The sequence below is a fragment of the Devosia sp. genome (genome assembly GCF_028290625.1).
In the GTDB taxonomy this organism is placed as follows: Bacteria; Pseudomonadota; Alphaproteobacteria; order Rhizobiales; family Devosiaceae; genus Devosia.
This window is the reverse complement of sequence record NZ_JAQGJM010000034.1, coordinates 57,672-112,873: the sequence shown is the minus strand read 5'-3', so window position 1 is coordinate 112,873 and position 55,202 is coordinate 57,672. Positions and strand designations below refer to the sequence as shown.

Sequence of the window (55,202 nt, the reverse complement as noted above, 5' to 3'; positions counted from 1 at the left end):
GACTGGGATATCTAACCGCTCTCGCCGCAAGAGCGGTTGTCCATCCGCGCGGCGATCCGGTTGCACCCTGGAGCACTCCAGGGGCCGAAGGTTCGCGCGGATGGACTTCCATCCTCACTGAGTTCTGCAACGTGCCTGCCTCTTCCCAAGCCTTGTTGACTTTTCCGGTCTGGTGCTGTTCGCAAGACAGCCTGGACCGGAGTTTTTTTATCATGGATGCCAATCCCATTCTCGCCGAGCTGACGCGCGGCAACTGGGTCGAAAATATCTTCCGCGGCGCTTTCGCGGTAGTCGACGCGGATGGCTCCATCATCGCCGCGAGCGGCGATATCGAGCGGGCGGTGTTTCCGCGCTCGGCGATCAAGTCCATGCAGGCGCTGCCGATTTTCGCGCGCGATGCCGAGGACAAGTTTCATCATAGCGCCGAGGAACTGGCGCTGGCCTGTTCGTCCCATCATGGACAGGATGTCCATGTGGCGGTTGCGTCCGGCCTGCTGGCTCGGTTGGGCCTATCGGCCGCCGATCTGGAATGCGGCGCACATGCCCCCACCAATGCGGCGGCGCGCGAGGCCTTGCGGGCCAGCGGCGGCGAGCCGAGCCCGCTGCACAACAATTGTTCGGGCAAGCATTCCGGCATGCTGAGCGTGGCGCTGGCCATGGGCGTGCCCACCGCCGGCTATGTGGGGCGAGAGCATGAGGTGCAGCGCGCGGTGCGCACGGCAGTCGAGACGGTGATCGGCGAGCCGCTGACCGAGGGAAAATGCGGCACCGATGGCTGCTCTATCCCCACTTATGCCGCGCCGCTGCGGGCCTTCGCCTATGGTTTTGCGCGCATGGCGACGGGGAAAGGGCTGCCGGCTGATTACGCCAACGCGGCGCAGCGCCTGTTCGATGCGGCGACCAGCCATCCGCATCTGGTGGCGGGCACGGGCCATTCCGATACGCTGATCATGCAGGCCTTTGGCGGGCGGGTAATGCAGAAGATCGGCGCCGAAGGCGTGCAATGCGGCGCCATCCGCGACAAGGGCTGGGGCTATGCCATCAAATGCGACGACGGCAATACCGCCGCCTCGCAAGCCATGCTGGCCGGCCTGCTGCTGGCAATCGCCGATCCCGACGCGGCGCAGCGGGCCGTGCTTGAGAAATTCGCCAGCCAAACTATCCGTAGCGTGCGCGGGGCAGATGTGGGCGTGTTGGAATCCCGAATAGCGGTTTGAAGCAGGATTGTTCCAACAGTTTTTCGGATTTTCCAGGAAACTGTTGGAACCATTGAAAAGATATGCTAATTCTGTTCCAACAGAAAACCACTGAAACCGAGAAAAATGTTGGAACTTCGCGGCATAGAGGAATTCAACAACGATCAGCGGCGTGAATTCGTCAATACGCAGCAACGCTTTAGCGCCTGGACGTCGGCGCGGCGCCGCCTGCTGGAAACCCGAGGGTCGATGGTCTGGCAAGCCAAAAAAGGCTCGGACTACCTTCTGCGCAGCTATTACGACAAATCCGGCATACGCCGCCAGCGCGGCTTGGGCGTGCGGTCGGAGCAAACCGAAACGCTCAAACGCGAATACGAAAACAGTCGCGATGAAGCCAAGGCACGCTTCAAGGAAATTGACGCGGTGCTGGCTCGGCAGGCGGCGATAAACCGCGCACTGGCTCTTGGGCGCGTTCCGATGCCAACCGCCCGGATCATGCGCGCGCTGGACGACATCGGAGCATTGGGCGCTGGCATTCGGGTCGTCGGCACGAACGCTATCTACGCCTATGAAGCTGCCGCTGGAGTCGTCGTCGATGCCGGCATTACTGCCACCGGCGATATCGATCTGTTGTTCGACAGTCGGGGTGGGCTGCGCTTCGTCATTTCCGACGATATTTCCGAGCCCTCCCTGCTGGCGGTGCTCCAGGGTGTGGACAAGACGTTCCATCGAACTGCCCAATCCTTCCGCGCGGAAAACGCCGAGGGCTATATGGTCGATCTGATCAAGCCGATGCGCAATCCACCCTGGAAGCCTGATCGGACGCAGCTAGGCGACGATGACGCGGATATGGTCGCCTCGGAGATCGAAGGCCTGGTGTGGCTGGAGAATGCGCCGGTATTCGAGGCCATTGCCATCGACGAGCGCGGCTTTCCACTGCGGATCGTTGCCGCCGATCCACGCGTGTTCGCAGCTCATAAACACTGGGTGTCGCAGCGGATCGATCGCGAGCCGATCAAGCGGCGGCGAGACGCGGATCAGGCAGTCGTGGTTGGCGGTATTGTCGGGCATTACCTGACCTATCTGCCGTTCGAGATCGCGGAGCTGAAGATGTTGCCTAAGACAGTTGCTGAAGCGGCTGCGCCTTTGTTCGCAGTGGCATAGCGAATGCCACCGGATCATCCGGCGGCAGCATTCTGACTGGCTATTACCCGCCCTCTAAACCCCCTGGACTTCGCCGACCGTGTTGTTGGCGATGGTCAGCAGGGGGTATTTGGCGGCGTTGGCGATGAGGTCGGGTTCGACCATGTCGGCCCAGGCCATGCCGACCACGGCGTGATCGGGATCGAAGATCAAGTTGTTGGCGATCTGGGCATTGCCTGCGCCGCGGGCGACGCTGACACCGATGCCGATCAGGATGTCGTAGAGGACGTTGTTGGCGACCAGCACATTGCTGAGATACTGGCCGTAACCGGCGACGATGCCGGCGCCGGGGACGCGATAGATGGTGTTGCCGGTGACGGCGGTTTCGGCTTCCGCATAAATGCCGACCGGCGACGTATCGGGATTGACCAGCGATTTGGGGGCGATGTTGCGCACGATATTGCCGGAGCAGACGGCCAGGCGTCCGCCCTCGTTGTAATTGGTCATCGAAATGCCGGTGGCGGCGCCGTCGATGATGTTGTTGGCGATGAGGGAGCCGGAAAACGCGAATTCGGAATAGATCGCAGTCTCGCCCGAGCGCAGGCAGGTATTGCCGCTGACCTGGGTGTTGTTGGTGGTGTTGAGCCGCACGGCGGTGAAGGCGCAATCGGCGATGTGATTGTCGCTGACGATGACCTCATCGGCCTTGAACACATTGATGCCATTGCCGTTTTGGCCGTTGCCGCCGTCGGTGGCTTTGATGTTCCAGATCCGGTTTTCGCTGATGATCGAACCATCCGCCCCGCTCTCGCTGCGCCAGATGCGGATGCCGGCATTGCCGCAATCGCTGATGCGGTTGCCGGTGATTAGCAGGCCGCGATTGTCCAGCGCATGGATGGCGGCGTCGGCGTGGCCGCGGAAATCGCAGTCGGAAATGGTGACGGCCGAATCGGTGATGAAGAGGCCGGTGGTCGGGCTATCGACGAAGCCGCATTGGGTGAAGCTGACCGAGAGGCTAGACGCCACCTCGAGCACGGCGCCCAGGCCGCTTGCGGCGTCGCCCGTGCCGCCGGCGAAGATCACATTGGCGACCTTGGCGTCGCTGACGTTGGCAAATGAGCCGACCGAACCACCATTCCAGCCGGTGAGCTGGGTGGAGCCGGGCGTGCCCTCGATGGCGAGGCGGCTGGCAAACGCGATATTGGCAACGAAAATGGGGCCGGGCGGCAGCACCAGCTTTTGCCCACTGGCGGCGGCCGCCTGAATGGCCTCCTGGAGGGACTTGCTCTGGTCGTCGGGACTGCCCGGGATGACGCCAAAATCGACGGCGTAGAGCGCGTCGCCTGCGCGGGTGAGAGCGGGCGCGAGGACCCCGGTGGCGGCCAGGCTGGCGATGAGGTGGCGGCGGGTCAGGTGTGTCATGGGGTTAGTGTGCCGGTATGCGGGCGGCGAGGGAAGGGGGGAGGGCCGGGATGGTAAAGCGGGTGCGGGGTTAGCCGGTGGCCGGGCCTTACTCATCACATTGCCTTGTCCCGCATCGCCACGAACGGCTATAAGCCATGCGAACGATTTGACGGGGGCGCCGGCCATGCTGCTTGATGACATGATCTATCTCGGGAAAAGCACGCGGCCGGAATACTTGGCGCTGAAATATGGCAATCGCCACGGGCTGATCACCGGCGCGACCGGCACCGGCAAGACGGTGACGCTGCAGGTGTTGGCCGAGGGCTTTTCGGCCGCGGGCGTGCCGGTGTTTGCCGCCGATATCAAGGGCGACCTGTCTGGCGTCAGCAAGATGGGCAAGGCGCAGGGCTGGCAGACCCAGCGAGCGCAGGATATCGGCTTCGACGACTACAAGGATGACGTGTTCCCGGTGATTTTCTGGGACCTGTTCGGCCGTCAGGGACACCCGATCCGCGCGGCAATTTCCGAAATGGGCGCGCTGCTGCTCAGCCGGATATTGCAACTCAACGACACCCAGGAAGGGGTGTTGAATATCGCCTTCAAGCTGGCCGATGACGAGGGGCTGCTGCTGCTCGACCTGAAGGATTTGCGGGCGCTGCTGGTGGATATCCAGGAGCGAGCCAAGGAGATTTCGGTGCGCTACGGCAATGTCGCCACCGCCTCGATCGGCTCGGTGCAACGGGCGCTGTTGGTGCTGGAACAGCAGGGCGCGGAAAACTTCTTCGGCGAGCGGGCGCTGGAAATCGCCGATCTGATGCGCACCGACCGCGACGGCAAGGGGTTCATCTCGATCCTGGCTGCGGACGAGCTGATGCGCGCGCCGCGCCTCTATGCAACGTTCCTGCTGTGGCTGATGTCGGAACTGTTCGAGGCGCTGCCCGAAGTGGGGGACCTCGACAAGCCCAAGCTGGTGTTCTTCTTCGATGAGGCGCATCTGTTGTTCGACGACGCCCCCAAGGCGCTGGTTGACAAGGTCGAGCAGGTGGTCAAGCTGGTGCGCTCCAAGGGCGTCGGCATCTATTTCGTGACCCAGAATCCGGTCGATATTCCAGAGGCGGTGCTGGCCCAGCTTTCCAACCGGGTGCAGCATGCGCTGCGTGCCTATACGCCGCGCGAGCAGAAGGCCGTCAGGGTGGCGGCCGATACCTTCCGGCCCAATCCGGCCTTTTCGACCGCCGAGGTCATCACCCAATTGGCGACCGGCGAGGCGCTGGTTTCAGTGCTGGAGGACAAGGGCATTCCCTCGATGGTGGGACGCACGCTGATCCGGCCGCCATCGGCGCAGGTTGGGCCGATCCTGCCCGAAGAGCGGCGCGCCATCATGGCGAACTCGCCGGTGGCGGGGCTTTACGACACGCAGGTTGACCGCGACTCGGCATTCGAAGTTCTGGCGCGCAAGACGCGCGACAAGCAATTGGCCGAGGAAAAGCAGCGTCAGGACGATGATCTGGCCAAGGAGGCCAAGACCCAGCGCGCCGAACGCACCTATGACGATCGCCCGCCCGCGCGCCGCGCTTCGACCCGGCAGAGCCCGGCGGAAGCCGCGATGAATTCGCTAGCGCGCACGGTGGCCAATCGCCTGGGGAGTGCCCTGGTGCGCGGCATCCTCGGCGGCCTGAAGCGCGGTCGCTGAGCATGGCGATGAACAGCCCGGTACTGGCGGTTTTTGCCTCGGACAAGGGGCCGGGCGATGCCGAGCGCGCCAGCATCATGACGCAGGCCGGCATGTATTTCGCCCGCCACGGCGCCAGCATTATCTGCGTCGCCGAAAACGGCGTGATTCCGGTGCCGCTGCTGACGGCGGCGCGGGCGGCCGGCGGCGTGGTGCAGATCATCGCCGATGAATCGATCGTGCTGCCATCGGCCCTGGCGGATGTCGCCATCGAAGTGGTGGCCGATCATTCCGAGCGCATGCAGCGGGTGGCAGCGCTGGCCGACGCTTTCGTGGCGCTGCCCGGCTCGCTGGCCTCGGCCTCGGCGATGTTCGGCGCCTGGAGCGCCGGCAAGGCGCTGGGCAAAGCCGCGCCCGTGGTCATGCTCAACCGGCATCGCGCCTTCGAGGTCATGCGCGGCTATGCGGGAGACGTGCTGTCCCATGGCCTGCCGGGCTATGAGCGCTCGGTTCAGTTCGCCGACACGATCGAGGATTTGTGGAGCCGGGTCAGCCGGCTGATCGGCGAGCGGTAGTCACGCGCTTGCTTCGCGTTCTCGCAGTTCAGCAAGATAGGTGCGCAGAAGCGCGGCGCGTCTGGGGCGGAAGCTGGTTCCAGCAGCGCTGAGATCGATGATCCGCTCGACCCGGAACATCCGGAACGCCTCGCGCAGGCAGCACCAGGCCAGCACGGTCAGCGTACGGTCGGTATAGACGATCGCCAGCGGCAGGATGGTGCGCTCGGTGACCGCGTGGCCCTTGTCGGCGTAGCGGATTACCAAGGCCTCCTCTTGCCAGCAAGCCTGCCGGATTGCATCCAGATCACGCGCCTGGCTGTATCGCGCATCGGGGCGATAGACTTGCGAGATGGCGTGGAACAGATGCTGCTCACGATCATCGGGCAGGGTGGCGGCGACCTTGGCCAGCACCGAGATGGCGGCCTTGGCCAGCGCCGGATCGCCCATGTGCTGCACTTCGGCCAGGCCCAGGGCAATGGCCTCGATCTCGGCGCGATCAAAGGTCTGCGGCGGCAGCGCATAGTCCTCGATCAGCCGATAGCCATAGCCCCGCTCGCCCTCGATACGGGCGCCGGCAGCGCGCAGGCTATCGATATCGCGGTACAGCGAGCGCAAAGACACGCCCGTCTCGTCGGCCAGGCGCGCAGCGGTGATCGGTGCGGGCATGACGCGCATCGCCTGCAGCAGTCGGAAAAGTCGGTCGGATCGGGCCATCACTCAACTGTCGGAAACTGGCAGTTGGGCTTGGATATAACCGGGTTATCAGTTCAAGCAAAGGAAGCTGTGATGACCGTGCAATCGACGACGCATTTGAATTTCCGGGGCGATGCCCGCGCCGCGCTGGCATTCTACCAGTCCGTGTTTGGGGGCCATCAGATGGTGATTTCCTACAAGGACGCCGGGCAGATCCAGGACCCAGCTGAAGCCGACCAGGTGATGTGGGGCCAAGTCGCTGCGGACAATGGTTTCCGGGTGATGGCCTACGACGTGCCGTCGCGCGTGGGGTGGAACCCGGGCGAAATCCCGTTCTTCGTCTCGGTGCGCGGCAATGCCGCTGACGAAATCACGTTGTACTGGGAAAAACTCGTCGACGGCGCGACCATCGTGCAGCCGCTGGCGCCTTCAGGCTGGTCGCCGCTCTACGGCATGCTCAAGGATCGTTTTGGCGTGACCTGGGTGTTGGACGTCGAGAGCGCTTACGCAGCCTGATAGCCGTTGGAGGAAGGCGGCGCATCTTGGTGCGCCGCGTTCTGCTGCTGGAGCTAGTGCTCCAGCCCCGGATGTCTCGGCTTACGCCGGTCGGGGAACAGTTGCACCACATTGTCCGAGGCGCGACGGCCTTGCTGGACCAGCGGCAGGAGAGGCGGGACCCGGTTGCGGCGTTCGGGGCCGCGATAACCGCTGGGCGTGCTGATCACCGGGCGGGCGCGCAGGCGGGCCTGGACGCGCTGCAGCAGGTGGCGCGGCGACATTGGCTTGATCAGGACTTCATCGATGCCGGCGCTGATCGATTGGTGGCGCATCGGCGGAGTGATGGTGCGCGTCAGGGCGATGACCTGCACCTCTTGCGACTCGATGGAGTTGTCCAGGCGAATGGCTTCGACCATCTCATAGGCGGGGCGGCCGTCGCGGTCGAAATCGCAGACCAGCACATCGACCGGGGCCAGCCGCATATAGGCCAGCAGCGCCAAGTCGCTATCGAACTGGCGCACGCGCAAGCGCGCATCGCCAGCCAGCACCATTGTGAGGATGGACGATAGGGCAGGCGTGGCCGCGATGACGGCGACGGTCTTCAGCGAGTCAGGCACCGATGTCCCCCAATGGTAAACAATCGGTTACCATGGCGGTGTGCGGGGCAGAAGAGGACAGTTCCGTAAATGGCTAACGAGCGGGGGATATCGGGGAATCTTCACCTCTCCCTTGGGGGAGAGGTCGGCGCGCAGCGACGGGTGAGGGGGCTTCCCCGACCACCGAGTCTAGTAAAGGCCCCCTCACCCGACCCAAAGGGGTCGACCTCTCCCCCAAAGGGAGAGGTGAAGCAAGAGAGGCGATAAGGTCAGCCCTTCACCACATCCACCGCGAAGGCGAAGCACATGGCGGTTTCCTTGAGGCGATCGAAGCGGCCGGAGGCACCGCCATGACCGGCGCCCATATTGGTACGGAGGTAAAGTGGTGTGTCGCCGGTGCGGGTGGCGCGCAACTTGGCCACCCATTTGGCGGGCTCCCAATAGGTGACGCGCGGGTCGGTCAGGCCGGCCAAAGCGAAGATCGGTGGGTAGTCCTGCGCGGCCACCTGCTCATAGGGCGCGTAGGCGGCGATGCGGGCATAGTCCTCGGCGGAGGCGAGGGGATTGCCCCATTCGGGCCATTCGGGCGGGGTCAGCGGCAGGGTCTCGTCGAGCATGGTATTGAGCACGTCGACGAACGGCACCTGGGCGATGATGCCGGCCCACAGGTCCGGGCGCAGATTAGCGATGGCACCCATCAGCATGCCGCCGGCGGAACCGCCCTGGGCGACGATTTTTCCTTTGGACGTGAAGTTCTCTGCGATCAGCATTTCGGCCGAGGCGATGAAATCGGTGAAGGTATTGGTCTTGTGCTCGCGACGGCCCTGCACGTACCAGCGATAGCCCTTTTCCATGCCGCCGCGAATGTGGGCGGTGGCGTGGATGAAGCCGCGATCGACCAGCGACAGCGCGGAGATCGAGAAGGCGGCGGGCATGGACATGCCATAGGCGCCATAGCCGTAGAGTAGCGCGGCGGCGGTGCCATCGAGTGGCGTACCCTTGCGATAAAGCACGGTGACCGGAACCTGTTCACCATCGGGCGCGGTGGCGAAGAGGCGGCGGGTGACGTAGTCGTCGGGATTGTGGCCGGAGGGGACCTCCTGCTCCTTGAGCAGGGTGCGGGTGTCGGTGTCGAGATCGACATCATAGGTGCGCGACGGCGTGGTGGGCGACGAATAGGTCAGGCGGAACACCGAGGTGTCGAATTCGTAGCCCACCGACATGCCGAGCGAATAGGCTTCCTCGTCGAAATTGACGGTCTGCTCGGCGTTGGTGCGCAGGTCGCGGACGATGATGCGGGGCAGGCCCTCATAGCGTTCCAGCCGCAGCAGGTGGTTCTTGATGACCACGGTATCGAGGATCAGCACGCCCTGCTGATGCGGGACGAGGTCGGTCCAGTGCTCGGCGCCCGGCGTGGCGACGGGGGCGGTGACCACCTTAAAGTCCTCGGCGCCATCGGCATTGGTGCGGATGAACAGGACGCCGTCGCGCTCGTCGATATCGTATTCACGGTCGGTCAGGCGCGGTGCAACGAGACGTGGGGCACCGCCAGCCTCGGCATCGATCAGCCAGCACTCCGAGGTCTGGTGATCGTGGGCGTCGATGACGATGAACTTGTCGGAAAGGGTGCGGCCGACGCCGACGAAAAAGCCCGGATCGCGTTCCTCGAAGATGGTCGCGTCATCTTCTTGCGAGGTGCCGATGACGTGCAGCTTGACGCGGAACGGGCGGTGGTTGTCGTCATACTCGGTGTAGTAGATCGCCGAGGAATCGTTGGTCCACACATATGAGCCGGCGGTTTCGAGGATGACTTCCTCACTGTCCTTGCCGGTTTCCAGGTCGCGGATGACGATGTCGTAGTATTCCGAGCCGGCGCGGTCGGCGGCCCAGGCCAGGTAGCGGTGGCTGCGATCGTGCTCGGCGCCCGCAAAGCCGAAATAGCCCTCGCCGGCTTCGATATTGCAGTCGAGCAGCACGGTTTCGAGGCCGCCATCGCGGGGCGTGCGGACGATCTGGGCGTATTGCTTGCCCTCGAGCATGCGCGAATTATAGGCGAACGGGCCGTCATTGCTGGGAATGCCGCTATCGTCTTCTTTGATACGGCCGCGGATTTCCTTGTAGATCGTGTCCTGCAAATCCTGGGTGGGTTTGCCGAAATGCTCCTCGAAATAGGTGTTCTCGGCATCCAGATAAGCGCGGATTTCGCCATCCAGCGTCTCGGGCGACTGCATAACCTCCTGCCAGTTTTCCGCACGCAGCCAATCATAGGGGTCCTCGCGGACGATGGCGTGGTGCGTGGCGGAATGCGGCTTGCGGGCCGCGATCGGGGGATTGGTCATGGGCTGGATCCAGTCAGGAGTTCAGGCGGTGTTGGCGCAGATGTAAGCGGGCCGGCGGGGGATTGCTACCCGGCAGGCTGGCAAAGCATGGTCGAGCGTGGCAAATAGCATTGCCGAATGAGGAGAATGCCATGCGATCCTGGGACCCGATGCGCAATTTTCCCGAACTCGACGCGCTGCCGCACGAGGAGGCCAAGGCCCTCGTGGTCAAGACGCAGCGCGAGGTGTCGCGGCGACCGATGGTGCTGCTCGGACTGTTCGTCACGCTGCTGGTGGCGTGCGTCGGCATCTTCTATCTGGTGCCGCTCGGCGGCCTGACCGGCGGCGCCATCATGGGCGCATTGGTCGCCCTGGCCGGTATTGCCTACATGGTCGCGGTGATCAAACCGCGCATGCAGGCAGAATTCCGCAAGCAGGGATTTCCGCGCTAAAGCAAACAGAACTGTTGCCCTGTTGTGACGATGACCAGTGAACGGTGGAGACTGGGCCAGCCAGGCCGGTTTTGACTTGTCCCCGACTGCCCAGCCGCTAGTTTGATTGCAGGCCGACCTTCAGAATCGGTCAATGCGAGAGCCACGATTTGGGACTGTCCCTCGACGCCAGCATAGTGCTGATGGCGCTAGCGCCATTCGCGGCTGCCCTTCTGGCGCCGCTGGTGCAGCGCATTGCCGCCCCGTTCGCCGGCTGGGTATTGGCGCTGGTTCCTGCCGCGATCTTCGTGTTCCTCCTCGGCTTCATCGAGCCGATCGCGGCGCACCGTTTCGTGCAGGCGGGGCTCGATTGGGTGCCGGCCTATGGGCTGACGCTGTCATTTTTCATCGACGGACTGAGCCTGACCTTTGCGCTGGCGATTTCGGGGATCGGTGCGCTGATCCTGATTTATTCGGGCGCCTATCTGCGCGGGCATCGGCATCTGGGGCGGTTTCTCGGCTTCATGCTGGCCTTCATGGGCGCCATGCTCGGGCTGGTACTGGCCGATAACATGCTGGCGCTGTTCAGCTTCTGGGAGCTGACCACAGTCACCTCATTCCTGCTGATCGGTTTTGACCATTCCAGGCAGGCGGCGCGGCGGGGCGCCATCCAGGCGCTGGTGGTGACCAATATCGGCGGCATGGGGCTGTTGCTTGGCGTGATCCTGGCGCAACAATTGACCGGGCAATGGAACCTGAGCGGGCTGCGCGACTTCGGCGATGCCATGCGCGAAAATCCGGTTTATCCGGTGGTGCTGATCGCCTTTTTGGCTGCCGCCTTCACGAAGTCGGCGCAGTTTCCGTTCCACTTCTGGCTGCCCAATGCCATGGAAGCGCCGACGCCGGTTTCGGCGTTTCTACATTCGGCCACCATGGTGCAGGGCGGTGTCTACCTGCTGCTGCGGCTGACGCCGTTTCTGGGCGGCACGCCGGCGTGGACGGTGACGCTCGTGGCGTTTGGCGGTTTCACGCTGCTGTGGGGCGCGCTGGGGGCCATCCGCCAGACCGATCTCAAGCAGGTGCTGGCGCAGAGCACGATCGCTTCGCTTGGGCTCTTGGTGCTGCTGATCGGGCTGGGCACCGAACTGTCGATCACCGCAGCGATCCTCTATTTCGTCGCCCACGCCGTCTACAAGGCCGGGCTGTTCTTGGTGGTCGGCAATGTCGACCACGGCAGCGGTAGCCGCGATATCGTGACGCTGGGCGGCCTCGGCGATCCGATGCCGGTAACGTTCATCGCCGCGGCTTTGGCGGCCTTGTCGATGGTGGGGCTGCCGGTGACTGCCGGGTTCCTTGCCAAGGAAGAGATGTATCTGGGGCTGCTGGGGCCCGACTGGCCGCAGATCCTGGTGCTGATCGTCCTCGTCATCGGCAATGCGCTGCTCGCGGGTGTGGCGCTGAGCATCGCCATCCGGCCGTTCCTGGGCAGCCTGTTGCCGACGCCCAAGGTGCCGCATGAGGCACCGATCGCCATGCTGGCGGGGCCGGTGGTGCTAGGCGCGGCAGGGATTTTACTGGCGCTGAATGCCGGGCGATTGGGGCACGATATCGTGGTGCCCACCATCGCGGCGGTGCTGGGCGTGGCAGCGGAGAGCCACCTGACGCCGATGCTCGATTTCACCAGCCTGGCGCTATGGCTGTCGGCGGCGACCATTGCGCTGGGCATTCTGGTGCATTGGCAGCTGGCGCCGATCCGCAGCACCTTACGCCGGATTGGCACGGCGCTGGGCTGGACCTTCGATCACGGCTTCGACGCCGCCATGTTCGGGCTGATCCGGTTCGCCGGAGCGGTAACACGGTTGCTGCATCATGGGCGGCTGGAGCTGTATCTCGTGCTGGTGTTTGCCGGTTTCGCGCTGGCGGTGCTGGTGCCGGTGTTCGGCATGGGCGGGCTCGAAGCGCTGCTGCCGAATGCCGAACTGGGCGATTGGTCGGCCAAGCTGGCCTGGCCGCAATTGCAGGTTCACGAATGGGCGGTGCTGGCGATGGCGGTGGTCGGGCTCGTGGCGATCCTGACCGCAAAGAGTCGACTGGTGGCGATCCTGGCGCTGGGCGTGCAGGGCGCGGCGGTGGCGCTGATTTTCCTGTCGTTTGGCGCGCCGGATTTGGCCTTCACCCAGTTCATGGTGGAAATCCTGTCGGTGGTGATTCTGGCGCTGGTGATGACGCGGCTCAAGCTGGACGAGCGCGACTACCGCGAGTTCGAGGACCTGGCGCGCGATGGCACTCTGGCCGTGGTTGGCGGTACGGGTATCAGCCTGTTGCTGATGGTTGTGCTGGCGGGAGCCTTCGACCCACGCCTGAGCGATTTTTTCGCGGCGACCAGCGTGCCGATCGCGCATGGGGCCAATATCGTCAACGTCATCCTGGTCGACTATCGCGGTTTTGATACTTTGGGCGAAATCTCGGTCGTGCTTGGCGCGGGGATCGCCATTCTGGCGCTGTTGCGGCGCAGGCGGGCGGCGCCATGAACACGCTGATTTTCCGCACCATGGTGGGCCCGATCGTCACAATCATGCTGATCTTTTCGGCGTTCATCTGCCTGCGTGGGCATAATGCGCCGGGCGGCGGCTTCATCGGCGGGCTGATCGCGGCGGCGGCCATCGCGGTGCTGGGTATTGCTGGCGGCGCAACGGCCGCGCGCAAGGCGCTGCGGGTCGATCCGCTGGCGATTGCCGGATTTGGCGTGGTGATCGCGGCGCTGTCGGGGCTGGGGTCGATGTTCACTGGTTCACCCTTCCTGACCAGCATCTGGGCCTATTGGCCGCTGGGTGAAACCACGGTGCCGCTATCGACGCCGCTGGTATTCGATATCGGGGTTTACCTGGTGGTGTTGGGCACGCTGGCGGCGATTGCGCTGGTGCTCGAGGAGGAGGAGGGGCCATGAATTTCGTCCTCGCCGGGCTGGTCGGGCTGTTCATCGCCACGGCGATCTATTTCCTGCTGTCGCGATCCTTGATCCGCATGCTGCTGGGAATGGTGGTGCTGGGTAATGGCATCAATCTGCTGATTTTTACCGCCGGGCGGATCAGCAATGACGCGCCGCCGATCGTGCCGGGCGGGCTGGAACAGCCGGCGGGCGCCATCGCCAATCCGCTGCCGCAGGCACTGATCCTGACGGCTATCGTCATCGGCTTTGCCATGTTCAGTTTCCTCTTGGTGCTCGCGTTCCGCGCCTATCAGGCGATGGACGCCGAAGACACCGACAGAATGCGGCTGGCCGAGCCGGAGGACGCGCCGCGTCCGCCGTTGAGCTATTAGGGAAAGGGGCAGCATTATTTTCGACCTTTCCCAAGCCATTTTAACCGGAACCACGGCGCTGGCCGATTGGGTGATCGTGCTGCCGGTGGTGCTGGGCCTGCTCGGAGCCGCGCTGGCATTGATGCAGCGACGGGCCGGGATGGGCATAGCGCTGGTGGTGGTGGTGGCGATCATCGCCTGCGACATCCTGCTGGTGCAGCGCGTGCTCGATGGCGGGCCGCTCAGCATGACCATGGGGCGCTGGCTGCCGCCCTTCGGCATCAGCTTCGCGGCCGACATGTTCGGCGCCGGCTTTGCGCTGGCGGCCGCCTTGGTGACGCTGGTCGTGCTGGTCTATTCGCTCGGCGAGCGGGCGGAGGACGGGTTTTATCCACTGGTGCTGTTGCTGCTCGCCGGGGTGAGCGGGGCGTTCCTGACCGGCGACCTGTTCAACCTCTATGTCTGGTTCGAGGTCATGCTGATCGCCTCGTTCGGGCTGCTGGTGCTGGGCGGACGGCCGTTGCAGCTCGACGGCGCGGTCAAATACGGCTTCATCAATTTCCTCGCCACCAGCTTTTTCCTTGCGGCGCTGGGGCTGCTCTATGGGTTGATCGGTACGCTCAACATGGCCGACATCATTGGGCGTGCGCCGGACGCCAATCCTGCGGCGATGGCCGGGGTGGCGATGCTGATGGTGCTGGCCTTCGGCATCAAGGCCGCGGTGTTTCCGCTCAATGCCTGGTTGCCGGCTAGCTATCATACGCCGCCAGCGGCGGTCTCGGCACTGATGGCGGGGCTGCTGACCAAGGTCGGCGCCTATGCCATGCTGCGGGTGCTGGTCATGCTGTTGCCGGCTGCGCGCGAGCAGCTCGATTGGGTGCTGGCAGCGCTGGCCATCGCCACGCTGGTGATCGGCCCATTGGGCGCGATCGCCGAGACCAATCTGCGGCGCGCCATCGGCTTCCTGGTGATCGGCGGCATCGGTGCCATCATGGCCGGTATCGCCATGCCCAGCCTGCACGGGGTCGGCGGCGCGGGGCTCTATATTGTGCACGCCATGCTGACGCTGACGGCGCTGTATTTGGTGGCGGGGCTGGTGGAAAAGCTGACCGGCCAGACCGATAGCCGCTTGATGGGCGGGCTCTACGCGACCCATGCGCCGGTCTCGATCTTATTCTTCATCGTGGTATTGGCGGTTGCCGGCGTGCCGCCATTCCTCGGCTTCTGGCCCAAGCTGCTGCTGCTGGAGGGCGGGCTGGGCGATGCCGATCTGCGCGGGGCGGGCGAGACGGGGATCGATTGGCTGAGCCTCGTGATCGTTCTCGCGCTGCTGGTCAATGCCGTGCTGACGCTGATCGCCGGTACGCGGCTTTGGGCCCATATTTTCTGGCGTGAAGGGCAGGAGGGCCAGCATTCCGAATACCGCAGCGAGCCGCTGAACGTGTTGCCCGCGCGGGAGCGCTGGTTCGGCTTTGGCGCGGTGACGGTGCTGGTCGCGGCGATCGTGCTGGCCGGGCTATGGCCGGACTGGCTGTTCCAGGCCGCCCTGACCGGCGCGGGCGACATTGTCGAGCCAGCCGGCTATATTGCCGCCGTCGGGCTAGCAGGAGGCGGGCCATGAATTTCGCACTGCTGACGATTGTTTTGGTGGTGCTTTGGGGCGCGCTGACTGGCAGTTTTAGCGGGCCGAACCTGCTGCTGGGTGCGGTAATCGCGGCTGCGGCGCTGCTCTTGCTGCGCGGCCGCATTGGCCAGCCGAACGGCTTGCGACGGGTCATTCCAGCCGTGCTGCTGGCGGTGGTGTTCCTTTATGAACTGCTGCTCAGCGCAATCAGGGTGGCGCTGGTGGTGGTAGCGCCCAACCTGCGGGAACAGTTGCGGCCGGCCATCGTGGCGGTGCCGCTAACGGTGAAATCGGATCTCGAAATCACCCTCCTGGCCAACCTGATCACGCTGACGCCGGGCACGCTCAGTATCGACGTGTCCGATGACAAGAGCGTGCTCTATGTGCATGTGCTGATGCTGGAGGATCGCGCGAAGTTGATCGCAGGGATCGCCGAAGGCTTCGAAAAGCGCATCATGGCGGTGTTCGCATGAGCGGCGCGGATGCAATAGCGGCGGCGAGTCTGGTCGCCCTGGTGCTGTTGAGCGCCGGATTGTTGCTTTCCACTATAAGAATCTTAATCGGGCCGACTGTGGCGGACCGGGTGTTGGCTTTGGATTTATTGACAATCCTGGCTTTGGGCTTTGTTGGCGCGGTGACGATCCGCACCGGGTTCACGCTCTATCTCGACATCGCCATTGCGCTCGGCCTGCTGGGATTCTTGGCAACCATCGCTTTTGCCCGTTATATCCTGGTGCGCTCGCGCCCCGTTGCTGAGCAACCGAATCAGGAGCAAGCACCGTGATGGCCGAAATCGCGCGCTATGCCGGCGCTGTGCTGTTGGTGGCCGGCTCATTATTTAGTCTTATTGCGGCTTTGGGCGTGCTGCGCCTGCCTGATCTCTATACCCGGATGCACGCCGCCTCCAAGGCCGGGGCGGTCGGCGGCGGCATGATCCTGCTTGCCGTGGCATTGGTATCGTTTGATGGGGCAATAACGGTGCGGGCGCTGATCGGTATAGCGTTTCTGCTGCTGACCACACCAGTTGCGGCGCATCTTCTGGCGCGGGCACACTACCAATCAGGGGGCAGACCGGCGCAGATCACTGTCAGCAACGATCTCGATATTGTAAATAAGGCAGGCCGCGACAATTATTCGTAGCAGTTGGTAACATGTTAATTTGACATACCGGGTTGCACGAGACAGTAAAGGACCGTACAAAAAATGATGGCCCCGACTGCCCTCGTCTCGGCCCAATAAAAACAATGAAAGGTTGAATTATGAACGACACCGCTGGCGCGGCGACCGGTTACGAGAGCGACTTGATCGAACTCAGCACCGAAATCGTCTCAGCCTATGTTAGCCACAACGCCGTGAGCCCGACCGATCTGCCCAAGCTGATCGCCGAAATTCATGGCGCCCTTCGTGCCTTGCAGACCAACGAAGCACCGGTTCCGGTTGAAGAGTTGAAGCCTGCTGTGCCGGTTCGCAGGTCTGTTGCGGCCGACTACATCATCTGTCTCGAAGACGGCAAGAAGTTCAAATCGTTGAAGCGCCATCTTCGCACGCACTATAACCTCTCGCCCGAAGAATATCGCGAGAAGTGGGGCCTGCCGGCCGACTACCCAATGGTTGCCCCCAATTACTCGGCAACCCGCTCCAAGCTCGCCAAGGATAACGGCCTCGGCCGCAAGGCAAGCTGACGGGCACTTTCCCGGCCTACTGCCCCGCCGCTGTCCCCAAGGACCGATGCGGCGGGACTTGTTACGTCTATCATGCGGCCGCTCAGTGAGCGGCCGTTTGATTTTCGCCGCTACCCGTCCCCGAACGAATTAAGCTATCCGACTTATCCCCGTCTGGCTTTCTCGACCGCAATGTGTAGGAATAAATTCCTTAGTTGCGACGGAGACTGACGATGTACGAGATGATGGGGAACGCCGGTGCGGGGCGCTCGGGCCGCAGCCTTGCCGGACTGGCCCAAGGCCACGACGCGCAGTGCGACACGGTTATCGCCTTGGTTGCACAGGAAAAACGTATTCCGATTCGCCTGCTGATGCACAAATCGCGCTGCCGCATGGGTGCTGCGCGGGCCCGGCAATTGGCGATGTATCTCTGCCATGTCGCGCTGGGGCGCAGCCTGCAAGAGGTGGGGGACATCTTCGGCCGCGATAGGACAACAGTCTCATATGCCTGCGCGCTGATGGAAGATATGCGCGATGACCGCGGTTTCGACGACGCCGTGGCGGCGCTCGAACTGCGGATTGAGGCGGCCGTGGGGGCGGACGATCATGGCACGCGCTGATGTCCGTGCGCTGCGGTTCGTGCGAGCGCTGCTGCCCGATCATGCGGCGAGGATCGAAAACGGCAGTTATGCCGTGCAACGGGTGGATCGGGTTGCGCGGCTCGATCGCGCGGCGGCGGCGGAATTGGCCGGGGCAGGGGTGCTGATGCTGACCGAGTCAGTGTGCGTGCCTGGGCCGCGGGCACGCGATTGGCTGGCGGCAGAGGGACGTGACAAGAGTCATGTGGCGTCCGAGGCCCTTCCGCAGGTGGCGCCTTCGGTGTTGTATTCGCTCGACGAAAGCCCGCTGGCCCGGTTGGCGGTGGCGCGGGATGGGGAGCCGGCGTTCCTGCTGGCCCATCAGGTCGCGGCCGGGGAGCGGGTGCGAAAGCTGGTGGAGCGGGCGCGGCTCAGCCCTCGGATGACCATGAGTTATGACGCCAACCGGATCGCCAGCGGCGGTGGGCCGGCGGGGGCCAATGATCTATCGGACAGCGCCGTCGATGCGCGGCGTAAGCTGGACACCGTGGCGGCGCTGCTGCCGGCCGATTGCCGGGGCGTGGTATTTGACGTGTGCGGGCTGCTCAAGGGCTTGCAGACGGTGGAAACCGAGCGCGGCTGGCCCCGTCGTAGCGCCAAAATGGTGCTGCGGATCGGGCTTGAGCAGTTGGCCGTGCATTGGGGACTGTCGGCGCAGGCCCGCGGGAATGAAAGCGGACGGGTTGGCGGCTGGCTTGAGGAGAGGCTGCCGCTGTTTGGGGGCGGTGACCCCTCACCCTGACATTTCTGCTAGACGCCCAAATGTCTGCCCCTCTCTCATAAGGGGCGAGGGGTGACGACTGCGATCTCTCCGCTCTATCCCCTTCTCCCCCGTGGGAGAAGGTGTCCGGTAGATGAGGGACTAGCTCAGCGCCTTCGCCTCGGTGCGGATACGGTTGACCATGGCGACCAGGCCATTGGACCGCTGGGTGGTCAGGTGTTCGCGCAGGCCCATTTTGTCGAACAGGGCGATGGCGTCGGTTTCGGCTATCTCCCTGGCCGGGCGGTCGGAATAGAGCGCCAGCAGGATGGCGACCAGGCCCTGGACGATCATGGCGTCGCTTTCGCCGCGATATTTGAGCACGGTCTGACTACCGCGAGACTCGGTCTGCGCCGCCAGCCACACCTGGGAGACGCAGCCATTGACCTTGTTCTCGGCGGTCTTTTCGGCATCGGTCAGCTTGGGCAGGGCCTGGCCCAGCTCGATCAGATAGCGGTACCGATCCTCCCAATCGTCGAGAAAGGAGAGGTTTTCGGCAATGTCCTGGAAGGCTTGGGGCTCGCTCATGGCCTGTATCTAGTGCAAGCGAAGCTTAACTTCCAGACGGCTTCGGCCGAACTGGCGTGACAGGGCGCGGCGGACTGTTGGTTGCGAGCCAGATGACGTGGCGTGAGCCGCGGCTCTTGCCATTGGCGCGGACGCGTTCCTCTTCGACCGTGAAGCCGGCGCGTTGCAGACGCTGGGTAAAGGCGCGATCGGGCGCCGAGGCCCAGATCGCCAGCACGCCGCCAGGGCGTAGTGCGGCTTTGGCCGCCTTGAGGCCGGACATGCTGTAGAGCGCGTCATTGGTCTCGACGGTCAAGCCGTCGGGGCCATTGTCGACATCGAGAAGGATGGCGTCGTAGGCGGCCTTGGCGGAATTGATGACGCGGCGGACGTCATTGACCTTGATATCGACCCGTGGGTCATCGAGGCAGTCGCCAAAAATGGGCGCCATCGGGCCGCGCGCCCAGGCGACGACGGCGGGCATCAGTTCGGCGACAGTGATCTTGACCGTGGGCGGCAGTTCAGCGAGAGCCGCGCGCAAGGTGAAGCCCATGCCTAGCCCGCCGATCAGCATATGCGCCTTGGGGCGGTCGCTGATGCGGGCCCAGGACAGGCCTGCCATGGCTTCTTCAGACCCGCTTAGGCGGCTGTTCATCAAGGCGATTGTGCCCAGCATGATCGAGAATTCATCAGCGCGCTGGATCAGGCGGATGTCGCCACGACCATCGGGCAGCGGAACGGTATCGATCAAGACCCAGGGATTCACGGCGGACCCTTTCGCGGGAAGACTTACGGGTTGTCTCTATCGACGGTGCGATGGCCCCATGCAAGCGAAAGCGCGTCGCGGCCGACCAAGCCTCACTGCTTGTTGAATGGAGCATCCGCAACTCAAAGAGTGATCGGACGCTTGGTCCTGGTAGCAGGGGCACGGCCTTTCGATGACCTCCCGGCACAATCCGAAAAGCGGAGGAACTCTCATGAAACACTGGATATTCATTGGCACCCTGTCCCTGGGCGCCCTGATGACGGCAACCGCCATGGCGCAGGACGCCAGCGTGCTGACCGGCAAGGATGCATATGGCGATTGGGAAAAAGACGCGCCGGGGGTGATCCGGCATCTCGTTGCGAGCGACCTGGAAGCGCCGAACCTGACGGAATCGGCGTCCAATTCACCCTCCACCGTACCCATGCCTGAGGGGGCAATGCCCAAAGTGCCTGATGGCTTCAAGGTGGAACTGGTGGCCAGCGGCATCGAAAATCCGCGCGCTATCCGCTTCGCGCCCAATGGCGATCTGTTCGTGGGCAATTCGGAAGCCGGCAATGTGCTGGTCTACCATTTCGAGAACGGCGCGGCCAAACCAGTCTCGGAAGGCGTATTCGCCGCGGGCTGAACCAGCCCTATGGCGTGGCGTTCTATCCGGCAGGCAACGATCCGCAATGGGTCTATGTTGCCGAAAGCGACGGGCTCAAGCGCTTTCCCTATAAAAGCGGGGACATGAAAGCCACAGGCGCCCCAGAGACGCTGTTCGATAACATCGACCCCGAACATCACTGGGCACGCGACGTGGCGTTCTCGGCCGATGGCAAGACCATGTATTATTCGGTCGGCTCGGGCTCCAATGTGGGTGACGGCACCATGGACCCCGAACCCGCAGGCGGTATCGATGCCTGGGCTTCGGCCCATCCTCTCGGCGTGGCCTGGGGCGAGGAAGAGCGCCGCGCCGCGGTGCTGACCTTCGATCCCGATGGCAAGAACGAGCGCTATTTCGCCACCGGCCTGCGCAATTGCGCCGGCATGACCATGCAGCCGGCGACCGACGAGCCCTGGTGCGTGGTCAACAATGTCGACGAGCTGGGCGACAACGTGCCGTTTGAATTCGCCACCTCGGTGAAGGATGGCGGCTTCTATGGCTGGCCCTGGTACTATATCGGCGACAACCCGGACCCGCGCTGGAAGGACAATCCGCGCCCCGATCTCAAGGGTAAGGTAACGGTCGGCGACGTGCTGTTCCAGGCCCACTCGGCCCCGTTGAACATCGCCTTTTATAACAGTGACGCCTGGGGCGCGGACTACAAGGGTGACGCGTTTGTCGCGATGCACGGCTCGTGGAACCGCGGCCAGCGCACCGGCTACAAGGTGGTGCACCTGAACTTCGATGCCAGCGGCAAGCCCGACGGCACCTATGATGACTTCATGACCGGCTTCGTCGTCGATGCCGACAATGTCTGGGGTCGCCCGGTCGGCGTTGCGGTGGCACCAGATGGCGCGCTGTTCGTCTCCGAGGATGGCAGCGGCACGATATGGCGTGTCACCAAGCAGTAGTTAACTAATCATTACATTGAAGCCCGGACCTTGCCCGGGCTTTCTTCGCCTAGGTCAATAGTAATCCGACATATCGACCGACAAGCGAAAAGCATTTTCTAAACAGCCTCCGCAATTTAAGTAGCGCTTAACCATTCTATTGCACTTTGAATTAACCATAAAAATTAATCCAAGGCCGAGTAGATGAGTGTGAAATTGTACGCCGTGCTGTTGTCGGCATCCTTGGCATCTACTGCGGTTTTCGCCCAGGACGCTCCGGCAAGTGCGTTTGGTGCGACGCTTGGCGCGACGTTTTTCACCATGCCTCATATCGACAAGGGCATCGCGTTTGGGGCGCCGGGAGCGACGTCTTCGTCGGTAGGCGGCGGCGGTATTGGCGCCACCTTCGGGCTGAGCGGGGGGCTGAGCGTCGGCAAGTTCGGTGCTTACGACGCCGCCGTCGGCCTGTCCGGCTTCACCACTATCGGTCAGTCAAATTCAACGGTCGTGGATACCTTCACCGGTCCGGGGACGGTCACCATTGGTGGCTATACAACGCCGGCAAACGCCAATGTCGTGCTGACAACCAACAGCGTTCCGGGCAACTCGGCTGCCAGCGCGGTCATCACGCATACCAACCCGCAGGGTGGCGTAAACAACGTCAACCTCAACGTCGCAGGCAACGTGAATAGCTATGGTGCCTCCGTTGCGGCCGGGGCCAATAGCTTCGCCTTGGGGGGCGTGGTGACGCAGCAGGGCGCCGTGAACAGCGCTGCGGCTTACGCGGCCGTGGCCGCATCGGACGGTGGCGTATTTTTCGCCGCGGGTGATCTGACGGGGCTGGCGGTAACGACCAATGTCAGGAGGAGTGTGATTTACACCGGCGCCGATCTAAGCGTTGCCATGTCGACCAACACCGGCGGAATGGCCATTCAAGGCTATGCCGGACCAAGCTATCGGCTGCTCGACCAATCGAGCAAGACCACTATCAGCGTGGATATCCCCGAAGCGAGCCCCACTGCGACGACCTTTCCGACCTATTCGATGGCCCGCGACGAGCAACTGACCTCGAACTATTTCGGCGGCGTGGTCGGTCTTAACATCAGCAAGCCAATCGCGGACGACATGACCTTCTCGCTGGGCGTCGAGGGCGGTGTCTACTATGTGCACGACAATATGGAGGGCCGCGAAAGCTACTCCATCGCCGGCGGGGCGCCCACGTCCGTGCCTTTGACTACCGTCAACAATGCCAATGGTATCGGTATGGAGGCTGATGGTGTTGCTTGGTCGGCCAAGATCTCGCCGTCGATTACCGTGGCACTGGCCTCGAACCGCCAACTGACATTCGGTGGCGCTGTCGATTACTTGTCGCGCGTCGCATCGGTGACGCGGGATGGTTCGGTCGCCTCGGCCACCAATACCTATGCGGGGACCGACGATGGCACGCTCAACTATAACGGGTCCTCGCAGACCGCACACGCGCTGAGTTTTGCGCCAATGTGGAGCTTTACGCCCACGGTGTCATATACCGGGCAGTTCTGATTGGCAGGCGTTCTTGAGACATACGGCGGGGCAGTGCCCCGCCGTATGCATTTTAAGAAAACGGATCAGTAGGCGATCTGTGTCGTCGTCGAGACGTTGCCAAGGCCAGACTGGTCGATCGAAGAATAGTTATGGCCGCCGCCAGCGGCCTGCTGGTTGGTCAGGGACTGGTTTGCGACGCCGGTCTGTGTGGTGAACGACTGATTGGCGCCGCCATTGACGGCGAGCTGATTGGTCAACGACAGATTTGCGATGCCGGTCTGGGTCGTGCCCGACTGATTGACGCCGCCGTTGACGGCGTTCTGGTTGGTCACTGCCTGATTGAACAGGCCCGACTGGCGGATGCCCGCATCGTTAAGGCCTTTATCGGCCTGCTGATTCAACTGAGCGTTGTTGAGCACGCCGGTCTGGTACGTGCCACCCAGGTTGATGCCGCCGGGCGCAACCTGGATCACGTTGGAATTATTCAGAGCGCCGTTCTGGCCGACGTTAAGCCAGTTATAACCGGCCGCGTTGACCTGAGTTTTTGTCGAGTTGTTCAGCAAACCATGCTGATCGAGACCCAGATCGTTGTGGCCGGCAACAACGATGGCGTTGCCAAGCAGCGCGATATTGGCTGCATTTGCACCGGATACACCCAGAGCCAAAATGGTTGCGGCGATCAAAATGGTACGCATTAAATCTTCCCTCACTTAAACAATGAACGCAGGGTTTTCCCCAACCCGCGGCCTCGCCTTGGGTAAGTAGAGATGCGCAGATGTCCAAAAATAAAGGAAGTCTTAACTATATAGTATTTCAGGTAGACGATTATTAACCTTACCTACGCAAGGCATGCTTAATCGATACAGTTTGATTCAAATTTTATATTGTTTAGTGTGCAAAATTGGCCCGGTGGTGGCACACAAAAGCGCTGCGCACGGTCGGAATAGTCGGCACGCGTTTAACGATGTACGCGGCTGGCTCCGCCCCGCCCCGAAGTTGGGGCCTTTTTCTGGCGCCAGACATAGGCAAGCCTTTGGCCGCCCGGCGCGATGGTCCTCAACACCAAAAAGAAAAGCCGCAAGCACGGGCAGCGTGCTTGCGGCAGGGGCCAGGGGCGCTTGGGCGTCTGGGGAAGACGCGACCCTGGGTCGTTGGCGAGGGCTTTGGCCGCTCGCTATCCCGCCCGGCGCAGACGTGGCATGGGGTATGGCACATCGTTGGCTGTCGGCGAATCCTGCATGGTGGGACCGACTGACGGGGTATCTGGAAGGCTGGGCAGCACCGAGGCGAGCACCGCTTTACCGCCGAAGCACTGCAAACTATCGCACTGAATGGCATCGACCTGTTCGGACACCAGTTGCTGGCCGGCGGCCACGGCCTGATTGGCGGCGGCGTGGGGATCGAAATCCATACCAGGCCGGATCACCATGTAGGCCACCAATAGCCAGAACACTGAACGCACCAAAAACATCGTCTTATCCGAATCAGAGGCAGGCAAACTTGTCCTGCCCCACCAAGCTAGCCAGCCGGGTTTAAGCGCTGCTGCGCCAATTCGATAAAATTTGAGTCAAATACCCACGAGGTCCAGCGCGGTCCGGGCAAGACCTTGTTTACGCTAATCAGGGAAAGGGCGCGTTGGGAGGCCTCGAACGAGCTTGGGGAGTGTCGCATTTAAGGCCGTCTTAGTGTGTCGGACGCAGTGTGATCACCAACAAGACCTGAATCCAATTCAGGCAATTGCAGGCGAATGCCTGCCTGTGCCGCGTTGATTGGCATAGCTGTAAAGGGCGTCGTGGAAATGAGTATTGTGTATGCGTAGCCTGTTCTCTTTCGGCGCGAGCAAAGAGAGCCTAGCCGTCGCGGGCTCCGGTCATCGACCGGAAATGCTGCGGCGCAAGACGCTCGCCACCAATGCGCGCATCGCCATCGTCGCCAGCGCTATCCTCATGCTGCCGGCCATCATCTGCCTGGTGCTGGGGACTGCATTGCCCTTCGTCATCGCCGCCATAGGGCTGGCCGCCGGCATGATCAGCCTAGCCATGCATCAACGCGCCCAGTTCGAACAGGCCGTCGCGGCGCAGGTCTATGCCATCATGGCGATCGGGTTGATCCTGACCCTGGCCGACGGTCAACTGGCCGATGCGGGCCTCGCCGTCGCTGTTCTAGGGCCCGTGCATGCCTCGCTGCTGGCGCGCAATGTCATGCGCCGCCAGAGCTGGGTGGCGCTCGCCGCCATCTGCCTGCTGGCTTTCATTACCTCGCGCTTCGGACTGCCGGCAATCACCGTCGGCGTGGCCCCGCTGATGGCCACCTGTGTGCTGGCCTTCACGGTTTGTGCCGCCATCGTGGCCCATTCGGCCAACCGGATCGGCGCCGCCTATGAAGTTTACGATCGGTCGCAGGTGACTGCGTACCGGCATCTGATCGAGCATGTGCAGGACGCCGTGCTGCGGTTTTCCAGCAGCGGCGAAGTGTTGCTAGCCTCCAAGACCTCCGAAGCCCTGTTCGGCTGCCCGCGTTACGAGCTGACCGGCTCGGGACTGGGCGAGCGCTTGCACGTGCTCGATCGGCCCAGCTATCTGACGGCCTTCGCCGATGCCAACCAGGGCGGCAAGACGCGTATGATCGAAGTACGCATGCGCCAGGATGATCCGCGGGCCAGCACGCGCGTGCCCCATTTCATCTGGGTCGAGATCAGCCTGTCGCCGGTGATCGACCCCGAGTCGCCCGATCAGCGGCATGAAGTTGTGGCGCTGTTCCGCGACGTGACCGAGCGCAAGGACACCGAAGCCGCCATGACCGAGGCCCGGCGCGTTGCCGAGGAAGCCTCCAACGCCAAGTCGCATTTCCTCGCCACCATCGGGCATGAATTGCGCACGCCGCTGAATGCAGTGGTGGGGTTCTCAGAAATGATGACCACGGGCATTGGTGGCGAGCTATCGCCGACGCACAAGGAATATGCCGGACTCATTCACCAGAGCGGCAAGCATCTGCTCGAAGTGGTGCGCATGCTGCTCGACATGTCAAAGATCGAAGCCGGCAAATTCGAGGTGCAGACCGAGCCGTTCGCGCCCGATACCCTGGTCGAAACCTGCTTCAAGATGGTCGAGGGACTGGCGCGCGAGCGCAATATCACCCTAGTCGCCGATATCGCCAATAACCTGCCGGTGCTGGTGGCTGACGAGCGCGCCTGCCGCCAGGTGCTGCTCAACCTGCTGTCGAACGCCATCAAGTTCAGCCATGAAGGCGGGACCGTGACCGTGACGATGAAGCGGCAGGGGCAGAGCCTCAACATCTCAGTGGCCGATAGCGGTATCGGCATGGCGCCCGAATCGCTGCAGCGCGTTGGCGAGCCGTTCTTCCAGGCCAATGAAGGGCTGTCGCGCCGCTACGAGGGCACAGGGCTGGGCCTATCCATCGTCAAGGGCCTGGTCGATCTGCACGACGGCACCTTGCGGGCAATGTCCGAAATTGGGGCAGGGACAACCATGACGGTTTTACTTCCTATAAACGGTCCGGCAATAAAGACGGAGGACAGTGCCGTGGTAACGCCGCTGCATCGTGAGCCGGCCCCATTGCAAGCGACCCCATGGCAAAACGAAAAAAGAAAAGCGCAATGACGGATTCCACGCTCACACGCCTGCCACTGCTGGCTGGTGGCGCCGTCGCGGCCTCGCTGAGCCGCGCCGGCCTCTGGACATTCTCCCGCTACATGCGAGCTCCGCTCGCCTCCACGGCCCTGTTGGCCATGGTGACGCTGACGGCGCTGGCCGGCAGCAATGCGCTCTATTTCCAGACCGCGCGGCACCCCGCGCCCCTGTTCGCGCCCGCCCCCGACGTGCCGGAGACGGCCTCGATTGTCGAGGTGCCCGATGCGCCGGCTCTGCCGCAACTGCGCCAGGCCGAAGTGCCGCAGCCGGTTTCCCAGGAAACCACCAGCAGCGTGGCGCAGCCGGCGCCGACTGTGCCCGATGCGCCGGTCGGCAATACGCAGGTGTTCGAGCTGCAGAAGAAACTGACCGAACTCAAACTGTTCGAAGGCACCGTCGATGGCTTTTACGGGCCGATGACGGCTCGGGCGATCCGGGCTTTCGAGGAACGCAATGGCATGACGCCCACCGGCGCGATCTCGCCCGGCCTGGTCGACGCTATCCTGCGCGCCGACACGATGGGCATGGCACCGCAGCGTGTACAGGTAGCCGAAGTCGCGCCGCAACCCATGGCCGCGCCGGTACGGACCATCCGGGCCGCGAAGGTACAATTGCCGCCGGTGGGGCTGGCTCCGGTCAACGCCGTGCAAGCCCCGACGCCGGTGGAAGATGCGTTCGACACCGTGACCAGTTCCGCGGCAGAGACCATTGATTCGATCGTCGCAGCCGTCGATGGCAGCCGCGTTACTCCAACGACTCCCGCATTGCGACCGACCGCGGCGCTCCCCTTGATGGCAGCCACAGCCCAGCCGATGCCGGCGCCCGTGCAGCATGTCGCTTCGTTGGAGCCCGTTGCTCCTCCCGCCGTTATCATTCCGCAGCCGGAAGCTATCCAGCAGGCGGCAATTGCTCCCGCCGCGGCCGCGAGTCCGACCAGCAATGCGCAATTGATCGAGCAGGTTCAGCGTGGTTTGGCGAGCCTGGGCTTCCTGCAGGGCGCCATCGACGGCAAGCCCGGCGAGGCCACCGCCAAAGCCATCCGCGCCTTCGAGATTTTCCACAATTATGCGCCGACGGGCGAAGTGAACCCGCAATTGGTGGGTCTGCTGCGAGATGCCGGCGCCTCGATCTGATGAGTGCGCTGCGTAGCGACCTGTGGTGCGCCGCCTTCGTGCGGCGACACAATGACCTGGGCCATATGTGCGTGGTGTTACGCCGCGGCGATCCGATTGCCGGACAGGTGTGGATCGAGGTCGATCATCTGGACGGCAGCGCAACACTGTTCACGCCCGCGCCAATGGCGAGCCGCGGTGAGGACACCGCCGGCCTGGTGTTCCAGCGCCGGTTTGCCCGAGTCGAACCCGCCAAGGTACGCGAGCGCATTGCCCAGGAAGCCAAGTTCGACCCCGACTTCTGGGTGCTGAGCATCGACCTGCGCGGCGACGATGTCGGGATCGACGTGGTCGCCTAGCTGGCGCGCTTGACGCCGATGCGGGCCAGGGCCTCGATGGTCTGGTTGATCACCGGATTTTGCGAGGCCGACAGCGGCGTGCGGCGGCTGGTTTCGGTGAACGGCTTGTATTCGGGCTTGGCCAACTCGAGCAGGTTCACTTCGCCGCGCCAGGCGCTCATCAGATAGGCCATGGCATCGGGCTCGACGCTGCCGAACATGGTGGCGAAATCGGCCAGCGCGCGCGAACGCTCGCTGTCATGCGCAGTGGCGTGGATCAGCACCTTGAGCCCATCATAGGCGCTGCAGCCGAAGGCGCGCAGGATGACAAACAACGACGCGCCGGTTACGTCATGGGCAATCTGGCCGCACCGCACTTCGTCGAGGCCAGTGATCTGGCTGAGTAGCTTGGTGACTTCGGGACGGCGATTTTCGGAAAACAGCTTCATCAGCGCCTTGGTCAGGCCCTGCGTCGCCACGGTGATCTGCTCGATGGTCTTCTTGATCGGCGCGACCGGGGTCTGGCGATTGGCGAAGGCCTTGATGACCTTGATGCGATGATCGTCGGACAGATCGAAGAACGCCGGCGCCAAGAGCGCGGCATCGAAGTCGTCACGGCCAGCCAGCGATTCGGCGACCATGTAGTCCATCTGGGCGGAGCGGGCGAGGGCGCTGAGATAGGCACCACGCGGGACGATGGCGGTATTGGCGGCAAGGGAGCGATAGACCTTGCGCGAGTTCATCTGGAACAGCTTGGCCAGCACCACATTGGTCAGGTCGGCGCGACGGGCCATGGTCGCCGCCGCAGCGATATCGTAGCGCGCGATGATATCGAGCATGGTCGCTTCCGACAGCGCGGGAGCGGCATCGAGAAAGCCGCTAAGATCTTCGCCGATATTCTCGACCACCAGCGCTTCAAGCACTGGAGACAGCGCCTCGGCACGGCCCAGGATGGCAGCGCCCTTGGCGCGGGCCTGTGGGCCGGCAATGGGGAACAGGCGGGTGGCGAGGGCTTCGAACTGCTCCGCCTCGGGCGCTGTCGGCCGACCGCGGCGCGCATAGGCGTCGCAAGCGGCGATCAGCAAAGTGTTGGTGCGGTCCACGCCGCCGGTTTCGATCAGCAGTTGGAAGGTTTCGTAAGGTTGAAAACCGAGCATGTTTTGGGACCGTCGACTCAGAGAGCACCTCTATTAGGCGCATTTATACTCTTGCCGGCAATTCGTTAGCAGACTGTTAACCTTGACGATCTCTTAATGCACAGGCGCGTTGGGCGTTGCGCGCGGTCATTTTGATACATGTTGCTTCCGGTGGGACGGGAGAACGGCATTTTTGGAGGCTAGCTTGGGAAAGCTCGTCAAATTCGACAGTCGCCGCCGGCCTGCCAGCGGAGCTTCACAGCCAGCCGGGAACGCCCAGATTCTTATTTTTACCGGAGTACGGTATGAGCGCGGTACGCCTTTGGCACCGAACAATCGCATCGGTCCGCCAAGACCAAAGCGCAAGCGTGTCTGAACGTGTCCGCCAGTTTTTCGGCGCCGCGGTCATCGTTGGCGTCGCGGCCCTGGCCGCCGGCTGCGTTTCGCGCCCGGTGGGAGATTTCGGCCGGGCCGACCCCAGCTTCACCCATGACGTGATGATGCCCGCCATCGGCAATTCGCTGGCCAAGGGCCATCACGAGCCGGTTTCCGATTTCAACTGGACCGACCAGGAGGAGGAAATGCACAACCGCGTCTGGCGCTTCCTGGTCGCGCCGCATGCCAAGGACTGGTTCTACGACGTTGCGGTCGAGCTGCAGCGCACCAGAATCACCGGCGAGACCGACCTGCGGTTTTCCATCGATCGCTATTACACTTGGCTGAAGCGGACCGATTACGAATCGTCACGCACGCGCTATTCGACCGTCGGCCGCCATATCCAGGCGGATATCGATACGATCCCGACGACCTTCATCTCGATCTGCCAGGTGCAGGAGGTCGATCGCCAGCGCGGCATTGCCGAAGACGGATTGAGGAGCGGGCTGGAACCCGATGTCCGGCGCGATGTCGGCGCGCGGCGCGCCGAGAACGACATGCACATCAACTGGTTCGTCCGGGCGCTGGATTATCGCTACCAGTCCTATGACTACGCGCTGGACCATCTGCTGGTCGAAACGCCGCATGAGCAGTCGCTGGCGGTGGATGATGCACTGGGACAGATGAAGGTCTACCTCGATCGCGCCAATCGCGGGGACTTCTGCAGCGGGCAGGGGCTCGTTATCGGCGGACAGCAGGCGGTGATTCCGTCGCGCTACGGTTCGCGCAGCTACAGCGTCGAGCGGGTGGACCTGAAATAGCCAGCAGTGGGCGCCGTCGACCGCGTCCACTGCGTTCACCATGACGCCGCCAAGGTGCCCGTGTTAGGATGCCGTCCCCATAGTGGCGCGGCCGCTTGAGCGCCTTGGAACGGAACTGACATCATGACTCCGCTGGTCGGGCTGCTCATCATCATCGGCCTGATTGGCATTAGCGTCGTCATTTCGCTGTCGGAAATTGCTTTCGCGGCGGCGCGCGAAGTGCGCATTCGTGCGCTGGCGGAGGCCGGGAACAAACAGGCCCAGCGCTTCGTGGCGCTGCGGGCCGATGCAGGACGGGTCATTACCGCGCTGCAGATCTGCACCAATGCGATTTCGATCCTGGCCGGCGTGGTCGGCGACGGCTTCCTCGGGCCGATCTTCTCCGAAATATTTGTCCGGCTCGGTGCCGGCGAGATGGCGCCCAATATTGGCGGCATAGTCGCCTTCTGCGTGGTGACGGCGCTCTTCGTCCTGTTCGCCGATCTGGTGCCCAAGCGCATTGCTTTGCTGATCCCTGAGGAAGTGGCGCTATCGGTGGGCTGGTTTCCGCAATACGCGGTGATCGTGCTGCGCCCGCTGGTCTGGGTGTTCAGCGGCGTTTCGGACTGGATCATTGCCCGGCTGGACCTGCATCCGGCCGTGCCGCATGACCAGGTGACCACCGAGGACTTTCGCATGATCCTGGCCGGCGGCGAGGCCTCGGGCGCGCTGATGAAGAGCGAGCATCGGCTGATCGAGAATGTGCTGGCGTTGGAATTGCGCAGCGTCACCTCGGTGATGACCATCCGCGACGATATCGTCTATCTCGACATGCGCGATCCGCCGGAAGTGCAGCGCGAAAAGGTGCAGCGGCGGCCGTTTTCCTATTACCCAATCTGCGATGGCGGCATCGATGCGGTGATCGGCTGCGTGCGCGCCGAGGACATTCTCGCGACGTCTATCGAACAGCCGGGGCCGATCGATTTCGCCAAGACACGACGCGATGTGCTGAGCGTGCCGGACAGCCTCAATATCTGGGAAGTGCTGGCCGAATTTCAGGCGCAGGGCACCGGCTTCGCGCTGGTGGTCAGCGAATACGCGCTGGTCGTCGGCGTTGTGACGTTCAAGGACCTGATGGGGGCGCTGATGCAGGGGCTGGCCAATCCGTTCGAGGAGGAGGCCATCCTGCGGCGCGACGACCTGAGCTGGCTGGTCGATGGCGTGGCGCCGCTGGTGGACGTGACCCGTACGCTGGGCCTCAAGACGCTGCCCGAAGGGCCCTATGAGACCATTGGTGGTTTCATCGTCCATCGACTGCGCCGCGCGGCGCGCAAAGGCGACAAGGTGGAAGAATCGGGCTTTGTATTCGAGGTGGTCGATGCCGATCGCACCAGGCTCAACCAATTGCTGGTGACCAAAGTCGCACCCAAGGCGGCCCCCAAGCCGCCCGCCAAGTAATTTCAGGGACTGCGCGTTGCCAGCCACAGGATTTGGTGGCAAGTTCGGTGGGCGAGTGTGGAATGGGCTGTAACATCGACGGGCGTAGCCGCCCGCTGAAGGATTCTTATGCGCGCTTTGCTCGTCCTCGCTCTATTTGTACTTTTCCCCACCATGGTCTTCGCCCATCCCGACCCGCTGCACGCAGTTGGCTTTGTGCATGGTCTTGAGCATCCCGTCGGCGGGCTGGATCACGTCCTGGCTATGGTCGCGGTCGGTGTGTTTGCCTTCGTGCTGGGCGGGCGGGCGCTCTGGCTGGTGCCGCTCAGCTTTATTGCCATGATGGTGCTCGGCTTCGCGCTGGGCCTCAATGGCGTCGACCTGCCGTTTGTTGAATTGGGCATCGCGCTGTCCAGCGTGGTGATCGGCGCGGCGGCGGCCTTGAAGGCGCCTATGCCCGTTGCCGGGGCGATGGCTTTGGTCGGTGCATTCGCGGTTTTCCATGGTCACGCCCATGGCGCCGAAATGCCGGAAGGCGCTGGCGGGCTGCTTTATGCCGCAGGTTTCGTGGCGGCCACGGCGGCACTGCATGGCGCGGGCATTGGTGCGGCGTTGGGAGTCAGCAAGCTGGTGGGCAGGCACGGCCAAGTCATCGCGCGGGTTGCCGGCGGCGTTTTTGCGCTGGGCGGCATCGGCGTACTGTTCGGTTGGCTCTAGGCCACGGCCGCGTCGACGAACTGCTCCTTGCCATCGGTATAGGCGGCGCGGTTATCGGCGAATTCTATCGCGAGGCGCGTCTTGAGCGCCTCGTAATCCCGCGCCAGCGTCGGATCGGCCAGCATGCGGTCGCGGAAGCGCAGATTGCGGTGCCACTTGGGGCCGTCATGAGCGACCACATGCAGTAAATGTGTCCTTGGCGCGCCCTTGCCGAAGACATGGTTGGGTACGCCGGCATTGGCGACATACTCGTAGCCGACATCAGCCAAAGCCGGCGCCAGCAGGGGGCCTTGATCGAAATCGGCGATGCCCAGCATCAGGTCGAGAATGGGCTTGGCGCGGATGGTGGGAATGGCGGTGCTGCCGAAATGCTGCAGATCAATGACCGTGGGGCCAAGGGCGTTGCGGATGCGCGTGGCCTCCGCAGTGAAAGCGTCATGCCAGACGGGGTTATGATCGACCAGCAGCACGGTACCCTTGCGCAGGCCAAGGCCCCATTGGTTGGTGTGGTTCATAGTTGATCTCCTCGACAGGAGTTTTGCCCTATGAGGGTTTGGGAAGGCAACGGTGCTGCTGTGCTCGTGTTCGCTTCTCTCCATCGCCTCCCATCCGCCCGGCTATCCCCAAAGGGACCCACCACCTCGGAGTCATTCCCGCGCAGGCGGGAACTTCTGCTTCAACACCCACAGAAAGCAAACGGAGGTCCCCGCCTTCGCGGGGATGACCCGGTGGAGGGGGGATGACCCGGTGGAGGGGGATGACCCGGTGGAGGGGGATGACGCGGTTGGGGAGGGATGACGAGGTGCGGGTGATGACCGGTATGGGGTGGGCTATGTGCCCACTCCAGCGGCCTCAAGCCGGCGCGGGCGCCGGAGTCTTAATCCCGCATTTGACCTTGGCCAACTGGTCCTCGAAGCGCTGGCGCATGGCCTGGTGTGGCGGGGCGAGGCGGACCAGAACGAAGATGTCGTCGTCAAGCGACTCGACCACCAGCAGCCCTTCGGCGATATCGAGCTGCTGCTGGGCCAGCAGCCGCGTCTGGTCGGCGTTGAAAATGCCCAGTTCCAGGGTCTGGCCGATACCGTCGCGATTGGTGGTCGAATAGGTGATGATGCCCTGCTTGTTGAACAGCGCCACCGACCAGAAGGCATCGGGCATGATGCCCGAGAGATAGGCCGGGCCGGCATTGAGGTCGATCTGGCAGACCCCATAGGCGACATCGGGATCGAACCCGAGCGGATTGGGCTCACCGGGCACGACCTGGGGCAGGATCACCATTTTGTTCTGGGCATTGAGCGCGGCGATGCGCGTCCAGATGGTGTCTTCGGCCAAAGCCGGCAGGGTCAGGATCACGACGATATGGATGATGCCGCCAAGGATGGCGCCGCCGAGCAGCCAGAGCAGGGTGCGGATCATGCGCAGCCCTCGCGCAGGATCGACGGCATGGTTTCGCCGCCGGTTCCGAAGCCGGAAAATACCGCAGTGTCGTAGAGCGTCAGCACCAGGCGGAAATTGCCGCTGCCGGTGAGTTCGAGCCAGTTCTGCGGCGCCAATTGCTTGCCGACAAAAATCAGGATCGAACCATTATCGGTCCGTGCGATGGCGTTCGATCGCATGGCCGCATCCTCGCCCGGGCGGGCAAGATTGACGCCCGCGGCGTCGACCGCCACCAGGGTCCAGAACGTCGCGAGCGGCGTCTTGCCGACGATACGGTAGGTGCAAGCCAGCGACAGTGTGTCGCCCGCGCTATCGGTGGTGGCGGTGAATTGCAGGCCTTCGCTGAGGCCGAGCTGCAGGCCGGCGGCGCGGGTCAAATGGCCGCGCGTATAGGGATTGGGCGCGGCGGTACCCACATCGGGCCATGCGATCCAGGGGCCGACCACGGCAGCGCCGAACAGACGGCCATCGGTCAGCGCGTAGTAGCTCAGCCCGAAGCCAACGCCGAGCGCAACCGTAACCAGCAACAGGAGGTGGATGACGAAACGCAAGGATCAGGCGTCGGAAGCGGTGGGAAGGGACATGGATGGCCTGGTCGCTGCGGTTGAATGGGTAAGGCTATAGCAATCGCGTGGAGTCGGCGGAAGGGGGGATGGTGGAGTGGAGCGATGGCGAGCTTTGCGGCGGCAACCCCCTCACCCTGCTTGCTCCGCTGAACGCGTCGCAAGCTGTCCCTCTCCCACAAGGGGCGAGGGTGGGCATCGAGTTTGTTTGGCCACGATGCCCCCTTCTCCCCTCGTGGGAGAAGGTGCCCGAAGGGCGGATGAGGGGGTGGCCAAGAGCGTGGAGCTACAGCCCGCTCGTCTCCACCGAAATTGGTGTGCTGGCCCGGTCGGTGACCGGCATGGTGGCGCGCAACGTGGTGCGTAGCAGGTCGGCGACATCGACGAGCTTGCGGGCAGCGGCCGGCTTCAGGGTCGGTGGCCGCTCGGCGGGTGCATCCTCGACCTGGCTGGGATCGGTAGCGGCGATGACGACCTGCTCGGGCACGAAATCGACGCCGAAGACCGGCTTGATCTCGATATTGGTGTGGGCATAAGCCATGAATTTCTGCCAGGCTACCGCTGGCAGGTTGCCGCCCGTCAGGGTACGCGTCGGGTGGTAATCGTCATTGCCAAACCATACGGCGGCCACGTAATTGCCGGTGAAACCGCAGAACCACGCGTCGCGATAGGACGAGGTGGTGCCCGATTTACCCACTGTCGGGACCCCCTCGATCTTGGCCTTGGTGCCGGTTCCGCCGGTGACCACGCCGCGCAACATCTGGTTCATGCCCTTGACGGTGGTTTCGCTCAGGATGCGCTCGCGCGGATCGTCCGGATGCGCCTCGAAGATCACGTCGCCGGTGAGGGAGGCGATGCGGTTGATGCCATAGGCGGGCGTCTTGTAGCCTTCGTCAGCGAGCACGGCATAGGACGAGGCCATATCGAGGACTGAAACCGAGGCCACACCCAGTGCCAGCGAGCGGGTTATGGGATAGTCGGCGCGCAGGCCCATGCGGTGGCTCAAGGCGGCAATCGAGTCGCGGCCGGTCTTGATCGACAAGGTCACGGCGACCGTATTGAGCGATTGGGCCAGTGCGCTGGCCAGTGTGATCGAGCCCTTGTAGTTGCGGCCGTAATTCTGCGGGCACCAGTCGCCGATGCATACTGGGCGATCGGTAATCAGGTCCTGGGGAGTCAGCCCCAATTGTTCCAATGCCTCAGCATAAACGAAGATCTTGTACGACGAGCCGGGCTGGCGATTGGAGACGATGGCACGATTGAACTGGCTTTTGCCGTAGTCCACCCCACCCACCATGGCGCGGACCGCCCCCTTGGTATCGGTGACCACCATGGCCGCCTGCTCGACATCGTACTGCGCGCCGCTATCGCGGACGGTCGAGGTGACGGCGTCCTCGGCGTATTTCTGTAGCGTGGTGTCGATCGTGGTGCGGACCACGAAATTGTTGGAGGTGTGGTGGGAGGCCTCGATGACGGTCTTGGCTTCCTCGAAGGCCCAGTCGAGGAAATAATTGGGCGAATTGATATCGGCCGTCCGGTCGACCGGAGTGGCTGGATGGCGACGGGCGGCGGTGACCTGGCCCTCGGTGAGGAAGCCAGCGGCCACCATATTGGTCAGCACCAGATTGGCGCGGGCGCGGGAGGCGGCCAGATCGACATGGGGGGCATATTTGGTGGGGGCCTTGAACAGGCCCGACAGCATGGCGGCTTCGGCGAGGCTGATGTCTTGCACCTTCTTGCCGAAATAGAAATCCGAGGCCGCAACGACGCCGAAGTTGCCGCCGCCCATATAGGCGTGGTCGAAATAGAGCTTGAGGATCTGGTCCTTGGAATAATGCCATTCCAGCCAGACGGCCAGGAAGGCCTCGATCACCTTGCGCTCGATGGTGCGCTCGGAGGACAGGAACAGGTTTTTGGCGAGCTGCTGGGTGATTGAGGAGCCGCCCTGCGTGCCGCTATCGCCCGAGGCATTGCTGGCGATGGCGCGCAGCGTGCCGACCACGTCGATGCCGAAATGGTCGTAAAAGCGCCGGTCTTCGGTGGCGAGGGTCGCCTTGACCAAATAGTCGGGCATGTCGGCCAGCGCGACGCTATCGTCCGAGCGGATGCCGCGGCGACCGATTTCATTGCCGTAGCGATCCTGGAAGACCACCGAATAATCCTCGGCCTTGTTGAATTCGCCGGTGGCAGTGGCGTCGAAGGCCGGCAACGCCAAGGCGGTCATGAGCACGGCGCCGATGGCGCCGAAGGTGAAGGCGTCCGACAGCAGTTCGACGAACAGGCGCAGGATGCCGCGGACGCGGAAGATGGACATGATGTCCTGGAATTTGGTCCAGCCGCGACCGGCTGACTGGCCCATATCGTAGAGCGAGGAATCGAGCCATGCATCGGCCGCCAGCATGCTGGATTTCTTGACGCGCTTTTCTTTGGTATAGAAGGGATCCTGCACGTCGATCCTCGCTGGCGGGGTCACGGACCTTTGTCCGTGATTGTCCCCATAGGCAACACAATCGCTGGAATATGATTGCCCTTGGCGGTGCACAAGAGCAAACCAGCAACATCATAAACTGGCTCAGGTTAAAATGGCCTTCTGGGAAGAAAAATCGCTATCCGAGATGACCCCGACCGAGTGGGAGTCGCTTTGCGACGGCTGCGGGCGCTGCTGCCTGATCAAACTCGAAGACGAGGACAGCGGACTGCTGATCACCTCGGACGTGCGCTGCCAGCTGTTGGACGGCGATACCTGCGCCTGCACCGACTATCCGGGCCGCCAAAAGAAGGTGCCCGACTGCATCAAGCTTGATCCCGAGAACGTCGTCTCGATCAAGTGGATTCCCACCACCTGCGCCTATCGCCGCATTGCTGAGGGCAAGGGCCTGGCCTGGTGGCATCCGCTAGTGTCGGGCGACCCGCAGACGGTGATCGACGTCGGCATCTCGGTGAAGGGCCGCACCTTCCTCGAAACCGAGGTCGATCCCGATACCTGGGAAGAGCACGCGGTCGATTGGCCCGAGTGGGAACCCCCGGAAAGCCTATAGGGCGTACTGCCTAGCGGCGTGTTCACCGTTAGTTAACCATAGCTGTAAACCGACTGTTAACCATGATGTGTCCAGATCAGGGCACGCACAGCGTATGGCGAGCCCAGAACAGGCATCAACATGACCGATACCGTGACGATAAAGGTAACTGCCGATCCGTTCTGGACCCGGGTCCGCATGGCTTTGGGCGCGTCGCGCCCAGCACCACAGGAGCGGTTGCCCGCTTATGGCAAGGCCGCGATGGCGCGCTCGATCGGCATGAAGCCGCGACTTGGCGCGCGGCTCGAGGAAGAACTGGTGATGGCCTGGATGCGCTCGGCCGAGCGCAAGGTGTCGCTGAGCCTGCTGGTCATCGAACTGGATCGCTTCAAGGAATACTCCACCGCCTACGGCAAGCTCGAAACCGAGGACTGCCTGATGTTGGTGCGCGACGCGATCCGCGCGGTGCTGCCGCGCGAGGGCGATAGCGTGCTGCGGCTGGGACAGGCCTCATTCGTCGTGGTGCTGCCCGATTTTCCGGTGCTGATGGCGCGGGCCACGGCGCAGAAGATCGCCAGCGCGGTGCGCGACCTCGGCCTGGCACACAAGGAAAGCCATGCCGGCATCGTCACCACCGGCATTGGTCTCGCGGTCGGCAATCCGCGCGGCAATTATGATCGCAAATTCTTCGAGACCGCCGCCGAGGCGCTGATCAAGGCGCAGCGCCGTGGCCTCAATCGCATTGAAGCCGTGGACCTGCGTCCCGCCCAAGAACGCAAGCGCAAGGCTGTTTAGGGGAGCTTTTTCCTAAGTGTCTTCCCACATGCGGAGTCATTCCCGCGTAGGCGGGAACCTCTGTTGTTCTTGCCGGTCTGCAAACGGAGGTTCCCGCCTGCGCGGGAATGACCCGGTGATTGATGAATCGCAAGGCTGCCTCGTAAAGGGAGGGGTTCCCTCCGCGCGCGCCAGCCTCTAAGAAGCCCGTCCTTCTGCCGCCCGGCGCGCGGCGCAATCGACGGAAATCCTCATCATGGCCACCGCTTGCGGGCTCGACTTCGGCACGTCCAATTCGACCATGGGCATCGCGACTCACAATGGTGGTCCGCGCCTGCTGGCGCTGGAGGACGGCAAGCCGACCATTCCCAGCGTGCTGTTTTTCGGCTTCGAGGATGACACCATCCATTTCGGCCGCGCCGGTGTCGCCGAATATGTTAGCGGCGCCGAGGGGCGGCTGATGCGCTCGCTCAAGAGCGTGCTGGGCACCTCGCTGATCGGCGACAGCACAAGGGTCAAGGCGCGCAGCTATGGCTTTGTCGAGATTTTGGGGATTTTCATCGCTCAGCTGAAGCAGCGCGCCGAGGCCGAGCTGGGCGGGCCGGTGGACAGCGTGGTGCTGGGGCGGCCGGTGCATTTTGTCGATGACGACGCGGCGGCGGATGCCGAGGCGCAGAAGCAGTTGGAAGGCGCGGTGCGGGCGCAGGGGTTTAGGCATATCGAATTTCAGTTCGAGCCGATCGCGGCGGCGCTCGACTATGAGCGGCAGGTGAGCGACGAGCAATTGGCGCTGATCGTCGACCTGGGCGGCGGCACCTCGGACTTTACGGTGATCCGGGTTTCGCCCGCGCGGTCCAAAAAGCCGCAGCGGGCGGACGATATTTTGGCGACGGCGGGCGTGCATGTCGGCGGCACCGATTTCGACCGGCTGCTGTCGGTGGCCAAGGTGATGCCCGAACTGGGGCTGGGCAGCGAAACGCGGGACGGCAAGCGCTATCTGCCGGTGGCGCCGTACCATGAGTTTGCCACTTGGCACCGGATCAACCGGCTGTATCACGCCAAGCCGCTGCGCGACTTGATCGGGACGCGCAACGAGGCGCGGCGGCCGGAGCTGGTGAGCCAGTTCATCGCGCTGGTCGAGGAGCGGCAGGGGCACCGGCTGGCTGGGGCGGTGGAAGAGGCCAAGATCGCGCTGTCGGATGTGGCGGAGCATCGGTTTCACTTCGAGAGCCGCGGGGCGCAGGTCGATACGGTGATGACCAACGGTGATCTGGCGCGGGCCCTGGACAATTCGGTGGAGCGGATCGCGGCGACGATCGGGGAAACATTGGCGCGGGCAGGGGTGGGCGCCGCGGCGATCGATAGCCTGATCCTGACGGGGGGATCGACGCTGGTGCCGGTGATCGTGGCGCGGTTGCGGGCGATGTTTCCTGATGCGGCACTGGTGCGTACCGACGTGCTGGGTAGCGTGGGCTTGGGACTGGCGATGGAAGCCGCGCGCAAGTTTGGGGTGGACTGAACGCCATGCCGGTGACTGGCGTGGTTAGCAGCTCGTTCACCAAAACGATGGTATTTGCCGGGTCCAATCACACATCAGCCTGAATTTGGCGTCACGGACCGCGGCAACGCGATCTGGCAGGCGTGGCCCAGAGCCTCAAGGAACACACATGACACTTTTCAAGACCACTGCCGCGCTGCTGCTCGCCCTCGGCGTGGTTGCGCCCGTCGCGGCACAGGATTTGAGCCCGGTTGGCACCTGGCAGACCACGACCGGCGAGTCGCGCTATAAGGTGAGCCTGTGCGGCGATGGTACGCAGCTTTGCGCCAAGCTGACCTGGCTGCGCGCCGATGCGCGGACGCCGGAAAACCTGGCGCTGCTGAACAAGCTGGTAGTGCGGAACGCCAAATCGATCGACGAGAACAAATGGCGCGGCATGGTGAAGTATGATGGCCATGAGGTTTCCGGCTCGGTGACGCTGGTCAATGCGAACCAGATGAAGCTGTCCGGGTGTCAGTTGGTGGCGTGCCGGCAGGTGGACTTCGTTCGGCTGTAGGGTTTGCGTGGTTTGAGTTTGGGCCCCGTTCTGCGCAGGCAGGGCGGGGCTTTTTGTTGGGCATTGAAGGCGCAGTCGACACCCTCCCCTTGCGGGGAGGGATCAAGGGTGGGGGACGTTTAGCCCGAATATCGCGGCTCTCGCCCCCCTTGCTGCTCGATCACGGACTTAGCGAAGGGCTAAGTCCTATCTCGCTTCCCTCCCCGCGAGGGGGAGGGTGACGACTGATGGTTCTGTCCTCACGCATACCGGCGGAATAGAGCGTCTGGGCCTCGCTACCAACACGCAAACTTATGCAACAAATCCCCGCGTGACGGAGCCGTGCTAACTTCTGGGCATGATCGAGAAATTGGGTCAGGAAGCGGTGCGCAGGGGCTGAAGGACCGGGGCTAAACGACACCCCCTCCCAACCTCCCCATCAAGGGGGAGGTGCCCCTCCACTCGTTGAACTGGATCGAGACACACCCACCGGAAGACACCTCCCCCTTTGATGGGGGAGGCCAGGAGGGGGTGCCTTGAGCTGGTGCGCCAGGGCATTCCGACAAAACGGCAAGACCGATTCACAAGTGGGTCATCGATGGATGAGGATGCGCAGGAGCAGCGAGTGGCAGTGCCCGACTGGGCTGCTATTCGCATCGATTTTGAGGCCCGCACTTTCCCGCAGCGGGAGCTGTGCAGGCGCTACGCCATTACGGCACCGCAATTGCGCTACCGGCGAGAGCGGGAGGGTTGGGTGGGCAGCCGAGTGCATCTGGTCAAGTCCAGCGACCTCATCCACCGGATGTTCAAGATTCTAAACAAGCAAGTTCGCTTACTGGAGAACGCCGTGAAGGACCCGATAGACAAGCAGGTCGGAGCGCTGAGCGCGACGGTCAAGACCTTCGAAAAGTTGGTCGAGCTGAGCGCCGCGGAGCGTAACGTCAAGCCGACGAACAAGAAGGACATGCGCGATCTGCGTGACAAGCTGGCCAAACGCATTGACCAGTTCAAGCAGCGCTGAGGCCAAGGCCGAAGTCGACGCGTTGAGCGACGATCAGGTCGCGGCAAAATACTACGGCTGGGCCGAAAAGTGGGCACGCGCCGATCAGTTGCCGCCCGAAGGCGACTGGACGACTTGGCTAATGCTGGGCGGGCGCGGTTCGGGCAAGACCAGGGCCGGAGCAGAGTGGGTTCGGTCTTTGGCGGCGGCCAAGATCACGCCGATCGCACTGGTGGGCGAAACCATGACCGAAGCCATCGCCGTGATGATCCGGGGCGAAAGCGGACTGCTCAACGCCCACCCCGATGACCAGCGGCCGGTGCTCAAAGGCACCAGTCTGATCTGGCCCAACGGGGTAGAGGCCATAGTGATGTCGGCCTCCGATCCGGACCGGTTCCGGGGGCCGCAATTTGCGGCCGCCTGGTGTGATGAGATCGCGAAATGGCCTGATGCGGAAGCGGCGTGGGACATGCTGCAGTTCGGATTGCGGTTGGGCGACAAGCCCCGGCAGCTGGCGACGACGACGCCGAAGCCGACGCGATTGTTGAAGCGGCTGCTGGCCGATCCGCTAACCGTGGTGACGCAGGCGAAGACGGCGGACAATCGGGCGCATCTGGCGCCGAGTTTTCTCGACGCCGTGGTGGGGCGCTATCGCGGCTCGGTGCTGGGGCGGCAGGAGCTCGATGGTGAGATGATCGAAGACTTGCCCGATGCGCTGTGGCAGCGGGGCATGTTCGTGCCGGTGGGGCCGGTGGCGCCTGAAAGAATTGTGGTGGCGGTTGATCCGCCGGTGACGGGGAACGATCGCTCCGATGCCTGCGGGATCATTGTGGCCGGACGGGTGGGCGAGGGCGCGGTGGTGCTGGAAGATCGGACGCTGAAGCCGGCGGCGCCGCTGGCCTGGGCACGGCGGGCGGTGGCGGCGTTTCATGCGCATGGTGCCGACGCTATCGTGGTCGAGGTCAATCAGGGTGGCGACCTGGTGAAATCCGTCATCGCGCAAGTCGATCCCAATGTGCCGGTGCGCGCTGTCCGGGCAACGCGGGGCAAATGGCTGCGGGCGGAGCCGGTGGCGGCGCTTTATGGGCGGGGTCTTGTGCGGCACGTGACTGGCCTGAGCGAGCTCGAGGACGAGATGTGCGCGTTCGGCAATGACGGGCGCAGCGACGGGCATTCGCCGGACCGGGTGGATGCGCTGGTCTGGGCGATCACCGAATTGCTGCTGGTGGACATGACGCCGCGGGTGAGGCGGGTTTGACCACTGTTCTTCCCCTTCTCCCCTTGCGGGAGAAGGTGCCCCGAAGGGGCGGATGAGGGGTTGTCGCCGGATGCTCGAAGCATAGGTGGGCGCAGTACCCCTCACCCTGAAAACCGCTGAACGCGGATTTTCGGTCCCTCTCCCGCAAGGGGCGAGGGGAGATGGAGCCGCTGGGTCGGCGAATGAAGGAGCAAAAATATGCCGAACTGGTTCAACCGCCTGACGGGCGGGCGCGACAACACGCCTGCCGAACGCAAGGATTTTGCCGGGCATTCGGTGCTCAGCCTTAGCCAGCTCGGCGCGGCGACCTGGAGCAATCGGGGGTTTGCGAGCCTCGTGAACCAGGGGTTTGCAAAAAATCCGGTAGTGTATCGCTGTGTCCGGTTGATCGCCGAGGCGGCCAATCGGGTGCCGCTGGTGATCGAGGAGAACGGGCGGCGGGTGGATGAGCATCCGCTGGCGGCGTTGTTGGGGCGGCCCAATGGGCGACAGTCCGGCGGGGAAATGCTGGAGGCGGTGTTTGCCTATCTGCAGACCGCGGGGAATGCTTATTTGCAGGCCGGCGTGGTTGATGGCGAGGTCAAGGCGCTGTTCTGCCTGCGGCCGGACCGGATGCGAGTGGTGGCGGGTGGCGACGGCTGGCCAGTGGCTTATGATTATACCGCCGGCGGCAAGACCATGCGGCTGCGGCAGGACACTTTGCCGGTGCCCGACGTGCTGCATATGGCGCTGTTTCATCCGCTCGACGATCACTATGGCATGGGGCCGCTGGAGGCGGCGCAGACCAGCCTCGATATCCACAATGCCGCCGGACAATGGAACAAGGCGCTGCTCGATAACGCGGCGCGGCCTTCGGGAGCGCTGGTCTATTCGGTGGCGGGCGGGAACCTCACAGCCGAACAGTTCGAACGGCTGAAGACTGAGCTGGAACAGGGTTTTTCGGGGGCGTCGAACGCCGGCCGGCCCATGGTGCTGGAGGGCGGGCTGGATTGGAAAACCATCGCGCTTTCGCCCCGGGACATGGATTTCATCGAGGCCAAGAATGCCGCAGCGCGGGACATTGCGCTGGCGTTTGGGGTGCCGCCGATGCTGCTCGGGATACCTGGCGACAATACCTACGCCAATATGGCCGAAGCCAATCGCGCGCTCTGGCGGCAGACGCTGATCCCGCTGGTGCTGAGGGTGGCCGAGGATATGAGCAACTGGCTGTCGCCGGCCTTCGGCGGCGCGGTGATCAAGGCCAATTTCGACGGGGTCGAGGCGCTGGCCGAAGATCGCGCAGCGCTGTGGAGCCGGGTGGGCAGCGCGGAGTTTCTGAGCGACGCGGAGAAGCGGGCGATGCTGGGGATCAGCGCGTAGCTAGGGCGCGGCCAGTCTCCGCGCCCTGATCGCTGACGTCTAGTTCGCCACGGTCGAAATTAAGTTCGATTTGTTCGTAATGGCGTTCGAGCGGCGTTATCGCAAGAGCCAACCGCGAGCACCGGCAGGTACGTCGGACGGCGGGCAGTGGATTGCCGACCTGCTGAATCCGCCGGGCGGACAACAGGTCACGGACCGGGTGCATTTAGCGGGCCCGCGCTGGTGACGGGGTTCTCCGGTGGCCGCCAGTTTGGCGGCACCTATGGTACCACAGGGATGTACAATATCTTTGGCAAGAGCCTTTGCCGGGATTGCGCTGTGAAATTTCTGGGAATTCAAGGTCTGCCCTATGAGGAGCAGCGACTAACGCTGCAGGGATACGACAAGACGCAAAAGTGAGGCTTTGATGCCGACCATAACCCAAGTTCTTGATGCAGTCCGCGTGGGTGACGTCATTTTTGGACTAGGCGCGAGTGGGCAAGAGAAACTCCTGCTTGTCTATAAAACGGACCTGCGCGGCTTCTCCGCGCGGCACGTGACCACCCAAGTCAAGCTCAGGTTCAACCCTGATGGCAAGACCCATGTCTATGCTGATGGTGGATACGTCACAATCGTCTCGATCGCTCCGCTCCCCGCGGAAATGCATGACGTCGCACTTGGACTCGATCTCAAGTCTGCAGCACGGCCGGAATACCCGGATAGCATCTTAAGCAAGGCAGAGATTGAGCTGTTGCTCACATATCCAAAGTTCTTCAAAGCACGGCTCCTGCCAGGCAGGGAGTTCATTGTCAAAGCTGCAGATAAACTTAACGGCGTCAAGACGGTCCTCCAACAGCAATGGGATCCGATCCACGCTCGAGATAATCCTCCAGCGTGGGACGAATATCACGACGACCTGCCGGTGCTGATTGACCTGCTGGACAGGCAAGCTGCGCTCGAAGATGTGGCAAGTTTTCTGGCGACCATGGCTGCCCGGAAACAGCGAACGCCTCACGTGTCCGGACGTGGCGAAGCAGCTGCTGCTACCCTGGTGAAATTACGAGAACGGTGGACCTGACCGAGGCATCGCGTCGTCCACACTGGCGCGAGCTTGAGGAACAACACGCGGCCCCTTCCGGGGCCGTTTTCATTTGTGGAGATCCATCATGGACGAGCTAACCAAAACCGTCATCGAACGCGGTGACTTGGCGCATTTGGCGCTGTTCTTGTGGGCGTCGGGAGCCAGCGCGCTGCTGGTGTGGACGCTGCGGGAGCTGGCGGCGGCCAATAAGCGGTTCAACGATTTCGTGCACGAAATTTCCAGCCTTAACCGGCTGTTCAAAAAGGGAGATTGACCTGTGGCGAGCAAGCAGAACCGGGACAACGCGCAGCAGACGTTCCGGCAATTTGCCTGGAACTTGGCGGGCACGCTGGCCAGCGTCAAGGCCGGGGTGAAGCCGGCGGCCACCAAGCCGGGCAAAAGCTGATGGTGGCGGCAGGCAGGATACCCATCGACGCCGATGGGCGGTTTTCGGGCCATGCCAGCCTGTTCAATACACTCGATGCCGGTGGCGACATGGTGATGCCGGGGGCGTTTTCCGCGAGCCTGGCTAAACGGCGCGGGCGCATCCGGCTGCTGTTCCAGCACGATCCCAAGGAGCCGGTCGGCATCTGGGAAAGCTTGGGCGAGGATGCCCAGGGGCTGTTCGTCAACGGGCGGCTGGTGCCGGGCGTGCCGCGGGCCGATGCGATCCGGAAACTGATCGAGAGCCGTGCGATCGATGGGCTGTCGATCGGCTTCCGCACCGTCAAGGCGACCAAGCAAGGCGGGCATCGCAAGCTCTGGACCATCGACCTGTTCGAAATCTCGATCGTGACTTTTCCCATGCTGGAGGACGCGCGCATCGCGGCCTCGGCTGACCATTCGACCGGCGCCGCAATCGCGGCGGCGATTTCCGTTCTCCGCAACCCTTAAAGGATTTTTCATGGACCGGACCGACGACAGTTTTGAAATCAAGGCAGGCACCGGCGGCGATGTCGCCGGCATGTTCGCTGAATTCTCCACCGCCTTCGAGGAGTTCAAGCGCACGAATGACCAGCGCCTGGGCGAAATCGAAAAGCGCGGTAGCGCCGACGGCCTGCTGGAAGGCAAGCTCGACCGGCTCAATGCTGTGCTCGACGGGCAGAAATCGGCGATGGACCGCGCTCTGGCCGACAAGGCCCGCCCCATGCTCGACGGCAAGTCGGCGCAGGGCGACGAATATAAGGACGCGTTCTCGGCCTATGTGAAGCGCGGCGAGGAGAAGGCGCTGTCGGTGGGCGTCGCTGCCGATGGCGGCTATGTGGTGCCGGCGGAAACCGAGAGCGAAATTACCCGCAGGCTCACTTCGGTATCACCGATCCGCGCCATTGCGGGGGTGCGGCAGGTGTCCGGCTCGGTCTACAAGCGCGCCGTTTCGCTGACCGGCCCGGCGACCGGCTGGGTGGGCGAGACGGCATCGCGCGCCACCACCGACAGCCAGACGCTGGCGGAACTGAGCTATCCGACCATGGAACTCTATGCCATGCCGGCGGCGACTACGGCCTTTCTCGACGACGCGGCGGTCGACGTCGGGCAGTGGATTGCCGACGAGGTCAATGCGGCGTTCGCGGCGCAGGAAACCACGGCCTTCGTGAGCGGTGACGGCACCAACAAGCCGAAGGGCTTTCTGGCGTCGACCATGGTGGCCGAAGCGAGTTGGAGCTGGGGCAATCTCGGCTATATCGCCACCGGCGTGTCGGGTGCGCTGCCCACGACCAGCGCCAGCGACGTGCTGATCGACCTGGTCTATGCGCTCAAGGCCGGCTACCGCCAGAACGCCAACTGGGTGATGAACCGCAAGACGCAGGGCTCGCTGCGCAAGCTCAAGGATGCCGACGGTAATTACCTGTGGCAGCCGGCGGCGAGCGCGGATGGCAAGGCCCGGTTCATGGGGTTTGACCTGGTGGAGGCAGAGGACATGCCGAATATTGGGGCAAGTTCGCTCTCGGTGGCGTTCGGCGATTTCAAGCGCGGGTATCTGATCGTGGACCGCCAGGGCGTGAGCGTGCTGCGCGATCCATTCTCCAGCAAGCCGTATGTGCTCTTCTACACCACGAAGCGTGTGGGTGGTGGCGTGGCCGACTATGACGCGATCAAACTGCTGAAGTTCGCCGCCTCGTAAAGTCCGTGATCCTGGCCAGATGGAGCGAAGGCCCTGTGTTCCGGTGCTCACGCACAGAACGTACGCTCCGCTCCGGTGCTCGCGTCTCCGCTCCATCTGACACAGGCTGACGGACTTTTCTTCGCGGCGCGGTGCACGTCAGGAATGCCAGGCGAACTCCTCCCCCTGACAGGGGGAGGTTGGGTGGGGGTGTTCGGAGCCACGATGTCAGATCGGGGCCCCAGCATCCCCCACCCTTGATCCCTCCCCGCGAAGGGGGAGGGAGACGACTGAAAATTCAGCGTCAAAATCCAACAAGGATCAAAACAATGACGTCATACCTTCTCGCGGGGCCCGCGGAGGAGCCGGTTTCGCTTGTCGAGGCGAAAGGGTTTCTCAAGGTCGAGGACGAAGCCGAGGATGGGTTGATCAGCACGCTGATCAGCGCGGCGCGGCTACATGTCGAGGGTGTCACCGGGCGGGCGCTGCTGGCGCAGAGCTGGCGGGTGGTGATGGATCAATGGCCGGATAATAGGGTGGTCAGGCTGCCGGTGGGGCCGTTTATCAGCCTCACCGAGATCAATGCCTATGATGATGGCGGTGGCGCGCATGAAATCGGGCTGGCGCAGTTTTTCGCCGAGCCGGATCGGCTGCTGCTGCCGCTCAATGTGGCGGGAATGCCGAGCCTACGCGAGAGGCAGGGGTTGGAGATCGACTATGTGGCAGGGTTCGGGACCGAGCCCGAGGATGTGCCGGTCGATATCCGCCAGGCGCTTCTCGTGCTGGTGGCGTACTGGTTCGAGCATCGCGATGCGGTGATCGTGGCGGGGTCCGGATCGGTGGTGCCGACGGGGTTCGACCTGCTGGTTTCAAAGCATCGGCAGGCGCGGCTATGAGCGAGCGTGTTCCGCCGATCGGCACGATGACGGACCGGGTGCAAATCCGGCGCAAGGAAATGACCGGCGAGGACGAGGGTGGGCACACTACGCTCTATGTGCCGATGGCAACGGTGTGGGCGCGGGTGCGCAGCCTGACGGGGCGGAGAATCGAACAGGCGGACGGGCGTGCGGTGGGCATTTCCCACAGCGTAGTGATGCGGTTCCGGCCCGATCTGGGACCGGGGGATCGCGTGGTTTATCGCGGGCGCAGTCTCGACGTGGTGACTGCGGCTGACCTCAACGGGCGGCGAGCCTATTTGAGCTGCGCCTGCATGGAAACCAGTGTTGCGGGGTAGGCTATGCACGCCATTGTTGAGCTGCAGGGCGCGCTGGTGGGCGCGCTGAATGCCGACGCCGACCTCGTGGGGCTGATCGGCGTCGGCGCGGTGTTCGATGCGCCGCCCAAGGGGCGGAGCGGGGCCTATATCGTGGTGGCGCGGCATGATGCGCTGGCGCGGGATGGTGACGGCGCGCCGGGGCATGATCATCGGGTTTTGCTGCATGTGTGGCATGGCGAGGCCAGCCGCAAGGCGGTGTTGGCGGTGGCCGAGCGGGTGGTGGCGGTGGCGCTGGGTGAGTTTGGCGCGACCGGGCTGGCGGTGACGCATCGCCAGCATGTGCGCACGGATACGGCGATCGAGGGCGGGCAGGCGCGGGCGGCGGTGACGCTGCGGTTTTTCAGCGAGACTGGGTAAGGCGCTCATCGAGCGCACAAAGGCACCCCCACCCAGCCTCCCCCTCAAGGGGGAGGAGCCACTCCACTCTTGGGGCTCGATCCAGTTTAGCACGCCGATGCAACTCCTCCCCCTCCCAGGGGGAGGTTGGGTGGGGGTGGCGTGAGCCCCGATTTCACAAGCAAACACGAGGACACATCCCATGGCAGCCCAGAGCGGCAAGGACATGCTTTTGAAGCTCGACCAGACCGGGTCGGGCAGCTTTTTGACGGTGGCGGGGCTGCGTACGCGGGCGCTGGCGTTCAATGCCTCGACGGTGGACGCGACCGACCAGGAAAGCGCCGGGCGCTGGCGGGAGTTGCTGGCAGGGGGCGGGGTGAAGAAAGCCTCGGTGAGTGGGTCGGGGATTTTCAAGGATGGTGCGTCGGATGCACAGATCCGCACGCTGTTCTTTGCCGGAACTATTCGGAGTTGGCAGTTGATTATTCCCGATTTCGGGGTCGTCCAGGGGCCGTTTCAGATCACGGCGCTGGAATTTTCGGCGGATCATGCGGGGGAAGTGACGTTCGACCTGGCGCTTGAGAGCGCTGGGGAAGTGACGTTTTCGGTGATTTAGGGCGGGCGATCTTTCCGCCCAACTCTCCCATCCACCGGTCCTTCCCGCGGACTTGATCCGCGGGCCTTCCAACGCACATGCCGTGCTGAGAGTGGCCCGCGGATCAAGTCCGGGGGAAGGACAGTGGGTGTGGAAACTGCGTGGTCAAACATACCAAGGGAAACACCATGGCGAATACGCAACGCGGCGAAGTCGATGCGGTGATCGGCGGCGAGCATAGAGTTTTGTGCCTGACACTGGGGGCGCTGGCGGAACTGGAGGCGCGGTTGCAGGCGGGGGATCTTGTTGGACTCGCAGAGCGGTTTTCGGGCGGGCGGGTCTCCGCACGCGATCTGACAGCGATCCTCGGCGCAGGACTGCGCGGCGGTGGCAATGCGATTACCGATGACGACCTGGCGCGGCTGAGCATTGAGGGCGGGCTCAAGGGCGCGGCCGAGATCGCGGCAAAATTGCTGAAGGCGACGTTCGGAGAGACGGCGTGACGCCGTTTCCCTGGGAGGCGGCGATGCGGTTCGGGTTTGGGGTGCTGCGCCTGTCCTCGGAGGCATTTTGGCAGCTGACGCCGCGCGAGTTGGCGGCAGCGTTCCGGGCGGTCGCTGGCGAGCAAGTGCAGGCGCCGGCACGCAGCGCACTGGAAACGATGATGGAGAGATTTCCCGATGGCCGATGATCTGTTTCCGGACGGTTTTCGCGACGAGCTTGGCGATGTGCGGTTGGAATTGGGCCGGATCGAAAATCTGGCGGACGGGGTGGCGCGCTCGCAGCCAGGGCCTTCGCGGGGCGCTGACCGACGGAAAGTCGCTGAAAAGCATGCTTGGCGACATTGCCAAGTCGTTCGCGGATATCGCGCTCAAGGCAGCGATCCAACCGTTTGCAAACCTGGCGGGTGGGTTCGTGGACAGCCTGTTCAAAGGGATGAATCCGGCGGTGACGCCGTTTGCCAAGGGAGGAGTGATCGCCTCGCCGGGATATTTCCCGATGGGCGGCGGGCTGGGGCTGGCGGGCGAGGCTGGGCCGGAGGCGATCATGCCGCTGCAGCGGGGAAGTGATGGCCGGCTCGGCGTGAGCGGCGGCGGTGGCGGGGTCAACGTGACGTTCAATGTGACGGCCAGCGATGCGCGCAGTTTTATGAGCAGCGAGGCGGATTTGAGCGCGATGCTGCTAAGGGCCGTGAAGCGCGGCACACGGGCTTCCTGACACTGTCTCCCTTCTCCCCTTGCGGGAGAAGGTGCCCGAAGGGCGGATGAGGGGCAGCGATCGCTCGGCGCTCACCGAGCGGAGACAACCCCTCACCCTGCTTTCCCGCTGAACGCGGAAAAGCTGTCCCTCTCCCGCAAGGGGCGAGGGAGGGCTCCACTCTCTTTGTAAGGACATCTCACATGGCTTTTCACGCTGTGCGCTTTCCGTTGGACGTTGCGCTGGGGGCGCGGGGTGGGCCGGAGCGCAGGACTGATGTGGTGACGCTGGCGAGCGGGACCGAGGAGCGCAATAGCCGGTGGCGGCATTCGCGTCGGCGCTACAATGCCGGTTATGGCGTCAAATCGCGGGCGGATATGCAGGCGGTTCTGGCGTTTTTTGAGGAAAGGCGCGGGCGGCTGCATGGGTTTTTGTGGCGCGACGGGCTGGATTATTCCTCGGGTGGCGCGGTGCAGGGGCCGAACGATCAGCGGATCGGGACGGGGGACGGTAGCCGGACCAGTTTTCAGCTCAGCAAGACGTATGGGGCGAGTTTTGATCCCTATTTGCGGCCGATTACGCGGCCGGCGGCGGGATCGGTGCGGGTGGCGGTCGCGGGTAGCGAGGTGTTGAGCGGGTGGACCGTGGATGTGGCCACTGGGATCGTCGGGTTCTCGGTAGCGCCGGCCAATGGGGCGGCGGTGACGGCGGGCTTTCTGTTCGATGTGCCGGTGCGGTTCGACACCGACAGGCTTGATATCGAGCTGACCAGTTTTGACGCGGCGGAGGCCCCGAGCATTCCGCTGGTGGAGATTTTGTCATGAGGACGCTGGAGACGGGGTTCGCGGCGCATATCGCCGGCGGGGAGACGACGCTGGCCAATTGCTGGCGGATCACTCGGAGCGATAGCGTGGTGCTGGGGTTCACCGACCATGACGGGACGCTGAGCTTCGATGGCACCGACTTCGTGCCGGCACATGGGTTGGATGGGGCGGAGGCGCCGGCCAAGCTGGGCGGGCAGGTGGACACCAGCCAGGTGCTGGGCGTGCTGCATGCTGATGCTATTGCCGAGGACGATATTCTGCTCGGGCGGTACGACGGGGCGGAGGTCGAGAGCTGGCGGGTGAACTGGGCGGATGTGAGTCAGCGGCTGCTGCTGCGGCGCGATAGCATCGGCGAGATCGTGCGCGAGGATGGGGTGTTTCGGGCCGAACTGCGTTCGAGCCAGCAGGGGCTGAATGCGCGGCATGGCCGGATCTATCAGGGGCTGTGCGACGCTGAGCTGGGGGATGCGCGCTGCGGTGTCAACGCCGCCAGTGCTGCGTTTCGCGGGGTGGCGACGGTGGAGGCGGTCGAGGACGCGTACCGGTTGCGGGTCAGCGGGCTGGCGGGGTTCGATGCCGGGTGGTTCGCGTTCGGGTCGGCAGTGTGGAGCGCGGGTCGGCGCGAGGGGTTGCGCGACGGGGTGATCGGGCACGCGCGCAATGGCGGGGTCGATGTTCTGGCATTTGGCGTCGTGGTGGGTGAGTGGGTCGAGGTGGGCGATACGCTGGCGGTGACGACGGGGTGCGACCGGCGGTTTAGCACCTGCAAGACCCGGTTCGGCAACGCGGTCAATTTTCGCGGCTTTCCGCATATTCCGGGCAGCGATTTCGTGCTGCGGCATCCGCGGGCGGGCGATGCGCTGGATGGTCGGGCGGTGGTGAAATGAGCCCCGACCTGGTGGTCGCGGCAGCGCGGCTTTGGCTGGGCACGCCCTATCGGCATCAGGCGGCGACGCGGGGGGCGGGGTGCGATTGCTTGGGGCTGCTGCGCGGAGTGTGGCGGACGCTTTATGGCGATGAGCCGATGGTGGTGCCGCCGTATCGGGCCGATATGCGCGATCCGGCGCATGCCGGGGCGCTGCTGGCGGCGGCAGAGCGGTTTTTGCTGCCCGTGAGCGGTGAGTTGGCGGCGGGGCAGGTGCTGCTGTTTCGGCTCAATGGCATGGCCGAGGCCAAGCATTGCGGGATTTTGGCTTCGGCTGAGCGGTTCATCCATGCGCAGGAGCGGCTCGGTGTGGTCGAGGCGGCACTGAGCGAAGCCTGGGCGCGGCGGATCAGCGGGCGTTTCGTTTTTCCGGCCGTTCTCTAGCTTTTCAGAACAAGGATCACTTATGGCAACGCTTGCGCTTTCGCTGGCTGGCAATTTCGTTGGCGGGCTGGTGGGCGGGCCCATTGGCGCGACTATTGGCCGGGCGCTGGGCGCGCTGGCGGGCAGCGCTATCGACGGCATGCTGTTTGGCGAGGACAAGCCGGCGGCGACGGTCAGCGATGTGCGGTTGCAGGGCTCGTCGGAGGGCGGGGCCGTGCCGCGACTGTATGGCTGGAGCCGGCTGAGCGGTAATATCATCTGGGCGCGCGAGCTGGAAATGCTGAGCGTCGAGAATGCCGGCGCCAAGGGCATGGGCCAGGAGGAGACCGAGGACGAGGTCGGCGCCAGCTTTGCCGTGGCGTTTTGCGAGGGCGAGGTGCATCGGCTGGGACGGATCTGGGCCGATGGGCAATTGCTGGAGACCAATGGGCTGACGCTGCGGTTTTATCGCGGCACCGAGACCCAGTTGCCTGATGGGCTGATTGAGGCGACGCAGGGCGTGGCGCCGACCTATCGGGGGCTTTGTTACCTCGTGGTCGAGCAATTGCCGCTGAGCAAGTTCGGCAACCGCATTCCGCAATTGAGCGTGGAATTGTGCCGGGTGGTGGGGGATTTGGAGCCGGCTATTCGCGCGGTGACGGTGATCCCGGGGGCGACGGAGTTCGGTTATGACCCGGTGCCGCGTGTGCGGCTAGTGGGCCGGGGGGAAACCGTCGGAGAGAATACGCATGTGGCCAAGGGCGTCAGCGACTGGAGCTGGTCGATCGACGAGCTGACAGCGCTGTGCCCGAACCTGGAGCGCGTGGCGCTGGTGGTGGCCTGGTTCGGCAATGACTTGCGGTGTGGGCATTGCACGGTTGGGCCGCGGTTGGAAAGCGCCAGCCGGACGGTCGAGGGCGTGAGCTGGAGCGTGGCGGGGCTGGGGCGCGGCGACGTGCCAGTGGTGAGCAGCCATGGCGGCGGTCCGGCTTATGGCGGCACGCCGTCCGATGCGGCGGTGCGGGCGGCGATCGCGGATTTGCGGGCGCGCGGCATCGCGGTGACGCTCTATCCGATGGTGCTGATGGATGTGCCAAGCGGCAATGGCTTGCCGAACCCGTATTCGGGGACGAGCGGGCAGGCGGCCTATCCGTGGCGTGGGCGGATCACCTGCGATCCGGCGCCGGGGCGGGCGGGATCGCCGGACAAGAGCGGCGCGGCGGCGGTGCAGGTGGCCAGCTTCGTGGCGGCCGGTTACCGGACGATGATGCTGCACTATGCGCAATTGGCGCAGGATGCCGGCGGGGTCGATGCGATCCTGATCGGCTCGGAAATGGTCGGGTTGAGCACGGTACGCGGCGCGGCGAATAGCTTTCCGTTCGTCGATGCACTGGTGACGCTGGCGGCCGATGTACGGGCGATTGTGGGCGGTGGCACCAAGATCAGCTACGCGGCCGATTGGAGCGAATATTCGGGCTACCAGCCGAGCGGGGAGAAGTTTTTCCATCTCGATCCGCTATGGGCGTCCGCCAATATCGATGCGGTGGGTATCGACAATTACATGCCGCTGGCGGATTGGCGGGATGGTTCGGGCCATACCGATGCCGCGCTTGCAGCAACCGGATATGAGCTGGATTACCTGGCGGGCAATATCGCCGGTGGTGAGGGGTTCGACTGGTATTATGCCAGCGATGCCGACCGGCAGGCCGGGACGCGTAGTGTCATCAGCGATGGAGCTTATGGCGAGCCGTTTGTCTATCGCGTCAAGGACATTCGGGGCTGGTGGAGCCACTACCACTATAACCGGCCGAGCGGTGTGCGCGCCGCCGTTCCGACGGCCTGGGTGCCGGGTGGGAAGCCAATTTGGCTGACTGAGCTGGGCTGCGGCGCGGTCGATAAGGGGGCCAACCAGCCCAATATTTTTGGCGATGACAAGAGCGCCGAGAGCGGGCGGCCGTATTTCTCCAGCGGCATGAGCGATCCGCTCATCCAGCGGCAGTTTTTGCGGGCGCATCAGCAGCACTGGCGCAATCCGGCGAACAATCCGGCCGGCATGGTCGATGTCAGCCGGATCTATCACTGGACCTGGGATGCGCGACCATTTCCGGCGTTTCCGGCGCAGACCGATGTGTGGGCGGATGGGCCCAATCACCGCACCGGCCACTGGCTGACTGGGCGACTTGGGGCAATGAGCAGTGGCGAAATGGCCGCGGCCGTGGCGGCCGAGCATGGCGTGACGCTGGTGGGCGAGCCGGCGCTGCCGCTGGTGCATGGCTTTGTGCTGGATCAGACCGCGACAGGGCGCGATGCGCTGGAACCGTTGATCGCGGCGAGTGGATTGAGCCTGCGGGCGTCGGCTACGGGACTGCGGCTGGGGCAGGCGCGGCGGGCGGCGCAGGTCGCGGTCGGTGCGGATGATCTGGTGCGTGAGGATGGCGCGGTACTGTCGCGGCGGCGGGCCGATCCTGCGGAAGCCGTAGGACGGCTGGCGCTGACCTTTGTTGACCGCGAGCGCGATTACCAGGTCGGCACGGTTACGGCGCTGCGTGGTGCTGGACCGGTCGGGAGCAAGGCTTTGCCGCTGGTGCTCGACCTGGGCGGCGCACGGATCGCGGCGGAGCAGGGGCTATTGGCGGAAAGTGGGCAGCGCGAGAGCGTGGAATTCAGCTTGCCGCCGAGCGCCTTGGCGGTGGAG

General features: G+C 63.6%; 62 protein-coding genes (2 of these 62 cut by a window edge). 49 read left to right on the top strand and 13 right to left on the bottom strand.

Features of this window, described 5'->3' with window-relative positions; all coding sequences use genetic code 11:
- The 3 genes from JWR51_RS18655 to JWR51_RS18645 form a co-directional block, all read left to right on the top strand.
- Positions 1–15, top strand: partial view of a hypothetical protein gene (locus tag JWR51_RS18655; protein ID WP_299750986.1) — the 3' portion only. The gene continues 327 nt to the left of window position 1, outside the view; the window shows 15 of its 342 coding nt (coding positions 328–342); its start codon lies off the left edge, out of view; the stop codon is at positions 13–15.
- 197 nt (positions 16–212) lie between these two features.
- Complete coding sequence (locus tag JWR51_RS18650; RefSeq protein WP_299750983.1) at positions 213–1,217, top strand: asparaginase; 1,005 nt, start codon at positions 213–215, stop codon at positions 1,215–1,217.
- A gap of 105 nt (positions 1,218–1,322) precedes the next feature.
- On the top strand, positions 1,323–2,360 hold the full coding sequence (locus JWR51_RS18645; protein ID WP_299750980.1) for a nucleotidyltransferase domain-containing protein: 1,038 nt from the start codon (positions 1,323–1,325) through the stop codon (positions 2,358–2,360).
- A gap of 54 nt (positions 2,361–2,414) precedes the next feature.
- Here the strand turns inward: JWR51_RS18645 and JWR51_RS18640 are convergent, their stop codons facing one another.
- Entirely contained in the window at positions 2,415–3,761 is a 1,347-nt protein-coding gene (locus tag JWR51_RS18640) for a TIGR03808 family TAT-translocated repetitive protein (RefSeq protein ID WP_299750977.1), read from the bottom strand.
- 166 nt (positions 3,762–3,927) lie between these two features.
- Here JWR51_RS18640 and JWR51_RS18635 point away from each other — a divergent pair, with 166 nt between their 5' ends.
- Positions 3,928–5,436 carry a helicase HerA-like domain-containing protein gene (locus JWR51_RS18635; RefSeq protein WP_299750974.1) on the top strand — a complete coding sequence of 503 codons (1,509 nt, stop codon included), beginning with the start codon at positions 3,928–3,930 and terminating at the stop codon, positions 5,434–5,436.
- A gap of 8 nt (positions 5,437–5,444) precedes the next feature.
- On the top strand, positions 5,445–5,990 hold the full coding sequence (locus JWR51_RS18630; RefSeq protein WP_299750972.1) for an LOG family protein: 546 nt from the start codon (positions 5,445–5,447) through the stop codon (positions 5,988–5,990).
- Here JWR51_RS18630 and JWR51_RS18625 read toward each other — a convergent pair whose 3' ends face one another.
- Entirely contained in the window at positions 5,991–6,686 is a 696-nt protein-coding gene (locus tag JWR51_RS18625) for a YafY family protein (RefSeq protein ID WP_299750969.1), read from the bottom strand. It abuts the gene before it with no gap.
- A 72-nt stretch (positions 6,687–6,758) separates the two neighbouring features.
- Between JWR51_RS18625 and JWR51_RS18620 the strand changes: the two genes are divergently transcribed.
- Positions 6,759–7,181 carry a VOC family protein gene (locus JWR51_RS18620; RefSeq protein WP_299750966.1) on the top strand — a complete coding sequence of 141 codons (423 nt, stop codon included), beginning with the start codon at positions 6,759–6,761 and terminating at the stop codon, positions 7,179–7,181.
- 53 nt (positions 7,182–7,234) lie between these two features.
- On the opposite strand, the gene JWR51_RS18615 is transcribed toward JWR51_RS18620, so the two are convergent.
- Together JWR51_RS18615 and JWR51_RS18610 are read right to left on the bottom strand one after the other, a co-directional pair.
- Complete coding sequence (locus JWR51_RS18615; protein ID WP_299750963.1) at positions 7,235–7,780, bottom strand: response regulator; 546 nt, start codon at positions 7,778–7,780, stop codon at positions 7,235–7,237.
- 248 nt (positions 7,781–8,028) lie between these two features.
- Positions 8,029–10,098, bottom strand: coding sequence for a S9 family peptidase (locus tag JWR51_RS18610; protein WP_299750960.1), 2,070 nt, complete (start codon positions 10,096–10,098; stop codon positions 8,029–8,031).
- 131 nt (positions 10,099–10,229) lie between these two features.
- Here JWR51_RS18610 and JWR51_RS18605 point away from each other — a divergent pair, with 131 nt between their 5' ends.
- The 11 genes from JWR51_RS18605 (at position 10,230) to JWR51_RS18555 (ending at position 18,473) form a co-directional block, all read left to right on the top strand.
- Positions 10,230–10,529, top strand: coding sequence for a hypothetical protein (locus tag JWR51_RS18605; RefSeq protein WP_299750957.1), 300 nt, complete (start codon positions 10,230–10,232; stop codon positions 10,527–10,529).
- A gap of 149 nt (positions 10,530–10,678) precedes the next feature.
- A complete protein-coding gene (gene mbhE / locus JWR51_RS18600) occupies positions 10,679–13,039 on the top strand; it encodes a hydrogen gas-evolving membrane-bound hydrogenase subunit E (protein ID WP_366525631.1) in 2,361 nt (786 codons plus the stop codon).
- Positions 13,036–13,455 (top strand): MnhB domain-containing protein, encoded by a 420-nt coding sequence (locus tag JWR51_RS18595; RefSeq protein WP_299750954.1) that lies wholly within the window; start codon positions 13,036–13,038, stop codon positions 13,453–13,455. Before mbhE ends, JWR51_RS18595 begins: the two co-directional genes overlap by 4 nt.
- Entirely contained in the window at positions 13,452–13,829 is a 378-nt protein-coding gene (locus tag JWR51_RS18590; protein ID WP_299750952.1) for a Na+/H+ antiporter subunit C, read from the top strand. The genes JWR51_RS18595 and JWR51_RS18590 overlap by 4 nt, the downstream gene beginning before the upstream one ends.
- Before the next feature lie 70 nt (positions 13,830–13,899).
- Positions 13,900–15,429, top strand: a complete 1,530-nt coding sequence (locus JWR51_RS18585; RefSeq protein WP_299750949.1) for a proton-conducting transporter membrane subunit — start codon at positions 13,900–13,902, stop codon at positions 15,427–15,429.
- On the top strand, positions 15,426–15,905 hold the full coding sequence (locus JWR51_RS18580; RefSeq protein WP_299750946.1) for a Na+/H+ antiporter subunit E: 480 nt from the start codon (positions 15,426–15,428) through the stop codon (positions 15,903–15,905). The genes JWR51_RS18585 and JWR51_RS18580 overlap by 4 nt, the downstream gene beginning before the upstream one ends.
- A complete protein-coding gene (locus JWR51_RS18575; RefSeq protein WP_299750943.1) occupies positions 15,902–16,216 on the top strand; it encodes a cation:proton antiporter in 315 nt (104 codons plus the stop codon). Before JWR51_RS18580 ends, JWR51_RS18575 begins: the two co-directional genes overlap by 4 nt.
- The gene (mnhG, locus tag JWR51_RS18570) at positions 16,216–16,572 is read left to right on the top strand and encodes a monovalent cation/H(+) antiporter subunit G (RefSeq protein WP_299750941.1); all 357 of its coding nucleotides are present in this window, start codon (positions 16,216–16,218) and stop codon (positions 16,570–16,572) included. The genes JWR51_RS18575 and mnhG overlap by 1 nt, the downstream gene beginning before the upstream one ends.
- A 119-nt stretch (positions 16,573–16,691) precedes the next feature.
- Complete coding sequence (locus JWR51_RS18565; RefSeq protein WP_299730052.1) at positions 16,692–17,114, top strand: MucR family transcriptional regulator; 423 nt, start codon at positions 16,692–16,694, stop codon at positions 17,112–17,114.
- Between the two features lie 212 nt (positions 17,115–17,326).
- Positions 17,327–17,713 carry a helix-turn-helix domain-containing protein gene (locus JWR51_RS18560; RefSeq protein WP_299750938.1) on the top strand — a complete coding sequence of 129 codons (387 nt, stop codon included), beginning with the start codon at positions 17,327–17,329 and terminating at the stop codon, positions 17,711–17,713.
- Positions 17,700–18,473: a DUF6456 domain-containing protein gene (locus tag JWR51_RS18555; RefSeq protein WP_299750936.1), complete on the top strand. Its 774-nt coding sequence runs from the start codon at positions 17,700–17,702 to the stop codon at positions 18,471–18,473. Before JWR51_RS18560 ends, JWR51_RS18555 begins: the two co-directional genes overlap by 14 nt.
- Positions 18,474–18,593: 120 nt before the next feature.
- On the opposite strand, the gene JWR51_RS18550 is transcribed toward JWR51_RS18555, so the two are convergent.
- Together JWR51_RS18550 and JWR51_RS18545 are read right to left on the bottom strand one after the other, a co-directional pair.
- On the bottom strand, positions 18,594–19,019 hold the full coding sequence (locus JWR51_RS18550) for a SufE family protein (protein WP_299750934.1): 426 nt from the start codon (positions 19,017–19,019) through the stop codon (positions 18,594–18,596).
- 25 nt (positions 19,020–19,044) lie between these two features.
- The gene (locus JWR51_RS18545) at positions 19,045–19,764 is read right to left on the bottom strand and encodes an MnmC family methyltransferase (RefSeq protein WP_299750931.1); all 720 of its coding nucleotides are present in this window, start codon (positions 19,762–19,764) and stop codon (positions 19,045–19,047) included.
- Positions 19,765–19,975: 211 nt separating this feature from the next.
- Between JWR51_RS18545 and JWR51_RS24070 the strand changes: the two genes are divergently transcribed.
- From JWR51_RS24070 to JWR51_RS18535, 3 genes are all read left to right on the top strand, one after another.
- Positions 19,976–20,389 carry a hypothetical protein gene (locus JWR51_RS24070; RefSeq protein ID WP_366525630.1) on the top strand — a complete coding sequence of 138 codons (414 nt, stop codon included), beginning with the start codon at positions 19,976–19,978 and terminating at the stop codon, positions 20,387–20,389.
- A gap of 14 nt (positions 20,390–20,403) precedes the next feature.
- On the top strand, positions 20,404–21,321 hold the full coding sequence (locus JWR51_RS18540; RefSeq protein ID WP_366525629.1) for a PQQ-dependent sugar dehydrogenase: 918 nt from the start codon (positions 20,404–20,406) through the stop codon (positions 21,319–21,321).
- Between the two features lie 183 nt (positions 21,322–21,504).
- Positions 21,505–22,842, top strand: coding sequence for a hypothetical protein (locus tag JWR51_RS18535; RefSeq protein ID WP_299750928.1), 1,338 nt, complete (start codon positions 21,505–21,507; stop codon positions 22,840–22,842).
- A gap of 65 nt (positions 22,843–22,907) precedes the next feature.
- Here the strand turns inward: JWR51_RS18535 and JWR51_RS18530 are convergent, their stop codons facing one another.
- Positions 22,908–23,507 (bottom strand): hypothetical protein, encoded by a 600-nt coding sequence (locus tag JWR51_RS18530; RefSeq protein ID WP_299750925.1) that lies wholly within the window; start codon positions 23,505–23,507, stop codon positions 22,908–22,910.
- 491 nt (positions 23,508–23,998) lie between these two features.
- Complete coding sequence (locus JWR51_RS18525; RefSeq protein ID WP_299750922.1) at positions 23,999–24,295, bottom strand: hypothetical protein; 297 nt, start codon at positions 24,293–24,295, stop codon at positions 23,999–24,001.
- 340 nt (positions 24,296–24,635) lie between these two features.
- Between JWR51_RS18525 and JWR51_RS18520 the strand changes: the two genes are divergently transcribed.
- From JWR51_RS18520 to JWR51_RS18510, 3 genes are read left to right on the top strand one after another with little or no spacing between them, the layout of a single operon-like run.
- A complete protein-coding gene (locus tag JWR51_RS18520) occupies positions 24,636–26,444 on the top strand; it encodes a PAS domain-containing sensor histidine kinase (protein WP_299750919.1) in 1,809 nt (602 codons plus the stop codon).
- Positions 26,441–27,607 carry a peptidoglycan-binding protein gene (locus JWR51_RS18515; protein ID WP_299750918.1) on the top strand — a complete coding sequence of 389 codons (1,167 nt, stop codon included), beginning with the start codon at positions 26,441–26,443 and terminating at the stop codon, positions 27,605–27,607. The genes JWR51_RS18520 and JWR51_RS18515 overlap by 4 nt, the downstream gene beginning before the upstream one ends.
- On the top strand, positions 27,607–27,945 hold the full coding sequence (locus tag JWR51_RS18510) for a DUF1491 family protein (protein WP_299750915.1): 339 nt from the start codon (positions 27,607–27,609) through the stop codon (positions 27,943–27,945). The genes JWR51_RS18515 and JWR51_RS18510 overlap by 1 nt, the downstream gene beginning before the upstream one ends.
- Here JWR51_RS18510 and JWR51_RS18505 read toward each other — a convergent pair.
- Positions 27,942–29,081 (bottom strand): DUF2336 domain-containing protein, encoded by a 1,140-nt coding sequence (locus tag JWR51_RS18505; protein WP_299750912.1) that lies wholly within the window; start codon positions 29,079–29,081, stop codon positions 27,942–27,944. The genes JWR51_RS18510 and JWR51_RS18505 overlap by 4 nt on opposite strands.
- A gap of 347 nt (positions 29,082–29,428) precedes the next feature.
- On the opposite strand from JWR51_RS18505, the gene JWR51_RS18500 reads away from it, so the two are divergent.
- From JWR51_RS18500 to JWR51_RS18490, 3 genes are all read left to right on the top strand, one after another.
- The gene (locus JWR51_RS18500; protein WP_299750911.1) at positions 29,429–30,256 is read left to right on the top strand and encodes a hypothetical protein; all 828 of its coding nucleotides are present in this window, start codon (positions 29,429–29,431) and stop codon (positions 30,254–30,256) included.
- Between the two features lie 123 nt (positions 30,257–30,379).
- On the top strand, positions 30,380–31,693 hold the full coding sequence (locus JWR51_RS18495) for a hemolysin family protein (RefSeq protein ID WP_299750908.1): 1,314 nt from the start codon (positions 30,380–30,382) through the stop codon (positions 31,691–31,693).
- 108 nt (positions 31,694–31,801) lie between these two features.
- The gene (locus JWR51_RS18490; protein WP_299750905.1) at positions 31,802–32,389 is read left to right on the top strand and encodes a HupE/UreJ family protein; all 588 of its coding nucleotides are present in this window, start codon (positions 31,802–31,804) and stop codon (positions 32,387–32,389) included.
- On the opposite strand, the gene JWR51_RS18485 is transcribed toward JWR51_RS18490, so the two are convergent.
- The 4 genes from JWR51_RS18485 to JWR51_RS18470 all read right to left on the bottom strand — a co-directional run bounded on the left by JWR51_RS18485 (position 32,386) and on the right by JWR51_RS18470 (position 36,862).
- On the bottom strand, positions 32,386–32,904 hold the full coding sequence (locus JWR51_RS18485) for a GrpB family protein (RefSeq protein ID WP_299750902.1): 519 nt from the start codon (positions 32,902–32,904) through the stop codon (positions 32,386–32,388). The genes JWR51_RS18490 and JWR51_RS18485 overlap by 4 nt on opposite strands.
- A 337-nt stretch (positions 32,905–33,241) precedes the next feature.
- Positions 33,242–33,805 (bottom strand): hypothetical protein, encoded by a 564-nt coding sequence (locus JWR51_RS18480; protein ID WP_299750899.1) that lies wholly within the window; start codon positions 33,803–33,805, stop codon positions 33,242–33,244.
- Complete coding sequence (locus tag JWR51_RS18475; protein ID WP_299750896.1) at positions 33,802–34,377, bottom strand: DUF1214 domain-containing protein; 576 nt, start codon at positions 34,375–34,377, stop codon at positions 33,802–33,804. Before JWR51_RS18475 ends, JWR51_RS18480 begins: the two co-directional genes overlap by 4 nt.
- A gap of 298 nt (positions 34,378–34,675) precedes the next feature.
- Positions 34,676–36,862 carry a PBP1A family penicillin-binding protein gene (locus JWR51_RS18470; RefSeq protein ID WP_299750893.1) on the bottom strand — a complete coding sequence of 729 codons (2,187 nt, stop codon included), beginning with the start codon at positions 36,860–36,862 and terminating at the stop codon, positions 34,676–34,678.
- 109 nt (positions 36,863–36,971) lie between these two features.
- On the opposite strand from JWR51_RS18470, the gene JWR51_RS18465 reads away from it, so the two are divergent.
- The 23 genes from JWR51_RS18465 to JWR51_RS18355 form a co-directional block, all read left to right on the top strand.
- A complete protein-coding gene (locus JWR51_RS18465; protein WP_299750889.1) occupies positions 36,972–37,427 on the top strand; it encodes a YcgN family cysteine cluster protein in 456 nt (151 codons plus the stop codon).
- Positions 37,428–37,547: 120 nt separating this feature from the next.
- Positions 37,548–38,201, top strand: coding sequence for a diguanylate cyclase (locus tag JWR51_RS18460; RefSeq protein ID WP_299750886.1), 654 nt, complete (start codon positions 37,548–37,550; stop codon positions 38,199–38,201).
- Positions 38,202–38,436: 235 nt separating this feature from the next.
- A complete protein-coding gene (locus JWR51_RS18455) occupies positions 38,437–39,699 on the top strand; it encodes an Hsp70 family protein (RefSeq protein ID WP_299750883.1) in 1,263 nt (420 codons plus the stop codon).
- A 148-nt stretch (positions 39,700–39,847) separates the two neighbouring features.
- On the top strand, positions 39,848–40,234 hold the full coding sequence (locus JWR51_RS18450) for a DUF2147 domain-containing protein (RefSeq protein WP_299750880.1): 387 nt from the start codon (positions 39,848–39,850) through the stop codon (positions 40,232–40,234).
- 604 nt (positions 40,235–40,838) lie between these two features.
- A complete protein-coding gene (locus JWR51_RS18445) occupies positions 40,839–41,234 on the top strand; it encodes a hypothetical protein (protein ID WP_299750877.1) in 396 nt (131 codons plus the stop codon).
- Positions 41,212–42,471: a terminase family protein gene (locus JWR51_RS18440; RefSeq protein ID WP_299750874.1), complete on the top strand. Its 1,260-nt coding sequence runs from the start codon at positions 41,212–41,214 to the stop codon at positions 42,469–42,471. The genes JWR51_RS18445 and JWR51_RS18440 overlap by 23 nt, the downstream gene beginning before the upstream one ends.
- A gap of 198 nt (positions 42,472–42,669) precedes the next feature.
- Positions 42,670–43,830, top strand: a complete 1,161-nt coding sequence (locus tag JWR51_RS18435; RefSeq protein WP_299750871.1) for a phage portal protein — start codon at positions 42,670–42,672, stop codon at positions 43,828–43,830.
- Between the two features lie 406 nt (positions 43,831–44,236).
- A complete protein-coding gene (locus JWR51_RS18430; protein WP_299750869.1) occupies positions 44,237–44,887 on the top strand; it encodes a hypothetical protein in 651 nt (216 codons plus the stop codon).
- Between the two features lie 88 nt (positions 44,888–44,975).
- Positions 44,976–45,164 (top strand): hypothetical protein, encoded by a 189-nt coding sequence (locus JWR51_RS18425; RefSeq protein WP_299750866.1) that lies wholly within the window; start codon positions 44,976–44,978, stop codon positions 45,162–45,164.
- 3 nt (positions 45,165–45,167) lie between these two features.
- Positions 45,168–45,296 (top strand): hypothetical protein, encoded by a 129-nt coding sequence (locus JWR51_RS18420; protein ID WP_299750863.1) that lies wholly within the window; start codon positions 45,168–45,170, stop codon positions 45,294–45,296.
- Positions 45,296–45,784, top strand: a complete 489-nt coding sequence (locus JWR51_RS18415; RefSeq protein ID WP_299750860.1) for an HK97 family phage prohead protease — start codon at positions 45,296–45,298, stop codon at positions 45,782–45,784. The genes JWR51_RS18420 and JWR51_RS18415 overlap by 1 nt, the downstream gene beginning before the upstream one ends.
- A gap of 10 nt (positions 45,785–45,794) precedes the next feature.
- Entirely contained in the window at positions 45,795–47,012 is a 1,218-nt protein-coding gene (locus JWR51_RS18410; protein WP_299750857.1) for a phage major capsid protein, read from the top strand.
- A 308-nt stretch (positions 47,013–47,320) separates the two neighbouring features.
- Positions 47,321–47,887: a phage head-tail connector protein gene (locus JWR51_RS18405; RefSeq protein WP_299750854.1), complete on the top strand. Its 567-nt coding sequence runs from the start codon at positions 47,321–47,323 to the stop codon at positions 47,885–47,887.
- Complete coding sequence (locus JWR51_RS18400) at positions 47,884–48,225, top strand: phage head closure protein (RefSeq protein ID WP_299750851.1); 342 nt, start codon at positions 47,884–47,886, stop codon at positions 48,223–48,225. The genes JWR51_RS18405 and JWR51_RS18400 overlap by 4 nt, the downstream gene beginning before the upstream one ends.
- Before the next feature lie 3 nt (positions 48,226–48,228).
- Positions 48,229–48,624, top strand: coding sequence for a DUF3168 domain-containing protein (locus JWR51_RS18395; protein ID WP_299750848.1), 396 nt, complete (start codon positions 48,229–48,231; stop codon positions 48,622–48,624).
- 181 nt (positions 48,625–48,805) lie between these two features.
- Positions 48,806–49,219: a phage major tail protein, TP901-1 family gene (locus tag JWR51_RS18390; protein WP_299750845.1), complete on the top strand. Its 414-nt coding sequence runs from the start codon at positions 48,806–48,808 to the stop codon at positions 49,217–49,219.
- Between the two features lie 167 nt (positions 49,220–49,386).
- On the top strand, positions 49,387–49,701 hold the full coding sequence (locus JWR51_RS18385; RefSeq protein ID WP_299750841.1) for a gene transfer agent family protein: 315 nt from the start codon (positions 49,387–49,389) through the stop codon (positions 49,699–49,701).
- Positions 49,698–49,889, top strand: coding sequence for a rcc01693 family protein (locus JWR51_RS18380; RefSeq protein ID WP_299750838.1), 192 nt, complete (start codon positions 49,698–49,700; stop codon positions 49,887–49,889). Before JWR51_RS18385 ends, JWR51_RS18380 begins: the two co-directional genes overlap by 4 nt.
- Positions 49,886–50,416: a phage tail tape measure protein gene (locus JWR51_RS18375; RefSeq protein ID WP_299750835.1), complete on the top strand. Its 531-nt coding sequence runs from the start codon at positions 49,886–49,888 to the stop codon at positions 50,414–50,416. The genes JWR51_RS18380 and JWR51_RS18375 overlap by 4 nt, the downstream gene beginning before the upstream one ends.
- 182 nt (positions 50,417–50,598) lie before the next feature.
- Complete coding sequence (locus tag JWR51_RS18370; protein WP_299750832.1) at positions 50,599–51,219, top strand: DUF2460 domain-containing protein; 621 nt, start codon at positions 50,599–50,601, stop codon at positions 51,217–51,219.
- On the top strand, positions 51,216–52,106 hold the full coding sequence (locus tag JWR51_RS18365) for a DUF2163 domain-containing protein (protein WP_299750829.1): 891 nt from the start codon (positions 51,216–51,218) through the stop codon (positions 52,104–52,106). Before JWR51_RS18370 ends, JWR51_RS18365 begins: the two co-directional genes overlap by 4 nt.
- Positions 52,103–52,528, top strand: coding sequence for an NlpC/P60 family protein (locus tag JWR51_RS18360; protein ID WP_299750826.1), 426 nt, complete (start codon positions 52,103–52,105; stop codon positions 52,526–52,528). The genes JWR51_RS18365 and JWR51_RS18360 overlap by 4 nt, the downstream gene beginning before the upstream one ends.
- 22 nt (positions 52,529–52,550) lie before the next feature.
- Positions 52,551–55,202, top strand: the 5' portion of a protein-coding gene (locus tag JWR51_RS18355) for a glycoside hydrolase/phage tail family protein (protein ID WP_299750824.1). 1,077 nt of this gene lie beyond the right edge of the window; 2,652 of the gene's 3,729 nt are visible here — the first part of the coding sequence; its start codon is at positions 52,551–52,553; the stop codon falls past the right edge of the window.

Coding starts and splice junctions, on each gene's coding strand:
- JWR51_RS18650 (WP_299750983.1), top strand. CDS start 213: ATGGATGCCAATCCCATTCTCGCCGAGCTGACGCGCGGCAACTGGGTC.
- JWR51_RS18645 (WP_299750980.1), top strand. CDS start 1,323: ATGTTGGAACTTCGCGGCATAGAGGAATTCAACAACGATCAGCGGCGT.
- JWR51_RS18640 (WP_299750977.1), bottom strand. CDS start 3,761: ATGACACACCTGACCCGCCGCCACCTCATCGCCAGCCTGGCCGCCACC.
- JWR51_RS18635 (WP_299750974.1), top strand. CDS start 3,928: ATGCTGCTTGATGACATGATCTATCTCGGGAAAAGCACGCGGCCGGAA.
- JWR51_RS18630 (WP_299750972.1), top strand. CDS start 5,445: ATGAACAGCCCGGTACTGGCGGTTTTTGCCTCGGACAAGGGGCCGGGC.
- JWR51_RS18625 (WP_299750969.1), bottom strand. CDS start 6,686: ATGGCCCGATCCGACCGACTTTTCCGACTGCTGCAGGCGATGCGCGTC.
- JWR51_RS18620 (WP_299750966.1), top strand. CDS start 6,759: ATGACCGTGCAATCGACGACGCATTTGAATTTCCGGGGCGATGCCCGC.
- JWR51_RS18610 (WP_299750960.1), bottom strand. CDS start 10,098: ATGACCAATCCCCCGATCGCGGCCCGCAAGCCGCATTCCGCCACGCAC.
- JWR51_RS18605 (WP_299750957.1), top strand. CDS start 10,230: ATGCGATCCTGGGACCCGATGCGCAATTTTCCCGAACTCGACGCGCTG.
- JWR51_RS18595 (WP_299750954.1), top strand. CDS start 13,036: ATGAACACGCTGATTTTCCGCACCATGGTGGGCCCGATCGTCACAATC.
- JWR51_RS18590 (WP_299750952.1), top strand. CDS start 13,452: ATGAATTTCGTCCTCGCCGGGCTGGTCGGGCTGTTCATCGCCACGGCG.
- JWR51_RS18580 (WP_299750946.1), top strand. CDS start 15,426: ATGAATTTCGCACTGCTGACGATTGTTTTGGTGGTGCTTTGGGGCGCG.
- JWR51_RS18575 (WP_299750943.1), top strand. CDS start 15,902: ATGAGCGGCGCGGATGCAATAGCGGCGGCGAGTCTGGTCGCCCTGGTG.
- mnhG (WP_299750941.1), top strand. CDS start 16,216: ATGGCCGAAATCGCGCGCTATGCCGGCGCTGTGCTGTTGGTGGCCGGC.
- JWR51_RS18565 (WP_299730052.1), top strand. CDS start 16,692: ATGAACGACACCGCTGGCGCGGCGACCGGTTACGAGAGCGACTTGATC.
- JWR51_RS18560 (WP_299750938.1), top strand. CDS start 17,327: ATGTACGAGATGATGGGGAACGCCGGTGCGGGGCGCTCGGGCCGCAGC.
- JWR51_RS18555 (WP_299750936.1), top strand. CDS start 17,700: ATGGCACGCGCTGATGTCCGTGCGCTGCGGTTCGTGCGAGCGCTGCTG.
- JWR51_RS18550 (WP_299750934.1), bottom strand. CDS start 19,019: ATGAGCGAGCCCCAAGCCTTCCAGGACATTGCCGAAAACCTCTCCTTT.
- JWR51_RS24070 (WP_366525630.1), top strand. CDS start 19,976: ATGAAACACTGGATATTCATTGGCACCCTGTCCCTGGGCGCCCTGATG.
- JWR51_RS18535 (WP_299750928.1), top strand. CDS start 21,505: ATGAGTGTGAAATTGTACGCCGTGCTGTTGTCGGCATCCTTGGCATCT.
- JWR51_RS18525 (WP_299750922.1), bottom strand. CDS start 24,295: ATGTTTTTGGTGCGTTCAGTGTTCTGGCTATTGGTGGCCTACATGGTG.
- JWR51_RS18520 (WP_299750919.1), top strand. CDS start 24,636: ATGCGTAGCCTGTTCTCTTTCGGCGCGAGCAAAGAGAGCCTAGCCGTC.
- JWR51_RS18515 (WP_299750918.1), top strand. CDS start 26,441: ATGACGGATTCCACGCTCACACGCCTGCCACTGCTGGCTGGTGGCGCC.
- JWR51_RS18510 (WP_299750915.1), top strand. CDS start 27,607: ATGAGTGCGCTGCGTAGCGACCTGTGGTGCGCCGCCTTCGTGCGGCGA.
- JWR51_RS18505 (WP_299750912.1), bottom strand. CDS start 29,081: ATGCTCGGTTTTCAACCTTACGAAACCTTCCAACTGCTGATCGAAACC.
- JWR51_RS18495 (WP_299750908.1), top strand. CDS start 30,380: ATGACTCCGCTGGTCGGGCTGCTCATCATCATCGGCCTGATTGGCATT.
- JWR51_RS18490 (WP_299750905.1), top strand. CDS start 31,802: ATGCGCGCTTTGCTCGTCCTCGCTCTATTTGTACTTTTCCCCACCATG.
- JWR51_RS18485 (WP_299750902.1), bottom strand. CDS start 32,904: ATGAACCACACCAACCAATGGGGCCTTGGCCTGCGCAAGGGTACCGTG.
- JWR51_RS18480 (WP_299750899.1), bottom strand. CDS start 33,805: ATGATCCGCACCCTGCTCTGGCTGCTCGGCGGCGCCATCCTTGGCGGC.
- JWR51_RS18465 (WP_299750889.1), top strand. CDS start 36,972: ATGGCCTTCTGGGAAGAAAAATCGCTATCCGAGATGACCCCGACCGAG.
- JWR51_RS18460 (WP_299750886.1), top strand. CDS start 37,548: ATGACCGATACCGTGACGATAAAGGTAACTGCCGATCCGTTCTGGACC.
- JWR51_RS18455 (WP_299750883.1), top strand. CDS start 38,437: ATGGCCACCGCTTGCGGGCTCGACTTCGGCACGTCCAATTCGACCATG.
- JWR51_RS18450 (WP_299750880.1), top strand. CDS start 39,848: ATGACACTTTTCAAGACCACTGCCGCGCTGCTGCTCGCCCTCGGCGTG.
- JWR51_RS18435 (WP_299750871.1), top strand. CDS start 42,670: ATGCCGAACTGGTTCAACCGCCTGACGGGCGGGCGCGACAACACGCCT.
- JWR51_RS18430 (WP_299750869.1), top strand. CDS start 44,237: ATGCCGACCATAACCCAAGTTCTTGATGCAGTCCGCGTGGGTGACGTC.
- JWR51_RS18425 (WP_299750866.1), top strand. CDS start 44,976: ATGGACGAGCTAACCAAAACCGTCATCGAACGCGGTGACTTGGCGCAT.
- JWR51_RS18415 (WP_299750860.1), top strand. CDS start 45,296: ATGGTGGCGGCAGGCAGGATACCCATCGACGCCGATGGGCGGTTTTCG.
- JWR51_RS18410 (WP_299750857.1), top strand. CDS start 45,795: ATGGACCGGACCGACGACAGTTTTGAAATCAAGGCAGGCACCGGCGGC.
- JWR51_RS18405 (WP_299750854.1), top strand. CDS start 47,321: ATGACGTCATACCTTCTCGCGGGGCCCGCGGAGGAGCCGGTTTCGCTT.
- JWR51_RS18400 (WP_299750851.1), top strand. CDS start 47,884: ATGAGCGAGCGTGTTCCGCCGATCGGCACGATGACGGACCGGGTGCAA.
- JWR51_RS18395 (WP_299750848.1), top strand. CDS start 48,229: ATGCACGCCATTGTTGAGCTGCAGGGCGCGCTGGTGGGCGCGCTGAAT.
- JWR51_RS18390 (WP_299750845.1), top strand. CDS start 48,806: ATGGCAGCCCAGAGCGGCAAGGACATGCTTTTGAAGCTCGACCAGACC.
- JWR51_RS18385 (WP_299750841.1), top strand. CDS start 49,387: ATGGCGAATACGCAACGCGGCGAAGTCGATGCGGTGATCGGCGGCGAG.
- JWR51_RS18375 (WP_299750835.1), top strand. CDS start 49,886: ATGATCTGTTTCCGGACGGTTTTCGCGACGAGCTTGGCGATGTGCGGT.
- JWR51_RS18370 (WP_299750832.1), top strand. CDS start 50,599: ATGGCTTTTCACGCTGTGCGCTTTCCGTTGGACGTTGCGCTGGGGGCG.
- JWR51_RS18365 (WP_299750829.1), top strand. CDS start 51,216: ATGAGGACGCTGGAGACGGGGTTCGCGGCGCATATCGCCGGCGGGGAG.
- JWR51_RS18360 (WP_299750826.1), top strand. CDS start 52,103: ATGAGCCCCGACCTGGTGGTCGCGGCAGCGCGGCTTTGGCTGGGCACG.